General features: G+C 49.6%; 49 protein-coding genes and 1 riboswitch (1 of these 50 running past the window's edge). Of the genes, 39 read left to right on the top strand and 10 right to left on the bottom strand.

The genetic code is table 11. The features are described from left to right. Positions 1-388: 388 nt before the first annotated feature. The gene (locus HPY90_RS05840; RefSeq protein ID WP_287192254.1) at positions 389-949 is read left to right on the top strand and encodes an NUDIX hydrolase; all 561 of its coding nucleotides are present in this window, start codon (positions 389-391) and stop codon (positions 947-949) included. Positions 950-1,033: 84 nt separating this feature from the next. Here the strand turns inward: HPY90_RS05840 and HPY90_RS05845 are convergent, their stop codons facing one another. Further along, positions 1,034-1,366: a type II toxin-antitoxin system PemK/MazF family toxin gene (locus HPY90_RS05845; RefSeq protein ID WP_287192256.1), complete on the bottom strand. Its 333-nt coding sequence runs from the start codon at positions 1,364-1,366 to the stop codon at positions 1,034-1,036. Continuing rightward, positions 1,359-1,556, bottom strand: coding sequence for a DUF2281 domain-containing protein (locus HPY90_RS05850; RefSeq protein WP_287192258.1), 198 nt, complete (start codon positions 1,554-1,556; stop codon positions 1,359-1,361). Before HPY90_RS05850 ends, HPY90_RS05845 begins: the two co-directional genes overlap by 8 nt. Before the next feature lie 170 nt (positions 1,557-1,726). Here HPY90_RS05850 and HPY90_RS05855 point away from each other — a divergent pair, with 170 nt between their 5' ends. Together HPY90_RS05855 and HPY90_RS05860 are read left to right on the top strand one after the other, a co-directional pair. After that, positions 1,727-2,893, top strand: coding sequence for an endonuclease Q family protein (locus HPY90_RS05855; RefSeq protein ID WP_287192259.1), 1,167 nt, complete (start codon positions 1,727-1,729; stop codon positions 2,891-2,893). Then, complete coding sequence (locus HPY90_RS05860) at positions 2,871-3,533, top strand: hypothetical protein (RefSeq protein WP_287192283.1); 663 nt, start codon at positions 2,871-2,873, stop codon at positions 3,531-3,533. The genes HPY90_RS05855 and HPY90_RS05860 overlap by 23 nt, the downstream gene beginning before the upstream one ends. A 26-nt stretch (positions 3,534-3,559) precedes the next feature. Here the strand turns inward: HPY90_RS05860 and HPY90_RS05865 are convergent, their stop codons facing one another. Next, positions 3,560-3,991, bottom strand: coding sequence for a MarR family winged helix-turn-helix transcriptional regulator (locus HPY90_RS05865; RefSeq protein ID WP_013174640.1), 432 nt, complete (start codon positions 3,989-3,991; stop codon positions 3,560-3,562). A gap of 619 nt (positions 3,992-4,610) precedes the next feature. Between HPY90_RS05865 and HPY90_RS05870 the strand changes: the two genes are divergently transcribed. The 22 genes from HPY90_RS05870 to HPY90_RS05975 all read left to right on the top strand — a co-directional run bounded on the left by HPY90_RS05870 (position 4,611) and on the right by HPY90_RS05975 (position 33,430). Then, positions 4,611-6,437 (top strand): acyl-CoA dehydrogenase family protein, encoded by a 1,827-nt coding sequence (locus HPY90_RS05870; RefSeq protein ID WP_287192287.1) that lies wholly within the window; start codon positions 4,611-4,613, stop codon positions 6,435-6,437. Positions 6,438-6,586: 149 nt separating this feature from the next. Beyond that, entirely contained in the window at positions 6,587-7,726 is a 1,140-nt protein-coding gene (locus HPY90_RS05875; protein WP_287192290.1) for an acyl-CoA dehydrogenase family protein, read from the top strand. Positions 7,727-7,768: 42 nt separating this feature from the next. Next, complete coding sequence (locus HPY90_RS05880) at positions 7,769-9,073, top strand: FAD-dependent oxidoreductase (protein WP_287192293.1); 1,305 nt, start codon at positions 7,769-7,771, stop codon at positions 9,071-9,073. After that, positions 9,070-9,354, top strand: a complete 285-nt coding sequence (locus HPY90_RS05885; protein ID WP_287192296.1) for a ferredoxin family protein — start codon at positions 9,070-9,072, stop codon at positions 9,352-9,354. Before HPY90_RS05880 ends, HPY90_RS05885 begins: the two co-directional genes overlap by 4 nt. A gap of 52 nt (positions 9,355-9,406) precedes the next feature. Beyond that, positions 9,407-10,162: an electron transfer flavoprotein subunit beta/FixA family protein gene (locus tag HPY90_RS05890; protein ID WP_287192299.1), complete on the top strand. Its 756-nt coding sequence runs from the start codon at positions 9,407-9,409 to the stop codon at positions 10,160-10,162. A 1-nt stretch (position 10,163) separates the two neighbouring features. Then, on the top strand, positions 10,164-11,105 hold the full coding sequence (locus tag HPY90_RS05895; RefSeq protein WP_287192302.1) for an electron transfer flavoprotein subunit alpha/FixB family protein: 942 nt from the start codon (positions 10,164-10,166) through the stop codon (positions 11,103-11,105). Between the two features lie 119 nt (positions 11,106-11,224). Next, positions 11,225-12,016 carry an enoyl-CoA hydratase/isomerase family protein gene (locus tag HPY90_RS05900; protein WP_287192305.1) on the top strand — a complete coding sequence of 264 codons (792 nt, stop codon included), beginning with the start codon at positions 11,225-11,227 and terminating at the stop codon, positions 12,014-12,016. Positions 12,017-12,039: 23 nt separating this feature from the next. Continuing rightward, positions 12,040-13,380: an acetyl-CoA hydrolase/transferase family protein gene (locus HPY90_RS05905; RefSeq protein ID WP_287192307.1), complete on the top strand. Its 1,341-nt coding sequence runs from the start codon at positions 12,040-12,042 to the stop codon at positions 13,378-13,380. 861 nt (positions 13,381-14,241) lie between these two features. After that, complete coding sequence (locus HPY90_RS05910) at positions 14,242-15,474, top strand: thiolase family protein (protein ID WP_013174650.1); 1,233 nt, start codon at positions 14,242-14,244, stop codon at positions 15,472-15,474. Between the two features lie 90 nt (positions 15,475-15,564). Next, on the top strand, positions 15,565-16,818 hold the full coding sequence (locus tag HPY90_RS05915) for a thiolase family protein (RefSeq protein ID WP_013174651.1): 1,254 nt from the start codon (positions 15,565-15,567) through the stop codon (positions 16,816-16,818). A 63-nt stretch (positions 16,819-16,881) separates the two neighbouring features. Then, positions 16,882-17,652 (top strand): SDR family NAD(P)-dependent oxidoreductase, encoded by a 771-nt coding sequence (locus HPY90_RS05920; RefSeq protein ID WP_273698654.1) that lies wholly within the window; start codon positions 16,882-16,884, stop codon positions 17,650-17,652. 102 nt (positions 17,653-17,754) lie between these two features. After that, complete coding sequence (locus HPY90_RS05925) at positions 17,755-18,942, top strand: 2-hydroxyacyl-CoA dehydratase subunit D (protein WP_287192316.1); 1,188 nt, start codon at positions 17,755-17,757, stop codon at positions 18,940-18,942. A gap of 15 nt (positions 18,943-18,957) precedes the next feature. Continuing rightward, the gene (locus HPY90_RS05930; protein ID WP_013174654.1) at positions 18,958-20,265 is read left to right on the top strand and encodes a 2-hydroxyacyl-CoA dehydratase subunit D; all 1,308 of its coding nucleotides are present in this window, start codon (positions 18,958-18,960) and stop codon (positions 20,263-20,265) included. Positions 20,266-20,423: 158 nt separating this feature from the next. Next, positions 20,424-21,281 (top strand): acyl-CoA dehydratase activase, encoded by an 858-nt coding sequence (locus HPY90_RS05935; protein WP_287192320.1) that lies wholly within the window; start codon positions 20,424-20,426, stop codon positions 21,279-21,281. 46 nt (positions 21,282-21,327) lie between these two features. Then, a complete protein-coding gene (locus HPY90_RS05940) occupies positions 21,328-22,518 on the top strand; it encodes a CaiB/BaiF CoA transferase family protein (RefSeq protein WP_287192322.1) in 1,191 nt (396 codons plus the stop codon). A 262-nt stretch (positions 22,519-22,780) separates the two neighbouring features. After that, complete coding sequence (locus HPY90_RS05945) at positions 22,781-23,251, top strand: PaaI family thioesterase (protein WP_287192325.1); 471 nt, start codon at positions 22,781-22,783, stop codon at positions 23,249-23,251. Continuing rightward, positions 23,248-24,249, top strand: coding sequence for a galactose-1-phosphate uridylyltransferase (locus tag HPY90_RS05950; protein ID WP_287192329.1), 1,002 nt, complete (start codon positions 23,248-23,250; stop codon positions 24,247-24,249). Before HPY90_RS05945 ends, HPY90_RS05950 begins: the two co-directional genes overlap by 4 nt. A gap of 168 nt (positions 24,250-24,417) precedes the next feature. Continuing rightward, complete coding sequence (locus tag HPY90_RS05955) at positions 24,418-25,902, top strand: methyl-accepting chemotaxis protein (protein ID WP_287192332.1); 1,485 nt, start codon at positions 24,418-24,420, stop codon at positions 25,900-25,902. Positions 25,903-26,072: 170 nt separating this feature from the next. Then, positions 26,073-26,148, top strand: a riboswitch (Fluoride riboswitch). A gap of 84 nt (positions 26,149-26,232) precedes the next feature. Next, entirely contained in the window at positions 26,233-27,954 is a 1,722-nt protein-coding gene (locus tag HPY90_RS05960; RefSeq protein WP_287192335.1) for a dynamin family protein, read from the top strand. Positions 27,955-28,437: 483 nt separating this feature from the next. After that, complete coding sequence (locus HPY90_RS05965) at positions 28,438-30,132, top strand: class I adenylate-forming enzyme family protein (protein ID WP_287192339.1); 1,695 nt, start codon at positions 28,438-28,440, stop codon at positions 30,130-30,132. Between the two features lie 68 nt (positions 30,133-30,200). Next, on the top strand, positions 30,201-30,800 hold the full coding sequence (locus HPY90_RS05970; RefSeq protein ID WP_287192342.1) for an acetate uptake transporter family protein: 600 nt from the start codon (positions 30,201-30,203) through the stop codon (positions 30,798-30,800). Between the two features lie 224 nt (positions 30,801-31,024). Further along, a complete protein-coding gene (locus HPY90_RS05975) occupies positions 31,025-33,430 on the top strand; it encodes a sodium-translocating pyrophosphatase (RefSeq protein ID WP_041433315.1) in 2,406 nt (801 codons plus the stop codon). A 133-nt stretch (positions 33,431-33,563) separates the two neighbouring features. Here HPY90_RS05975 and HPY90_RS05980 read toward each other — a convergent pair whose 3' ends face one another. Beyond that, positions 33,564-33,860 (bottom strand): transposase, encoded by a 297-nt coding sequence (locus tag HPY90_RS05980; protein ID WP_013174664.1) that lies wholly within the window; start codon positions 33,858-33,860, stop codon positions 33,564-33,566. Positions 33,861-34,108: 248 nt separating this feature from the next. Continuing rightward, complete coding sequence (locus HPY90_RS05985; protein ID WP_287192347.1) at positions 34,109-35,287, bottom strand: thiolase family protein; 1,179 nt, start codon at positions 35,285-35,287, stop codon at positions 34,109-34,111. Between the two features lie 777 nt (positions 35,288-36,064). On the opposite strand from HPY90_RS05985, the gene HPY90_RS05990 reads away from it, so the two are divergent. The 8 genes from HPY90_RS05990 (at position 36,065) to HPY90_RS06025 (ending at position 44,127) form a co-directional block, all read left to right on the top strand. After that, positions 36,065-37,885, top strand: a complete 1,821-nt coding sequence (locus HPY90_RS05990) for an acyl-CoA dehydrogenase family protein (protein ID WP_287192350.1) — start codon at positions 36,065-36,067, stop codon at positions 37,883-37,885. 72 nt (positions 37,886-37,957) lie between these two features. Next, a complete protein-coding gene (locus HPY90_RS05995) occupies positions 37,958-38,800 on the top strand; it encodes a 3-hydroxyacyl-CoA dehydrogenase family protein (RefSeq protein ID WP_287192407.1) in 843 nt (280 codons plus the stop codon). 178 nt (positions 38,801-38,978) lie between these two features. Further along, the gene (locus tag HPY90_RS06000; RefSeq protein ID WP_287192353.1) at positions 38,979-39,956 is read left to right on the top strand and encodes an MBL fold metallo-hydrolase; all 978 of its coding nucleotides are present in this window, start codon (positions 38,979-38,981) and stop codon (positions 39,954-39,956) included. 140 nt (positions 39,957-40,096) lie between these two features. Beyond that, the gene (locus tag HPY90_RS06005; protein WP_287192356.1) at positions 40,097-40,846 is read left to right on the top strand and encodes an SDR family NAD(P)-dependent oxidoreductase; all 750 of its coding nucleotides are present in this window, start codon (positions 40,097-40,099) and stop codon (positions 40,844-40,846) included. Between the two features lie 32 nt (positions 40,847-40,878). Next, positions 40,879-41,658, top strand: a complete 780-nt coding sequence (locus tag HPY90_RS06010; RefSeq protein ID WP_287192359.1) for an enoyl-CoA hydratase/isomerase family protein — start codon at positions 40,879-40,881, stop codon at positions 41,656-41,658. Between the two features lie 127 nt (positions 41,659-41,785). Next, on the top strand, positions 41,786-42,565 hold the full coding sequence (locus HPY90_RS06015; protein WP_287192362.1) for an enoyl-CoA hydratase/isomerase family protein: 780 nt from the start codon (positions 41,786-41,788) through the stop codon (positions 42,563-42,565). A 53-nt stretch (positions 42,566-42,618) separates the two neighbouring features. Next, a complete protein-coding gene (locus tag HPY90_RS06020; protein ID WP_287192365.1) occupies positions 42,619-43,152 on the top strand; it encodes a gamma carbonic anhydrase family protein in 534 nt (177 codons plus the stop codon). A gap of 84 nt (positions 43,153-43,236) precedes the next feature. After that, on the top strand, positions 43,237-44,127 hold the full coding sequence (locus HPY90_RS06025) for a DUF2889 domain-containing protein (RefSeq protein ID WP_287192368.1): 891 nt from the start codon (positions 43,237-43,239) through the stop codon (positions 44,125-44,127). 32 nt (positions 44,128-44,159) lie between these two features. On the opposite strand, the gene HPY90_RS06030 is transcribed toward HPY90_RS06025, so the two are convergent. After that, a complete protein-coding gene (locus tag HPY90_RS06030; RefSeq protein WP_287192371.1) occupies positions 44,160-45,887 on the bottom strand; it encodes a sigma-54 interaction domain-containing protein in 1,728 nt (575 codons plus the stop codon). Between the two features lie 300 nt (positions 45,888-46,187). Between HPY90_RS06030 and HPY90_RS06035 the strand changes: the two genes are divergently transcribed. The 6 genes from HPY90_RS06035 (at position 46,188) to HPY90_RS06060 (ending at position 52,158) form a co-directional block, all read left to right on the top strand. Beyond that, positions 46,188-46,979: an enoyl-CoA hydratase/isomerase family protein gene (locus tag HPY90_RS06035; protein ID WP_041433321.1), complete on the top strand. Its 792-nt coding sequence runs from the start codon at positions 46,188-46,190 to the stop codon at positions 46,977-46,979. Positions 46,980-47,297: 318 nt separating this feature from the next. After that, the gene (gene spoIIM / locus HPY90_RS06040) at positions 47,298-47,915 is read left to right on the top strand and encodes a stage II sporulation protein M (protein WP_273698645.1); all 618 of its coding nucleotides are present in this window, start codon (positions 47,298-47,300) and stop codon (positions 47,913-47,915) included. Between the two features lie 21 nt (positions 47,916-47,936). Next, entirely contained in the window at positions 47,937-48,200 is a 264-nt protein-coding gene (locus HPY90_RS06045) for a hypothetical protein (RefSeq protein ID WP_287192376.1), read from the top strand. A 70-nt stretch (positions 48,201-48,270) separates the two neighbouring features. Next, the gene (xerD, locus tag HPY90_RS06050) at positions 48,271-49,161 is read left to right on the top strand and encodes a site-specific tyrosine recombinase XerD (RefSeq protein ID WP_287192377.1); all 891 of its coding nucleotides are present in this window, start codon (positions 48,271-48,273) and stop codon (positions 49,159-49,161) included. A gap of 486 nt (positions 49,162-49,647) precedes the next feature. After that, complete coding sequence (locus HPY90_RS06055; protein ID WP_287192380.1) at positions 49,648-50,823, top strand: phosphopentomutase; 1,176 nt, start codon at positions 49,648-49,650, stop codon at positions 50,821-50,823. Between the two features lie 6 nt (positions 50,824-50,829). Then, entirely contained in the window at positions 50,830-52,158 is a 1,329-nt protein-coding gene (locus HPY90_RS06060; RefSeq protein ID WP_287192383.1) for a pyrimidine-nucleoside phosphorylase, read from the top strand. 146 nt (positions 52,159-52,304) lie between these two features. On the opposite strand, the gene HPY90_RS06065 is transcribed toward HPY90_RS06060, so the two are convergent. The 4 genes from HPY90_RS06065 to HPY90_RS06080 all read right to left on the bottom strand — a co-directional run. Next, positions 52,305-52,958 (bottom strand): CBS domain-containing protein, encoded by a 654-nt coding sequence (locus HPY90_RS06065; protein WP_013174682.1) that lies wholly within the window; start codon positions 52,956-52,958, stop codon positions 52,305-52,307. A gap of 527 nt (positions 52,959-53,485) precedes the next feature. Beyond that, positions 53,486-54,235: an SIR2 family NAD-dependent protein deacylase gene (locus HPY90_RS06070; protein WP_287192387.1), complete on the bottom strand. Its 750-nt coding sequence runs from the start codon at positions 54,233-54,235 to the stop codon at positions 53,486-53,488. 64 nt (positions 54,236-54,299) lie between these two features. Next, entirely contained in the window at positions 54,300-57,035 is a 2,736-nt protein-coding gene (locus HPY90_RS06075) for a sensor domain-containing diguanylate cyclase/phosphohydrolase (RefSeq protein ID WP_287192390.1), read from the bottom strand. A gap of 328 nt (positions 57,036-57,363) precedes the next feature. Then, positions 57,364-57,671 carry the 3' end of a thiolase family protein gene (locus HPY90_RS06080; RefSeq protein ID WP_013174685.1) on the bottom strand. Its footprint extends 895 nt past the window's final position, so 308 of the gene's 1,203 nt are visible here — the last part of the coding sequence; its start codon lies off the right edge, out of view; the stop codon is at positions 57,364-57,366.

Raw genomic sequence — 57,671 nt, forward strand, 5'->3', positions numbered from 1 at the left:
TGGACTGTTTCGATTAAGAACTGGGGATTGATTCTATCCCAACTGATAATCCTGTTCAAGGAAAGAGTCGAGCCCTACCTATGATTTAGTTACTAAATGGGGTTTACACAAATAACTTGACAGACCCTTCTGCACGTAATGCCTTAGATCACATGGGTGTTTGGGGATGTCTTTCAATGCAGGGAGAGTCGTGCGTAATCGAGAAGTTTCATGTCCGGGGGTAGCTTAGACAAGATTTGCTTTAAATGTTTGACCTTTCCCACAAGTATAAAACCGTTTTTCAGGCTCACTGTTATCATGAGAACACCTCCGTTAGTATTGTTATTGCCTTGAGGAGTGTTTATGCGGGTAAAAAAGAAAGAATAGTGTGATTTAAGGGGGTTTCGAAGTGGATTTTGTGGAAAAGACCCTGCACAGCGATAAGGTTTTTGCAGGGAAAATAATGTCAGTACGGGTGGATACGGTGCTTCTGCCTGATGGGAAGCAGTCAACGCGGGAGATTGTGGAGCATAACGGGGCGGTAGCGGTGGTGGCGGTTGATTCTGAAGGAGCGGTGTACCTGGTCAGGCAGTTTCGCAAGCCGGTAGAAGAGGTGTTGTTGGAGATCCCGGCGGGGAAGCTGGAACCGGGAGAAGATCCCCTGGAATGCGCTCGCCGGGAGTTGCTGGAAGAAACGGGCCTAGTTGCCCGGGACTGGACACGGGTTTTTAGATATTATTCGACTCCCGGCTTTACTAGCGAAGTCGTACACGTTTACGTAGCGAGGGATGTGGAACAGCATGCAGCCGCTCCCGAAAGCGATGAGTTCCTGGAAGTGGTGAAAATGCCCCTAGATGAGGCGTATGACAAGGTGCTGGACGGTACCATAAGAGACGGAAAGAGCATCGTCGCTATTCAGCACTTGGTACTGAACGGTCTTAAGAGACCGGTTTCTAAAGACCAAGGATAGTATTTGTAGGCCATCAGGAGTAGTGAAAAAACACAGCCGGTCACACGGCCAGGATGGCTGAAACATTGAAAGTCCGAGGCAGTTCTATATTAACTCGTAGAGCTTTTTTCTAACAGCCTCTATGACGTACTTTTTTACAACACCGAACTTACGGATAACGATGCCTTGCGACAAGGTATAGATTTTGTCCACTCTTATGCACGAATCTACCTTCAACGTCCCTTCCTCAAGGTCGTTGTTGGTCAGCATTACGATGTAATCTTTTGTAGTCACATTCGAAGTAATGGCGGCAACCACGACGTCCTCGGTCTTGCTGTTGTAGTCATCGTTGGACAAAACAATAACAGGGCGCTTCTTATTGGAAGTCAGATCACTAAAGGGTATAGGGATCAATAAAATGTCGCCTTGCTTATACATCGTTCCATACCGCATCGTCAATGTCATTATCCCAAAAACCTGTGCTACTCTCACTGGCTAATGTCAAATCCTTAAATATTTGATTATCCTTCTTGTTCTTTAGAAAAAGGATAAAATCGATGACTTCCTGCACTTGATTCTCTGGAATTTCATCGATCAGTTTGATTAAAAAGTTCTTGCATGTATTCACAAAACTCACCTCACTTATTATCTTATCATATCACGAAAGTTTTCTTATCCAACTCTTCAACCGGTAGCCTAAACTAAAGGTCGGTTGAGAGAGAGACAACCGGTGACAAGAAGGTAACCGGCTCTGAAGATACCATCGCTATTAGTTTGAGAAATGTAGAAGGTTGTATGATGAGAAAATACTATGCGGATTTGCACGTTCATATAGGGCGGGCGGGCGAAAGACCGGTAAAAGTGACGGCTTCCAGCCAGCTTACCTTGAGTAACCTGATATTGTGGGGGGCCAGGCGCAAAGGGCTGGATGTCGTAGGCATAGTCGATGCGGCTAGTCCTCTGGTAATGCAAGAATTAGAGACCATGCTGGAATCAGGGGCTCTCCTACCCGCAGCGGATGGAGGGCTTGCAAGCGGTAGTGGTCTTCTTCTGTTGTTGGGAGCCGAAGTGGAGACCGTGGAGGGGGCCCATTTTCTCTCTTATTTGCCCGACCTGACTGCGGTGAAAGAATTCCGAGTCTTTCTAAAATCTCGCGTATCCAATTTGAACCTTTCTACACCCAAAGCCCGGGTCACGGCCAAAGAACTGTTGCGAGCAACTGTGGAACTCGGCGGCGTGTTTTGCCCGGCCCACGCTTTTACCCCGCACAAAGGGGCGTACGGGTGCTGGATTGAACGGTTAGCAGTGGGGCTGGGGGATGACGTTGGGAAAGTAGAAGCTTTGGAACTCGGGCTCTCTGCCGATAGCAAAATGGCTCACATGATAAGTGAAACCAATGCTTTTTGCTTTCTGTCAAATTCGGATGCCCATTCTTTAGCCAGTTTGGGTAGGGAGTATAACTGCCTGTTGATGGAAAACCCCAGCTTTGCCGAAGTGCGGAGGGCTGTTCGCGGCGAGAAAGGAAGACAGGTTTTGGCGAACTACGGGATGCATCCGATGTTAGGCAAGTATCACCGCAGTTTCTGCCCACTATGCAGTGCTATCGCGACGGGCGAAGCGCCGGTGACGGTTTGCGACCGCTGCGGCAACAGGAAGATGGTTCTCGGGGTTTGGGATCGCATCTGCCAGATACGGGACAGGGTCGAAAACCCAAAAAGTTCTGAGACAGTCCCTTACCATTACCGGGTTCCCTTGGCCATGCTGCCGGGGGTCGGGCCTCGGACTGTAGAAAAACTGGTAGAACACTTTGAGAACGAGATACATGTCATAGAGAATGCTGATCTGGATGAGATCAAGCAGGTGGCTGGGGCCGAGACGGCGACTGTTATCGGCCGCATGAGACGAGGGAAACTTTCTTTTGTGCCTGGAGGTGGAGGCAAATATGGTAAGGTACAAAAAGATTAGTGTTACCACCGATGCTAGCGGCGCGCAGCAGGCGGCGCGGGAAGGACTTGTAGTCATGATCGTAGATGTGATAGACATGTCCACTACCCTGGAAAGTGCACTGGATGCGGGGGCTGCTTTGGTACTGGGAGCTAGCCCGGACAACGTTCGGGTTCCGGTTCCAGTTTCGCCTGATCTGATCGGTCAGGAAGCGGCTAGAAAGGCTACAGAGGTTGGCACAGGGATAGTAATAGTGGCGGAACCGAGAGTGGGATCAGAACAAGAGAGATTATCGCGATGCCAGAAGCTTTTGGCTGGAATCTATGCCGCAGGCGGTAAGGTGGAGGCGGTGGTGCCCAACATGGGAGCTGAAACTCCCAAACTGGTAAGCATGGAAAACCGGGTGGTGGTCGCTGTTACCGATACCGGTGGAGTCGCTTTCGATGCCGCATTTCAAGAACAGGCTACCGTTATTACCGGCACTGTAGCCCGCACCTTGACCCAGAAAGGAATCCAGCCGGCTCTAACTGCGGTACGGCGAGCCCGTAAACACCTAGCTGACCACCGAGGCATAGCGATTGTGGCCGCCAGCCGTAACTCACAGGAGGACATCCTCGCAGCCCAATTCATAGCCAGCCTCCTGATGGGGGATATAGAATGATGTCGGTTAGGGAATCGGTTTTCGACTTAGGCGTTTCTAAGACGTGTATCCATCAAGTCGAGTGAGTGACGAAAGATGTCTACGATGTTAGGGTCTACCGTATCTCTTATATACTCATTGAACTCGTTGGCCATCGGCACCAGTTTGGTCTCAGCTAGTTCGCGCCCTTTAGGAGTTAGGTATATCTTCAAACTTCTTCTGTCCTGAGGATCTTCTTTCCTTTCAATCAAGTCTTCCTTAACCAACCTGTCAATCAACCCGGTGACCGCAGGACTGTCAAGTTGAATCCTTTCGGCAATGTCTTTGACGCTGGTTCCTTCATGATCCATAACATCAAAAATGACAAAAGACTGCGACGCTGTGACCCCGTGCTCCAGACACCTGTTGTTATAAAGGCGGCTTATTCTTCGCGACAAGGCGTTTATACGAAAACATAGAAAATTAGTAAAATCTAACATAACTCAGTTACCTCCACGTAATCTTCTTGTTCTGGGAATTGTGCAGATGAATACTGCTAAAATGACAAGAACTATGGAGAACTCTACCCCTGTTTAGCCAGCACTGCGATAGTAGTCCTTTATATTTAAATCTGTTATTAGCATAATTGTCAAGTTTTTATTTTTAAAATAACCGTTGACAAGTTGCAGACCAGGTGATATTTATTAAGACAGAAATAGATCACATACAAAGAAATAACTCTATACATAAACTCACGGGCCTATAATAAAAGTAAAAACGCGCGTTAGAAATAGCGTGGATGATAGGCTACGGCAAAGCGGACGATAAAACTTAATTTAATAAACAGTGAATAATGTGGATATTAATGCATGGGCTGTTAAGAGCAGGGGGTAGTAAGAGGAGGTGGGGCCCCGGAACACTAGTGAAGGGTAGTCGCTTGCTGCTCCGAGAATGTTCGCTATTGTAAGCAGAGTAACGGTTTTAGTCCTCTCGGGTAAAATCACCACATACCTTCGGGGCGTTCTCGTTGTTTAGCAGCAACCGAGGAATTTTTGTGCACCATCGGGTCAACGAGAGTCTGAATTGGTCAACAGAAGGAAAAAGGAGGAAAGAACAGAGATGCCGTCAACATTCATGAACACCACCAGGGACCAGAAGTTTATTCTCAAAGAATGGTTGGACATGAACAAAGTGTTTGAGACCGAGCGCTTCAAGGACACCTACACGGTAGACGATTTGGATTTTATCCTGGAAAATGCCCTTAAAGGTGCCAAAGAGATGGTTGCGCCGTCCTGTAAAGATTCGGACGAAATAGGGTGCAAGTTCGAGAACGGTAAAGTCATTACCCCCCAGTCAACCAAGGATGCCTACTACTTCATCGTTAACAACGGGTTTGCAGCTACTAACGTGGATCCGGATGACGAGTCGGCTCTACCCCAGGCCGTAGTTTGGACCTTGAACGAGTACTTTATCGCGGCCAATCCATCTATCCAAACCCTTTGGCTGGCTAATTCAGGGGCTGCCGGTCTTATCCGTGACTTCGGTAGCGAAGAGCTAAAGCGAATTCACCTGCCTAAGATGTACAGCGGGCAATGGGCAGGAACCATGGTTCTTACTGAACCCCAGGCCGGCTCTGACGTCGGGGATGCCACGACTCGGGCGATACCTACCGATGAGCCGGGCGTTTATTTGATCAAAGGTACCAAATGCTTTATCAGTGGTGGCGAGCAGGATGTAACGGAAAACATCGTTCATCTAGTCTTGGCCCGCATCGAAGGGGCTGCCCCAGGAACCCGGGGTTTGTCGTTGTTTGTGGTACCGAAGTACCTGCCGAATGCTGACGGGAATCCGGGAGAATGGAACGACATTACTTGCGTTGGCATCGAGCACAAGTTAGGGCACCGGGGCTCACCCACTTGCGTACTCAACTTCGGTGAGGAAGGCAAATGCAAGGGGTTCCTCTTGGGTGATCCTCCAGGCGAAGACGGTAGCGGACAGGGTATGGCCCAGATGTTCCGGATGATGAACGAGGAGCGTTTAATGTCCGGTCTTTCAGGGTGTGCCCTAGCAGCCTCGGCCTATCACAACGCGGTGAAGTATTGTCAGGAACGGATACAAGGTCGTGCTACTACCAATCCGAAAGCCGGACGGTGTGCCATTATCAAACACGAAGACGTAAAAAGGATGCTGATGTTCCAGAAAGCTCATATCGAAGCCTTCCGGGCTATGGCTATCCAGACCTATTACTGGGTGGACATCGAGAAGTACAGCTCCGACCCGGACCTGGTCCAGCAGGCCAAGGTCTTCTTAGAGGTAAACACTCCCATCGTGAAAGCCTATTGTTCTGACGTGGCTTTACAGTGCATATCTGAAGCCTTGCAGTGCTATGGAGGTTACGGTTTTTCTGAAGAATATCCCATTGCCGAAATTTACCGGGACGCCAGGATATATCCCATCTGGGAAGGAACCAACTACATCCAGGCGTTGGACCTGGTCGGTCGGAAGATGACCATGAAGAAGGGGCAGGTCTTTGCGGCTTGGCTCAAACACATCCAAGACTTTATCGAAGCTAACAAGAAGGCTCCGGGGTTTGAAAAAGAGTTTGAGGTCTACATCGATGGCTGGAACAAGTACAACGAACTACTGAAAGTCCTGCAGAAACTCTTTGCCACTCCCGGAATGGCCCAGCTGTATGCAACCAGGCTCTTGCACGCTACCGGCAAGCTCTGGGCCGGCAAACTCCTCCTGGAGATGGCTCTGATTGCCCAGAAAAAGATTGACGAACTAGGTTCAGACCACTACGATTATCATTTCTATCTCGGGAAGGTGGCATCAGCCCGGTTCTTTGTCCAGAATATCATTCCGGAAATTGGAGCTTTCCTGGAAGTGGCCAAGAACGCCGACGCGACGTGTATCGAGGTTCCGGAAGAAATCTTCGGCATCTAGTGTGAGGCAAAGCGGGCAGGGTTTTGCTCAGTTAGCCCGGATAAAACTAGGCGTGGTCTCTGGCAATCCCGGCACCAGGAGGTGCCGGGACGGGACCATGCGTAATCACCACTCATATTCCCCGACAAACTGAAGAAGGAGGAGGCTTTATGGACTTTACTCTTACCAAGGAACAACTACTGATTCAAAAGATGGCCAGGGACTACGCCGAACAGTACATTCAGCCTTTGGTAGAGCGGATTGAGAGTGAAAATGCGGTACCCAAAGAGGTCATCGAAGGGTTAGCTGAACTCGACCTTTTCGGGATGCCTATGCCTGAAGCATACGGGGGTGCGGGAGCAGGGTACGACACTTATGTTATGGCCTTGGAACAAATTGCCAGGATTTCGTGCGGTCCAGCTATGATTATTTCGGCGCACACCCTGGGGCTGGGGGCTATCAATAATTTCGGGACTGAAGAACAGAAGCAAAGATACATGCCAAAGTGTTGCCGCGGGGAGCACATAGCTTCGTTTGCTTTTACCGAGCCCGGCACCGGATCGGATCCCAAGCAGATCACAACCACCGCGGTAAGGGACGGAAACCACTTTGTTATCAACGGAACCAAAAGATTCATTTCTAACGGAACTTGTCCCGGCCCCATGGTGCTTTTTGCCCGCGACCAGGAAAACGGCAAAATAACCGCTTTTATAGTAGAGAAGTTCTGTGAAGGGTACAGTGTATCCAAGCCTTGGGAAAAACTCGGCTGGCACGGAGGGAACCTGGTCGATATTTACCTGAAAAACGTTCGGGTTCCTGCGGAAAACATGCTGGGGGAACGCGGCTACGGCTACCCGATACTCCAGTATGGTATCGCTTTCGGAAAAATTGGCATGAATGCGATTGCCTTGGGGACGCTGCTCGCTGCATACGAGGAAGCGGTAAAATACGCCAAAGAAAAAACCCATCGGGGAGAACCTATAGCCAAGTTTCAGACCATACAGTTAAGGATAGCCGATATAGCCATGAAGTACGAAGCTTCTCGTTGGGTGGCCTACCGGCTGGGTTACCTGGCTAACCAAACCAAGGACTACGCGGACTTTGCCCGCGAGGCAGCCATGGCCAAGGTTATTGTTGCCGAGAACGCTTTTTCTGCGACCCGAATTGCCCTGGACATACACGGTTCGTACGGGCTGATGACAGACTACAAAATATCCCGACTTTATCGCGATGCCGTGATGGGTCCGCAGATTGAGGGCGTTATCGATATGCAAAAGATAATCGTGGCCGGAAGTATCCTGTTCAAATAATGAAGGAAGACATACTTAGTTGAGAAAAGGGGTTAAGAGTTGATGCCGAACCAGGAAGCAAACGAGGGATTTGAGGTGATCGTGGTAGGTGGGGGTCTTGCCGGGTTAGCCGCCGCCTACACCCTGGCCGACCGAGGTGTAGAAGTTTTGGTCTTGGAGCGCGGAGACTATTGCGGAGCCAAGAACGTGACCGGCGGTCGCATCTACTTAAATCCGATACGAGAGCTTTTCCCACAGCTTTTAAAGAATGCGCCTTTCGAACGGTATATTGCGCACGAGGAAGTCAGCCTCTTTGCCCCAAGCCGCTCCATTACCTTGAGGTATGATGGGAGCGAACTGGGAGAGCCCCCCTACCAGAGCTACAGCGTCCTTAGGGCCAAGTTTGACCGGTGGTTGGCCCGGCAGGCGGAGCAAAAGGGAGCCATGTTGGTGACCAAGAGTAGGGTGGATGACGTGATCCTGGAAAACGGAGCAGTAAAGGGCGTAAGGGCAGGTGGAGAAGAACTGCGAGCCAACGTGGTCATAGCTTGTGACGGGGTGTTGTCTCTCGTCGCCGAAAAGGCCGGTTTGAGAAAGGATATTCGACCCCGGCATTATGCAGTAGGTATTAAAGAAGTAATAGAAATGGGCACAGCGACCATAGAAAACCGCTTCAACCTAGAAGGGGATGAAGGAACAGCAAGGCTCTTCATGGGTGACGTTACCGCTGGAATGTTTGGAGGAGGTTTTCTTTATACCAACCTGGAGAGCATCAGCCTGGGCTTGGTAATAAGCATCGAAGCCCTGTCGGAAAACCAAATGGAGCTTACCGCACCGGACTTGCTGGAGCGGTTCAAAGAAAGACCGGAGGTCGCCCGTCTCGTCAAGGGAGGAGAAACGGTAGAGTACTCGGCTCACGTCATACCAGAAGGCGGGTTTGACGCCCTTAACTCCCTGTACGGAGATGGCATTCTGGTAGCAGGAGATGCGGCAGGATTCGCTTTAAATATTGGAGTGACCGTAAGAGGAATGGAATACGCCATGGCCAGCGGTTACTACGCGGCTGAGACCGTGTTGCGAGCCCGCGAAAAGGGAGACTACAGTCGGGCTACGCTCAGCCAGTACCAGCGGTTACTGGAGGATTCGTTTGTGCTCAAGGATTTCAGGAACTTTCGTGACGCCTTGTCTGTGATCGACAATCACCGGTTCTTTCAGTACTACCCCGAACTGCTAGGAAACATATTAAAGGACTTGTACCAGGTCCCGCCAGGTCCGAAAGATAGGTTATACAGTACTATTCGCCGTTATCTAGGGGTAAGAGAGGCTTGCAAGATTCTGGGCGATGTCAGGAGGATGAGGAAGATATGAGCTCAACCCCGGGACTGAAGGGTAAACTTGGGCTTAACGTATTCAAGGAGAGTAGCAAGTTTCATATCCGGATTAAGGAGGGAAAAGAAAAGGATCCGCGATTGGGAAAGGCAGTATTGGTTTGTCCAGCGGGTCTGTACAGCCAAAACTCTAAGGGAGAGGTAACCCTCAGCTCTGATGGCTGCCTGGAGTGTGGAACCTGCCTCATAGCATGTGGACGGGAGCTGCTTGACTGGGAGTACCCGGAAGGGGGGGCTGGAGTTCAATTCCGGTTCGGTTAAAGGCTGGTTTCAATGGGAACAGGACAGTTGAGTTTAAGAGGGAGGTAAAAGGATGAACATTGTGGTTGCGATGAAGCAGATACCTGACTTACAGCAGGTAAGGATAAAAAACAGAAGGCCGATTTTGGAGGACGTACCTCTAACTTTCGGCAATATAGATCGAAACGCCTTGGAGGCCGGGGTTCTGATAAGAGAACAGGTCGGAGGCAGCGTCACCGTGGTGGCAGCAGGCAAAGAAGGGCTTGAAGATACGGTTAAGGAGGCTCTGGCTGTCGGAGCAGACCAAGCATATCTCATAATCTATGATGAACGCGAAGACATGGAGAGCTCAATCAGTGCCGGGCTATTAGCCGAGGCCATCAAACAGCTCGGCTCGCCAGACCTAGTGTTGTTCGGCGAAGGTAGCGGGGACAATTATTCCTCGCAGGTGGGTTCTAGAGTAGCGGAACTCCTCGACCTGCCGCAGGTAGGGTATGTGGAAAGGATAGAAGTGGCCGAAGGCAAGGTACTGGTTACGCGCTCGTTGGAAGACGGGCAGGAAGTATTGGAGGTAACTCTGCCTGCAGTATTGACGGTTGTGGCTGACCTAAACCAGCCGCGCATACCTTCAGTAACCCAGATACTGAAAGCGGGGAAAAAACCGAGAAAAGTTATGTCCGCTCAGGAGCTGCTAGGCGCCGCTCCGACACCGAAGGTGACTACCCTGAGCAATCTCGCTCCCGAAATCGAGCGCAAGAAGATACAAGTCGGGAGCGCCAACGAACTTGTACAAAAACTGCGGGCCGAGGGCCTGTTGGGGAGGGCATAGCATGGCAGGTACACTCGTATACAGTCAAAGTACCGAGTTGGCCTTGGAACTGATAGAGGCGGCTCGAGCCTTGTGCCGGGCAGGTCTCGGTGATGAAATCAAGGCGATAAGTATCAACAACCGCGCTCAAGCTGAAGAACTGGCATCGACAGGAGTCAACGTGTGGTCGATTAAGGCTGAAGGGGTTGCGATTGCTGATACTGCCGCCTTAGCCTCTGTTATCGCTCGAGTGTCGAAGGTATTGGAGAGCGATACAATCGTACTGTCCTCGGATCGCAGAGGTAAGGAACTGGCAGGTAGACTGGCGGCAAAGCTCGATGCCGGCTGTTTGACCGACGTTAAAGCAGTGGAGACTGCGGGACAGGAGGTAGGTCTGGTGCGAAATGCCCTGGGGGGGGCTACGGTGGCGGTGCAGACTATAACTAGTTCTCTGAAAGTGGTTGCGTTTGCACCCGGGGCTTTTCCATGCGCGGAGAAGGTTTCGGACAGCGGGATAGTGAACGAACTTGAAATAACTGGGACAAAGGCCACTGTACGGATGATAGAGACCAGACCCAAAGATGCTGAGAGCACGGATATTAGGAAGGCCAAGACCCTGGTGGTGGTGGGACAAGGAGTAGAAAACAAGGAGGACCTGCCGCTCGTAGAAGAGCTGGCCAGCGTTTTGGGGGCCGAAATCGGCTGTTCCAAACCCGTCGCGACGGATAAGAAATGGCTTTCGGAAGATAGGGTGATAGGACTCTCGGGAAAGACATGTCAACCGGAATTGGCGTTGATTCTGGGGGTATCGGGCCAGGTTCAGTTTACGGTCGGAATAAGGGAAGCCAAGGTGATAGTCTCAGTCAACAAAGACGAGAATGCTTACATGAACCAGATGGCTGACTACGTACTCGTTACCGATATCAAAAAGGCTTTGCCAGAATTTTTGCAGGCTTTGAGGTAGGGGGTGAGATAACGGTCACTTGCGAAAAGAGGTACGGGCTGTCAGGGGGTTTTATACGGCTGGAACGGATGTAACCGGCCGTGGAGGGAGACCAAGTATTATCACAGGAGGGATTTTCCATGGCGAATGAAGCTGTAGTGTGGAAAAAAGAAGACGGCATCTGTACAATAACGCTTAACCGGCCCCAGGCTATGAACGCCTTGAATGGCGATATGGTCAACGGAATGGTTGCCGCGTTTCAAGACTGCTACGACGAGAGCGTTCGGGCCGTAATCCTTACCGGGGCAGGAAAAGCCTTTTGCCTCGGGGGAGACATCGCTGAAGCTAGCAAATACGGCAATGGGGATTTACAAGCGTTTTTCCGGGATTTCACGGTTCCTTTGGCCAGGGTGATATCTGACATGAGAAAACTTCCCAAACCCATCATCGCTAGCATTAACGGAATATGCGCCGGGGTGGGGATGAGTTTTGCCGCGGCTTGTGACCTGCGGATTTGCCACAGTAAAGTGGTTTTCAAGCAGGCATATACCAGCGTGGGGATAAGCCAGGACGCCGGTTTTACTCAGATGATACCGCTCCTCGTGGGTTTCGGCCGGGTTAGTGAAATGATATTCCTGGACGAGGTTATAACGGCAGATAAGGCTTTAGCCTGGGGCTTTGTTAACAAGGTGGTTGCACTGGAAGAGCTCGAACAGGAGACCTTGAAAATAGCCCGGCAGTTAGCCAACGGGCCTACCAAGGCATTTGGGATGTCCAAGGCTTTGATAAACAAGAGTATGCTACCGTTCCTGGAGTGCCAGCTCGAAGCCGAGCGCCACGGGGTCATGACAACTTCTCTTACTGAGGATTACAAGGAAGGCATCGCGGTGTTTACGAGGCAAAAAGCAGCTCCTGAATTCAGAGGGAGATAAGGCAAGGGAGGTAGTCTAGGAACATGAATTGGCAGGAAGATTACAAAAGAAAGCTTACAACTTACGAAGAGGCTGCCAAGGTTGTGAAATCGGGTGACGTAGTAGGAACTGCCTTAGGGACGGGATCCTGTTCCGATAAGATGTTGGACGCGATCCTAGATCGCCATGACGAACTGGAAAACGTGAAGATTACGGATTCGATTCAAGTTTATCCTTCCAAACTGTATGACCCCAAATTCATGGCTCAGTTGGAGGGTAGGATCACGCACACTCCTATTTTTGCTATAGCTACTGTGAGGAAAATGTACCAGGCCCAACTCTCTGATTTCTGGCCAGCTACCACGATGGACGCGGGGGATAAGTACGGAGAGAGGGTTACTGTATTTGCCCTAATGGTGAGCAAACCTAACAAACAGGGGTACGTGAACCTAGGTCCGACTTGTTTCTACACAGCAGAAAGCATAAGGCTGGGAAGAAAAAGGGGACAGTTGCGCACCGTCATAGCCGAGGTCAACGACCAGATGCCGATCGTCTTCGGCGACAACTGGATGCACATCTCGGAGTTCGATTACATCATCGAACGGTCGGCCCCAATACCGACTTTTAAACGAGGAGAACCAAGCGAAGTTGAACAGCGCATAGGAGAATACGTGCTGGAACTGATAAACGACGGGGATACGGTCCAGATGGGACTGGGAGGTATATCCGAGGCCGTGGCCGCCGGATTGAGGGGCAAACGAGATCTCGGCATCTTGACCGAGATGTTACCACTGGCTCTTCCGCAGCTGGTCGAAGCCGGTATAGTCAACAATTCTCGCAAGCCTTTATTCAAGGGAATCAGTATAGCGTCATTTGTACTCGGCGACCAGGCCTTATATGATTATATCAGCGAAAACCCTAGTTGTCAGCTTTACCCGGCTTCGTACACCAATGATCCAAGGTTTATTTCCCAACACCCCAATATGGTGGCTATGAATACTTCTCTAATGATAGACCTCACCGGGCAGAGCACGTGCGAAGGGATAGGTCATACCATGGTTAGCGGTGTCGGAGGCCAGTTAGACTTCTTGATCGGAGCCTATTGGTCGGAAGGCGGAAAAGGCATCAACATGTTAAGCGCTGCTCGTACCATGCCTGACGGCAGACTGGTTTCCAGCATTGTTCCGGAATTACCGCCGGGTACGCCGGTGAGTGTACCCCGGACTTTCACCAATTATGTTATCACCGAATACGGGATTGCCAAGCTTAAGTATAAGAGTAGAAGGGAACGAGCACTGGAATTGATATCCATTGCTCATCCCGATTTGAGAGGAGAACTGATGGACAGTCTCAGAACCAAGCTCTACATGAGTTCTGGGAAATAAGGCTAGTCAAGGCAATTTAATAGGTGAGCGTTTATTGACGCTGGCGGTTCAGTTACCTGGCTTTATATGAGGATACTTCCCCCTCCTTTTCAGCCATTAGCCAACAATCGGCTATGATACCGCCAGCGCTTTATTTTGGCGATTGGCTTAAGGTATGACCCATGAAACGCGTAACCCAATGACGCTAACCGCTTTCCGTTGTTAATATTGGCATTTTCTACCTGCCTCAGATGGTTTAACAACTTGTAAAAAAGTTCAGCCCTAGGGAAGGACAGTAGGACAAGGGCTGCCACAAATGCAATGATTCATGATAAGTCAAAACAAGAACTCTTTTACAGAACGAAGAGAGAAATACTCGGTTTCAGCAAGGACGACACTGTTCAGACTCTATTACTAGTAGTCCGCGTATACCCGCATTTTCATAATAGTGCGTTCCCCGCTTTTTCGCATGCAAATACCTATGATAACGCAATGGTAAAGGATCCCAGTTTCGATCTTGTGACCTTGCGTTTCGAAAACGAAACTATTTCGCTTATGATGGTAAAGAATTCTCCGCTCTTTGGTCATCCAATGCCTTGTCGTAACCTGATCCCGTTCCCAAAACAGGGCTTCTCGCAGCACATCCATGTCTGAATTCCGACGGTTCAAACTAGATATTCAACTCCGACTAGGTTGGCACATTTATTGCATGACCGATATCTGAAGATGTTTTGTAGTAGTACACGCTAGACTGTCACAGGGAGGGGAGATATGCAATATCTAGCTTAAACCGTATAAGAATAACTGTGAACGGCTAAGATATGCCTTTTGAATTGGTCATCGTAATGCCCAACTTTTGTAAGAAAAGGAGGTACAAGCAAAATGCAAGACGTTTATATCATTGGGGTAGGAATACTTCGTTTCGGCAAACACAAGAATGAAACCGTACGTTCCATGGCAGAAAAAGTCATAATCAACGCACTAGAAGACGCTGGCATTGATAAAAAAGACCTGCAGGCAGGCTATTTTTCAAACTCGTTTTGGGGCTTGTTTGACGGGCAACACTCCATTCGGGGACAGGTAGTTTTCAGAGGCATGGGCATCGATAAAATCCCGGTAGTCAACGTTGAGAACGCATGTGCGGGGGCTTCTTCAGCGCTTCACCTTGCCTATACGGCGGTGAGGGCAGGTATGGTTGATGTGGCTATCGCTGTGGGTTCGGAGAAACTGACGAGTTCAGACAAAGCCAAGTCTCTCCAGTCTTATTCTGCTTGTATGGACGTGACTAATATCGAAGGTACTCTCAATGGTCTAATGGGATATGGTCGAAACCTTACGATAGAGCTGCCGCCCGAAGACGAAAATGCACAGCGTAGCGTCTTCATGGACATTTACGGAATGATGGCAAGGTGGCACATGAACAAGTATGGGACGACCCAAAGGCACTTGGCAGTTGTGGCATCCAAGAACCATTTCCACGCTTCGCTCAATCCATATGCACAATATCAGAACGTGATGTCAGTTGAAGAAGTAATGAACGACGTTCCCGTCATTTACCCGTTGACTCGGGCGATGTGTGCCCCGGTAGGAGATGGCGCAGCCGCTGCAATCGTTTGTTCCGAGAACTTCTTAAAGAAACATGGAAAGGGAAGAGCGGTTAGAATCCGGGCATCGGTTTTGGTTCAAGGCTCGGACCGAGATTACGACGGAGAAGATATCGGCGAGCGGGTTGGTAAGCTTGCGTATAATGCAGCCGGAGTTGGTCCTGAAGACATTGACACCGCAGAACTGCATGACGCTACCGCCTATGGAGAACTGCACCAATGTGAGTGTATGGGATTTTGTCCGCCTGGGGAAGGGGGGCCGTATGCAGAATCTGGCGCTACTAAGCTAGGTGGAGACAGGCCTATCAATACTAGCGGTGGCCTGGAGGGTAGAGGACATCCAATCGGCGCTTCTGGACTTGCCCAAATTCACGAGCTTGTGACTCAGCTTCGGGGAGAAGCAGGGCCCAGACAGGTAGAAGGTGCGAGAATCGCCTTAGCACAGAATGGCGGAGGCAGCATAGGAATTGAGGAAGCGGCAATGTGCATCCATGTTCTGGAAAGAGTATAGCTGTGAACAGTGTCCATCTCGCCGCGTAAACTGCGGCGAGGTGGCGATGAAGTAAGCGGTTAGCGTAGCCCGAACGAAAGGAGGAATAAGATGAAAGACGTGGTCATAGTGTCCGCCTGCCGGACAGCTATAGGAACCTTTGGGGGTTCGTTGAAGGACCTAAATGCTCCGACCCTGGCGAAGGTAGCCATGCGGGGAGCAATCGAGAGGGCAGGGATAGATCCGGGGCTAATTAATGATGTGCGCTTTGGTTGTGCGTTTGAACATCCTGACAGCAATAACGTAGCTCGTGTCGCAGCGCTGTTAGCAGGAGTACCTGCTGAGACATCGACTGCGGTGACGATAAACAGGGTTTGTGTGTCGGGAATGGAAGCGGTTGTATCGGGTATGGCCATGATCCAGGCAGGCCTTGTCGATGTGGTTTTGGCCGGTGGGGTGGAGCACATGTCAGGTGTCCCGTTTAGCGTTCTAAATGCCAGGTGGGGCTGTCGCCTTCAGGATTCGGTTTTTGTCGATAACCTGATTCACGGGTTATACGGCGGGTCAAAGTTTTTGCCAGGGCCAGAAAACGGTCCGGTCAAGGAAGGTCCTATTCTGGAGGCGGGTCGAGGTAAGCCTTATATTATGGGTTACACGGCGGAGTTATTAGCCCAATACTGCAATATCAGTCGCGAAGCGATGGATGAAGTTGCCCTGCGGAGCCATAACAACGCAGAGCGCGCCACAAAGGATGGATCGTTTCGAGAGGAGATTGTTCCAGTTGAAATCCCACAGAAAAAGGGGAAGGCTCCCTTAGTATTTGACAAGGATGAGCATTTTAGACCAGGCGTTACTATGGAACAACTTGCGGCTTTACCGCCGGCTTTTGTCCCCAAGATCGGAAAAGTAACGGCAGGCAATGCTTCCGGGATGAATGACGGAGCCGCAGCTATGGTAATAATGTCGGCTGATAAGGCTAGAGAATTAGGGATGAAACCAATTGCCAGAATTAAAGCGGTCGGCTATGGAGGATGCCATCCATCTATCATGGGATTGAGCCCGGTTCCGGCTATAAAGAATCTGCTGTCAAAATCGGGGCTTAAATTAGAAGATTTTGAACTCATAGAAATTAATGAAGCATTTGCGGCTCAGTATCTCGCCGTTGAGCAGGAATTGGGCTTAAATCGCGAGATTACCAACGTCAATGGATCTGGGATCGGTTTGGGGCACCCGGTTGGAGCTACCGGATGCCGGATTATGGTGACGCTGCTGTATGCGATGAAAAAGAGAGGCAAGACACTGGGGTTAGCAAGCCTGTGCGGCGGCGGCGGAGTATCGATGGCGGTCGCTTTGGAGATGGTTTAAAGAAGTAGAAACAGGCGGCGGCGTTGAAAGAGTTAGAATTAAGCATAGGGAGGTGAATGCCTAATGCTGAGTGATTTAAAGGGAAAAGTCGCAGTGGTAACCGGTGGTGCGGATGGAATTGGAAAGGCGTCGGCACTGAAGCTGGCCCAAAGCGGAGCTGACATAGTTATTGCGGACAAAAACCTGGATGGGGCTACCAGGGTGGCAACAGACATTAGAGGTATGGGCAGGAGAGCCACGGCAATAGAATGTGATCTATGGGAATATGATTCGGTTAAGAATATGGCAGATAAGGCGATTGCCGAGATGGGGAAAGTAGATATCTTGGTTGCCAGCGGGGCTACTACTGTAAAATACGCGAAGTTCTTCAGAGACCTCGATCCTCATGACTATGCAGGTTGTCTTAATTCACAGCAGTTTGCGCGCTTATACGCTATCCGGGCTTTGTTAGATCACATGATAGAGCAGAACTACGGCAAGATCGTGATCGTTACCAGCGACGCGGGGAGAACTCCAACGCCGAGAGAATCGATGATAGGTTCGGCTGCGGCAGGTTTGATACTGGTGACAAAGGCGTTAGCAAAAGAATTTAGCCGCTGGAATATACGCGTAAATGGAGTGTGCTTGACGGTGATTCAAGGGACTCCGGCCTTTGATGCGGTGATGGGAACCGATGCCAAACATGTTTTTCAAAAGGCTGTAGAGCGAGCTCCTTTCGGTATCCCAACTGCGGAAGATGTAGCTGAGGCCGTATTGTTCATGGCTTCGCCTGAGACAGATGTAATTACAGGTCAGGTTATCAGCGTAAACGGGGGACTGTCCTTCGGAGGGTAAAAGGCATAGAGGTTTACAGGGCCAAAACTTAAGAGTTGCCTCATACACACCATAGGTGGAAGTGATATTGATGCAGCCGTATCTAAGGAGGTGCTTGAATGTATGAGTTTTAGCGAAATTCTCTCCAATTTGTCAAAGATAGCGGAACAGGCCTATGAAAAGGCGAAGCAGTGGAAGGCGGAGCATGGCGGTAAAGTAGTGGGTTTGTGCGGGATGCACTATCCCGAAGAGTTGGTTCACGCGTCAGGGGCTCTCCCAATCATACTTCAAGAGATTGACGAGCCGGTAACGACGGGACATGCTTATTATTATCCCTTCTTCTGTGGCTTTAGCCGCAGTATTATCGACCAGGCGGCAAAAGGGTATTTAGATTTCTTGGATGGCTTCATATCGGGTGACTACTGCATTCAGGTTGTCGGGGCAGGGGAGGCCTTGGTCGTTGTTCTTCGCAAAGCCAGCAATATGTTCTTCCGGTTTCCTGTAGGTAACCAGCCTTGGACACAGGCTGATATAAAGGAAGGCTTGCAAGAACTGAAACGCGACCTAGAAAAGTTCGTAGGTCACGAAATCACGGATGAGTCCATTCGGGAAAGTATTCGTGTCTATAACAGGAACCGTTCCCTTATGAGGGAGATATACAGAATTAGGGCGTCCAATCCTGAGGCCCTGAGTGCGAAGGACTTGGTGACAATAGTAAAGACCAGCATGATTATGCCGAAGGAGGAGCATAACGCAATTTTGCAGGAGCTTTTGAAAGACTTGCCCAGCAGGGAAACCCGTGCGGACCAGGAAGGATTACGTGTATTCGTATCGGGCAGCCTGTGTGGGGCTCCCAAAGTCGATATACTAACCATGCTGGAACAGACTGGTGCTGTAGTTGTGGATGACGATCTCTTCCACGGATACAGGTATATCAACACCGACATCGATATTGATGGAAATACGGATCCGCTAAAAGCTATTGCATCCTTCTATATTGCAAAGAACGCCAAGGTACCATGCCCGACCCGGGTTGATCCTACGACCAGTTGGCAGCAGTATTTGGTAAACGCGGCGAAAGAGCACGGAGCTGGTGCGATTATCATCTTGATGGCAAAATACTGTGAACCGCATATGTTCTTCTATCCTGATATCAAAGAAACATTGGAAGAAGCGGGGATTCCTCATCTCTTAATTGAGGTGGAACATGAAGTTGTGTCACTGGAAAGTCTGAGGACGAGGATAGAGGCCTTTGTGGAGATAGCCGAAATTGAGGCTCTTAAGAAGGGCAAGGCTGAGGCTTCTAGGTAGGAGGGAGTGAGACGAATGAGTACGGCAGAACCGAAGAAGGCTAATCGCGTAAAATCGGGCAAGCTGGTTAACAAGCTCGTAAACGAATACTGGGAAGACCTGATACATGCCAAAGAAGCGGGCAAACTAGTGGTCTACACTACAGGACTACCTATCGGCCCGTTCATGGCAGCACAAGACATGGCCTGGATACATGGCGAGGGTTACGGGGCCCGCGTTGCCGCCAGGCATGAGGAGAAGGAACCGCAGATTTATGCTGAGAGACGGGGATATAACCGGGAGATCTGTTCATATGCCCGAACCCAGCTGGGCTGTGTGATGTTCGCCGAAAGAGGTATTCCTGAGGATCTACCTGCGGGTCCCATCGCAGCTCAGATACCTCCGCCGGACGCTATCGTTACTTGTTATCCCGGCTGTTCCAGCGGACCACAGTGGGACTGGTCTATTGAACGGCTATGGGGGAAGAAAATACCATGGTTTAACGTTGTTATACCGTACCACATGGGGCGCAACGGCTCCGGCTACATGAGCGGTCAGGAGTTCCAGGACGAGGTTGCATATATAGTGAGGCAGTTCAAGGATCTCATCCGGTGGTTGGAAGAGCTCAGCGGTCGTCCATACAACTGGGACAAGTTCTGTGAACTGATGGCGGTCACTAAGAAAGTTGGAAAGCTCCGCATGGAAGCCATGGAGCTAGCAGGTAAGACCGTCCCTTCACCCGCGAGTTTCTTCGATTGGAGTCAATTCATCGCTCCAGTGAATTACCTTACAGCGTGGCCGGGGACAATAGAGTGTATGCAAGCAGTTAAAGAAGAAGTTCAGGAAAGGATAGCCAATGGAGTAACGGCGGTTCCGAATGAAAAGTACCGGCTCTTCTGGGAAGGAATAATGAACTGGAACAAGCTAGGGTGGATGGCGAACAAGTTTGCGAATTACGATGCGTGCGTGGTAGCTGGCCGGTATACTCATATGGCTTTCTGGCAGGAGCCCGACGTGATTGATCCAGAGGATCCCCTCGAAGGGATAGCTATTAATCACCTGGAATGCCAGCTTAACCTAGGATATCCTATCACTATCGAAAGGATGAAGAAGCTCTGCCGGGAATATGCCATCGATGGGGTGATTCTCCACGGAGCTAGAACTTGCCGTTCCTTCGCCCGGTCACATTATTTGATGGCCGAGGAATTGATGCGAACCATGGGGATACCCAGTACCATGTTCGAAGGCGATATGGTTGATGAGTCGTTCTACATCGACGAACTCGTCAACACGCGTATTGAGGCGTTACTCGAAACACTCGAAGCCAAGAAGAGCAGGAACTAATAAACACACAATTAGCTAACCCCCCCTTAAATCCATGAATTTGTCCGGGGTTCCTTCTCGCCCCGGATGAATTCTGGATTAACAAATAGATTTACGGGTGGCGGAAGAAGATTAGACCTTCGAGCAGACAAATTTGTTTTAACGAAGGAAGGAACAGCATGGAAAGTAGCCAGGATGCGATTAATATGGATAAGGGGCATGATGTACGCGAAGGCGCTTATGTCCTAGGAGTGGATAGCGGTTCTTTGACGGCCAAGGCTGTGATAATGAACCGGGATAGGGAGATTGTTGCGCATAGCGTGGTGCAGCTAGAAATCGTTAGCCTAGAGGCAGTGAAGGAAGCAGTGAACAACGTATTGAGTTCGGCCGGTTTGGATATGAGCGATATCGCCTATGTGGTAGCTACAGGCTACGGGCGGCGCAGATATGATTTTGCCGATAAGACCGTAACCGAGATAAGCTGTCACGCCAAAGGGGCACACTACCTGTTTCCGGAGGTTAGAACTGTTATCGACATCGGGGGGCAGGACAGCAAAGTGATAGCCGTTGACGAAGAAGGGAACCCAACTCACTTTGCGATGAATGACAGGTGCGCCGCTGGTACCGGAAGGTTTCTGGAGGTAATGGCGAGTGCTCTTCGTGTGCCGCTGGAAGCGATTGGGGAGATGTCCTTGAAGGCGCGGCAGAAGCTGACGATAAGCAGTATCTGCACGGTTTTTGCGGAAACGGAAGTAATATCGTTAGTGGCAGAAGGGCACAGCAAAGAAGATATACTTGGAGCCCTTCACGCATCTATCGCTAGCCGGATTGCCGGGTTGGTTGCCCGGGTTGGGCTGCGGGAACCGGTGATGATGACGGGAGGAGTCGCCAAGAACGTCGGTGCTGTTCGAGCTATAGAAAGGGAGTTAGGGGTGTCGATGACTGTCGCCAAGGATCCCCAGATAGTTGGAGCGCTTGGAGCGGCGCTTTTTGCATTGGATTTTGTGGAAGGGATGTCCGGGTTAAAACTCAGGTAGACTTTGTTTGACAAAATACACGGAATGACAGAAAGGGGTCGATAGAATGGCCGGGCCTTTGAGCGGCTTAAAAATCCTTGATTTTACGACATTGCTACCCGGGCCTTACGCTACGATGAACTTGGCCGACATGGGTGCAGAGGTGCTCAGAATAGTCTCAGGTTCGAGACCTGATCTGGTTGATTTAATGCCCCCATTTGTTCCGGGTACAAAATTGTCAGCTGCATCGTGTCAGTTAGGAAGAAATAAGAAGGTTATGACCTTGAATTTGAAGGACGAGCGGGCAGTGCAAGTGATCCACAAGCTTATAACTGACGCTGGTTACGATATCGTAATCGAACAATTTCGCCCGGGAGTGATGGAGAAGTTCGGGCTTGACTATAAAAACCTCAGGGCAGTAAACGAACGGCTGATATACTGTTCATTGACCGGTTACGGTCAGACCGGGCCTATGAGAGACAAAGCAGGGCATGACCTAAATTATGTAGCTCTTTCGGGGATAGCATCCTACTCGGGCAAAAAGGATTCGGGCCCGCCGGTGCTTGGTGTGCAGATAGGGGACGTTGCTTCTGGAGCAAACAACGCTATAATCGGGATTTTGGCGGCTGTAATATACCGGCAAAATACAGGCCGTGGGCAGTACATTGATGTATCTATGACCGATGGATTAGTCGCTTTTAACGCTATGCAGGGAGCTACATTTTTGGTAGACGGCAAAGACATCGGGAGAGAAGAAGTGTTCACGAACGGCGGAGGTCTTTATGATTATTATGAAACCAAAGACGGTCGGTATTTGGCCTTCGGAGGCGCTGAGCCGCAGTTTATTAAAGCTTTCTTGGAGGCTATAGGTAGACCGGATTTAGTTGAAGCGGGGCTCAACATGCAGACTGGTGCCCAGGTAAAGGGAGAAGTGAGAGAGGTAATAAAGACTAAGACACTTGACGAGTGGAGGGCCATATTTGATTCGGTTGATGCTTGCTGCGTGCCGGTGCTGACTCTATCGGAAGTGTTTAACAGCGACTTGGTCAAGGAGCGAAACATGGTGGTTGAAGTACCCGGTTCCGATGGGATCGCCATTAAACAGATTGCTAATCCCATCAAGTTCTCAGAGTCTCTTCCCGAGTACCGTCACTGCGGGAAATCCAGAGATCGAGCCGATACTATAGAAATAATGCAGAGCCTAGGCTATTCCCCAGAAGAAATTAAGGAATTTGCAAACACAGGCCTGTTCAGCTGATAGTGGGAAACCAGGGTGTGCAAGATATAGAAACAGCATCAAGCACAAGGGGCTGGCGAATATTTTAATGGACGACGAGGGAGATGGCCTGATAATTAGGTGAATGTGGAAACGGTTTCGCTATAGAAAGGGCGTTGTGCGCATACAGTATAAGATCTGGATTTGAGGAAGAAAGATAGAAAATATGCAAACACCGGGAGGCAGCGATGGTCTACACCTAATGGAGGCATAACCTTCGATGGTAAAGGAGGTGTCCCTGTAGATGTCAGATATACAGGCTGAAAACCGGGGTTTAGACGATGTGTTGTTTGACTCTATAGTAAGCAGATTTCGTCATATCTGTGGTTTTAATACTTTTGGCTTTACTTTGATGTATTTGGCTTCGGGGAAAGCTGGTATGCAAATGGTCGTAGGGCCAGAATTCTCAAATATGCACCGAAGAGCACATGGAGGCCTAATCGGCGCCGCACTCGATACTGTGGTAGGAGTGGCTGCCTGGACACTTGACTGCGATGTGGTTACTTTGGAAATGAATCTTAATTATTTCACTCCCATAGGGTTAGGTGATGCTGTAACTTGCGAAGGATGGGTAATCCATAAAGGGAACACTATCGTGGTCGGCGAGGGAGATATGCGTGATCAGAAGGGTAGATTGATTGCGAAGAGTCGTATGACGTTTTATAGAGTGGGTGAATTGGCAGGTGAAGAGAACCAGGAGGGGAACAACATATGAACGAGCTGAGAAGGGATTATGTAAGAAACCGTTGGGTATCCATATCATCGGCTCTAGGCTGGAAACCCAAGGATTTCCCAGTCATGAAAATCAGCGCTAGCTCGCCCCAGTCTGGATTCTGCCCGTTCTGCGAAGGGAATGAAGAAGTAACTCCGCCTGAAATCGCAGCTTTCAGACAAGAGCAATCAGAGCCAAACGGTCCCGGGTGGTTGGTTCGCGCCATTCCTAACAAATTTACAGCTTTTTCTATGGAGGGCAGTCTGGAAGAAAGAAAAGACGGGGTATTCCACAGGTATAACGGACTGGGCCAACATGAAGTTGTTATCGAAACCCCGCGACACGATATTGATTTTCATGACCTAGAGACGAAAAACATGGAAATGACTATCGCTATGTTTAGGCTGCGTTACAACGATCTGGCAAAGGATCAACGCATCAAATACGTACAAATCTACAAGAATCGTGGCATGTTTGCGGGAGCTTCTCTCGGACACTGTCACAGCCAGATAATAGGGCTCCCCTTTGCGCCGCAAGAAAACATTGGTTTGACTCAATACTACAAGGAACATAGAGAATGTTTGATATGTACTATGTTGAAGCAAGAACTGGACGCCGAAGAGCGGATTGTCTACCAGGATGAGCATTTTGTAGTTCTGTGTCCTTACGCTTCGCGGTTTGCCTACGAAACGTGGATTGTTCCTAAACGTCATACGGAGCATTTCGGGCAGGTTAACGAGGAGGAAGAAAAGGGATTGGCTGTACTCTGCAAGAGGGTCAGCTTGGCGATAGTAAAAGGCTTAGATAATGTTTCTTACAACTTCGTCATTAACACGGCTCCTGTCAACTCCCCGTACGAACCTGGGTATCATTGGTACATGGAATTTACTCCGCGGCTGTTGGTGGCCCACGGCTTTGAAATAGCTACGGGAATTTACATGAATCTCGTTCCCCCTGAAACGGCAGCCCCGGTTCTAAGAGAGGCTTTAAAGGAATGCTAGACAAACAAGGTGCAGGTCATGGTCAACAGTGACGAGCTTTAGATGCTATCCCGAACGAAGCTCAAGACTGTGAGTGAGCCCCCCCTTTTGTGCCCGGTTATGGTACGCAAGGGGGGCCTTAATTGGGAATCGAAGGATTAGTGAAGATTTACGCATGGGAGGTGGCATATGAGGATGAGAGGCGTAGGCATCGTTGGGGCTGGGGAGAATGCGAGCTCGGTGCTCAGAGTCTTTAACGGGCTAAGACAGTTTGCTTTAGTAGGCGTTTATGACATCGATGAAGAAGCCCCGGCTGTTCAAGTCGCTCAAGAGCTGGGAGTCCCAGTTTACAGAGATCTAGAAACATTTTTGAAACAACCGGACCTTAATATCTTAATCGAGACAACAGGCAGCGAAACACTCCTACAAACAGTATATGAAAAAAAGAGCAAAGCCTGCTTAGTGATAGACTCAGAGCTTGCCAGCATCCTAACCGCCACAATTGAGGAGGCCGGGAGTAAGATTACGGGGAAGGCATGGAGGGAGAAGGAAGCATTCCAGGCGCTAGCACCGTTTTTCGCCCAAACTTACGAGGACGGTGCTATTTACTTCACCACTGACCTTGCGCGGTATGATTTCGTTGCCGCCAAAGACCTTGATATTTCCGGGATAAGGCCCGGTGATAGGGTGTCCGGAATCGAATACGTGGAACAGTGCATAAAGGAAAAGAGAGAAGTAAAGGGCTCGATTGATGCCAAGGTTTATGGGAAGCCTCTCAAAATATGGGTGAACCCCGTGTACGATGATGCCTCCGATGAAATTGCCGGATCCTACGGGGTCATGATACCCAACGTCCATCCCGTGATACGGGCCTTTGATGTATTTGCGCCTATTGTTATCGAATCCAATGTAGAAGGGGCGCAGGTAATGGTGACTGATCTAGAAAGGGTTACACACAGCATGTCGAGCAAAAAATTCGGCATCGACGAGATGTCGGTCGGGACTCCTATTAGAGAAGGGGATGCCGGGTGGAAAGTCGTAAAAACTGCTTCAACTGTCGTACAAGATGTGGAAACGAAGAAGTATGGGACTATACGTATGATTGGGATACCTCTATTTGACAGGGAGAGCCGAGAGGTGATAGGCGGGTTTGGTGTTGCCACGCCGCGGATGCTGGCGAAGAATCTGAAAGAAACGGCTACGGCCTTGAGGGGCAATTTGCAAGAGATTGCGAGTGTAATGGAAGAGATAGCGGCTCTGGCTAGCGAGATAAACGTTAATCAGAGCAACCTCGCTGACATAATCAAAGACGTGCAGGCGATTTCCACGGACATAAACGAAATACTCAACTTTATTCGCAACGTGGCTGATCAGACCAAGATGCTGGGGTTAAACGCGGCTATCGAAGCTGCTCGAGCCGGCGAATACGGTCGGGGGTTCGGAGTGGTGGCCGAGGAGATCCGGAAGCTGTCTGATCAGTCAAAGGAGACGGCAGAGGAAATCAGGAAGCTAACGCGTAAAATAGAGGAAAGAGCTGCAAAGGCCGGAGAAGCTTCGACTAACAGCGTTAACCAAAGCCAGGAACAGGCGGCGGCTACTCAGGAGGTGAGCGCCTCCGTAATGGAGATGGCTGATATGGCAGAGAAACTGGCAGGGTTGGCAGAGTCGCTGTAGAGTGAGACTTTTGTCAGTTTCTTTTTACCGGTCACGGCATCATCTGCGTACCCTGATTAGGACTTGATTTATCCGGACAGCCACACGGCCCCGACTTATCCGGTTTTTGTATCTGGCAGAAAATCGGTTCGAAGTCGAAGGTGTCAAGAGTCTCTTGAGTCTAGATGTTAATTAATAGGGGTGATGGTGCCCACCTGAGCCGCAAGAGGCTCAAACGGCTAAGCAGCTAATGGCTCCTGTTAGGTTTGACAGGGGCTTTCTTTATTAGGGGACGAGCCTTTTTGATGAAGTAGGAAGTTGCCAGAAGACATTTGGAGGTGAAAAACCGAGATGCAGACGGAAAAGAAACTTCTGGAAGAGACTCGAAAAATACTGGATGAGGTGGAGTCTGCCTGTAACGACTTCGGCTTGAGTTCTCTTAAGAAAACCGTGAAAAGTATACAAAACTTTACTGAACAGAACCAATACCTGGATGTTGCGGTTTTGGGCTCCTTCAAGGCGGGTAAAAGCTCGTTTTTAAACAGCCTTATCCAACGTCCCCTCCTGCCCGTGGGCAATATCCCGGTCACGTCGGTGATAACCAGGATAAGATACGGGCGCCAAGAAAAGGCTACCGTTTCTTTCCTGGACGGAACCAGCCGAGAGATTCCAATCGATGAGATTCAGGACTTCGTTTCCGAATCGGGAAACCCGGGCAACGAGAGGGATGTCTTCTCGGTCGACATCGAGGTACCAACCCTGGAGGACTTCAAGGCCATAAGGCTGGTCGACACCCCCGGGATCGGCAGCGTATGGCAGCACAACACCGAAACCACCACCGGGTGGTTCCCGGAAACGGGAGGGGTCTTGTTCCTGATCAGCGCCGAAAGGGCGATATCGGAAAGCGAACTGAACTTCTTGAAAGAGACCTATTTGTATACCCCGGAAATCGCCGTGGTGATCACTAAGGTAGACCTTTTCGGCGAAGACCAGCTGAAGGACATCGAAGCGTTCACCGCCGAGGTGCTGAAACGGAACTTCAAAGGCGGTTTCCCCATCTACCGGCACTCGGCCTACCAGAACGCTGACCGCTACAACCGGGAGTTGAAAGAGAAGGTGCTTTTCCCCCTGGCTCAGAACCGTATCCGCGTCTTCTTCAAGATACTCTCGCATAAAATGTCTACGCTGGTCGAAGCCTGCATCTCTTATCTTGAGATAGGCTACGAGGCGTCGACCAAAATGGAGGCAGAAAAGCAGAAGATAAAAGAAATCATTCTAGACCAGCATCTCAACTCGCACTTCGTCCGCCGGGAGCTTACCTTAATCATCGCCAGCTACAAGGAAAAGACCAGGGAAAGCTTGAGGACCTACTTTGAGGCCTTCCGGAGCGGAATAGAACTCAAGATAATCGATGAATACAACACTGCCTTCGAAACCTTTAAAGGGAACCTTTATGAGGTAACTAGGCAGTTTGAAAAATGGCTGGCTCAAGCCCTGCACACCGAACTCAGCGAGATCCTGGCCCAGGAAGAAAAGTCGTTCGAGCTGCTGAATGCCGTCAAGAAACACCTCTCGTTCTACCTCAAGTCTTTCCGGGAGAGGCTAAGCGAGAACCTGGAACGGGTTTTGGGGGTCAAAATGCGGGCCGAAGAATGGGAGATGACGCTGGGCGAAATGAAAAAGCCCAACATCTCCATCAGCAGGTCTTTCGACTTCCACCTGGACCTGCTCTGGTTCTTCTTCCCCATGTTCATCTTCAAAAACGTTTTCCGCCGGTATTTCTTGAAACAGATACCGTATGAGGTTGAAAAGAACATCCACCGCCTCACTTCGAACCTAACCGAAAGGATCAACAAGGAGATGGATAACCTTTTGAAGCAGGCACTTGCCTACATCAACGAAGAGCTGCGGATGGTCGAAAGCCTGCTGTCAGAGGGCAGAGGCGACAGTAGCTATATCAGGGAAAGGATAAACCGTCTTAAGGCAACCAATTATCGCCTTTGTGAGCTGTACGCGCACTTGACACTAGCTAGTGGTGAGGGGGCCAGGGAGCCTAGTGCCCGTTCAAAATAATTATCGTGACCATCTTTACCTTGATGGAGTTCTTATGTTAGGATTCAATCTGCCGACGGGATTTTGATATAGAAAACTACGAAACCGCTGCCAGCTCGCATACTCAGGCAGCGGTTCATTTTTGCAATGATGGGTTACACGAGTGAAACTTCCTAGCCTGATTATGAAGCGAAAACAGGCCGGATATCAATAATGCCCCGCTCGGTGAAGTGATATCAGAAGCTAGAGCTTGAGCCGGGGAAGCATTGGCATCGTTCTTGCATAAGCATCGAAATGAAACGACGCAATTAGACATTTTGGGACTGAGGAATCTAAAAGGAGCTCCTTTAAACCAGGCTGTGTGAGGAGGCTGAGAGCGGATCATAATAACTAGAAACAAAGAGCACGGTGAAGCAAAGGAGATACAGGAAGTCTGTGAATCCCCACTTAGTGAATGATCGTTGACAGGGCCATCGCCAAAAAGTTTCTTGAGGAGGGAATAATGTGAGCGAATTTCAGGGAGAAATTATTGCTAACGGTATTCTTCAGAGAAAGTCCGCATTATATCGCGAAAGACGTTTAACCGAATCATTTTGGTCGGGAGAAACTCATCATGTGCTGTATCATACTACCATTCCGTTCTGGCTAAGAAAGAATGCATTTGAAGTTCCGGATCGCCTGGCACTGATCGAGGGCATTCCTGATGCGAGCAAACGCAGGACCTGGACATATGCTGAACTCCTAAGGGACGCCGAGCGCATAGCCCATGCGTTGCTCAACAAGTATAAGCCCGGAGACCGAATTGCCATCATGGCGCCCAATATTGTGGAATGGGCCTTAATGCAATACGGTATTGCCATGGCGGGAATGGTCAGGGTTACACTTAACCCAGCTTATAATGTTCGGGAAATCGAGCACATTCTGAAGACGGCTGGAGTATCGGCAATCTTCACTATGGAAGAATATCGCGGAAACCGAATGATGGACACCATTGAATCTATACGGGGATCATTACCTTCTTTACAAGATGTTTATGATCTGCAGAGATTGGATGAATTCGTGAACACCGGGAAACCGGTAGAATTGCCTGAGGTCAAACCGGAAAATATTGATGTAATCATGTTCACGTCAGGCACAACCGGGGCTCCTAGAGGAGCCATACTCAATCATTTCGGCATGACGAACAGCATCAGGTTCATGGCTCAGCGCGCGGGTTTGGAAAACGGAGCTGTGTGGGTTAACGTCATGCCAATGTCCCACATGGGAGGTAACGGCTTCGCGGCTCTGGGGACTCTGCAGCAGCAAGCCACACACGTGCTGGTTGTAGAATTCGACGTGCCTCTATTCCTGTCTCTGATGGAAGAGTATAAGGGAACGTTTTCACTGCTCGTTCCGACGATGATGGAAGCTATATTGGCCTACCCCGACCTGGGCAAATACGATCTTTCTTCTTGGAAGTATATACTTTCCGGGGCCTCCAAAGTCGAGGCAGACCTGGTGCGACGCCTTAAAAGTATCTTAAACTGCGATATTTCCATCGTCTGTGGCCAGACCGAGGCACATGGCGGTTATACCCAAACCTTCCGTGATGATTCACCGGAAGACCAGGCTGAAACCATCGGACAACCATATCCTATGATAGACTTCAAAATTGCAGACAGGGAGACCGGAGCGGTTCTTCCTATTGGCGAAGAAGGTGAAATCTGTATTCGCGGCTACCAGGTAATGCAGGGTTACTATAATGACCCGGATGGCACGGCAATCACTATTGACGAGGAAGGATGGCTACACAGCGGAGATTTGGGCGTTATGGACGAACGTGGCTTCGTCAGATTTACTGGCCGGTTAAAGGACATGCTCATTCGTGGCGGGGTAAATATCTATCCGGCGGAAATCGAGAACCTGCTGAAAGAGCACCCGAAAGTGGATAAGGTGGCTGTAATAGGTGTACCCGATGAGTATTGGGGCGAGCAAGTTGCGGCGATAATCATTCCAAAATCCTTCGACGACCTGCCAACATTAGAGGAGCTGGACAAGTTTTGCCTGGACAATATAGCCCGTTTCAAAAGGCCGCGTTATTACGCATTCGTAAAAGAGTTTCCTATGACGGCAACCGGTAAGCTTCGCAAGTTCAAGCTTAAAGAAGACGTAGCGAGCGGTGCGATACAGCTTGAATCACTCGCGAACGCCCAAGAATAACAAATGAAGAATTTTTCATCTAGCTTGACATCATGCGATTTTCATACGTGAGAGAGGAGGAGTAAAAAATGTCACGACAAGGATGGGCATCTCCAGGACCGGCTGCGATGGCGGCTCTAGGCGTAGCAGCGATTGGGTTTGGGTTTTCTTTCTTGGGCAAAGTTCCATTAGAAGGTATTCCTCTATTAGCAGGCTGGTTAGTAGCAGCGTTCATCGTACAACTCTTGACAGCAATAGTTGAATTGAAAGAAGGGCACATGACCGGAGGCAATGTGATGTTGTTTTTCTCAGCTTTCTTCATGCTGGCAACAGGTATAGGAATGTACGTCAAGTATCTGATGATTGGGAAAGGTGTAATTCCTTATACTGCTGTGGAAGGATACCTGTGGATGTCAGGAGCATTGTTCTTAACCTTGCTTACCCCGGCCTATGCGAGAGGAAGCAGCGCCCTCATGTTTATCATGGTATGCGTGGTTGACGTTGTGCTGTGGATGATAGTCGGGATGGATACGAAATGGTTCGGCAATCCGGAGATTCTGAAACCGCTTGCCGGGTATCTGTTGATTCTGGTAGGGTTGTGCGGCAATTATCTCGGAGCAGCGGCTATAGTAAACGGGGCTTTCGGCAAGGTGCTTTTACCAGTACCAGGCCCGGTGGTAAAAGGATAGATATTTACGTGATGCCGCTTCTATTATAGTAAGTAACGGTTCTTCCCGGTTGTGAGAGTCTATCCAGGGATACCAGTTATCCCTGGGTGACTCTCGATTTTTGACCAGGTGTACTTAGTGTGGTGCAACCTGCCACGCACAAAATAAGAATTTGCTTGTTTCGCGGATATCAATTTTAACTGAAAGGTGGAATCATCGTGTTAAATGACAAACTAGCGACGCTAATGCGTAGCGGCCTACTCAGCCTTATGTTCGTATTGTTTTCGCCGGCAGTAGCGTTTGCAAGTGAAGCCAATTTGAAGATACCGCACTTGAGCCAATCGCAAAACCATCTTCTGCTGGGCGGGATTCTGGTGTGCGTTTTAGGGATGCTTTTTGGCTTGTACCAGTTTATGAAGGTCAAGCAGTATAAGGCCCATCAGTCTATGCTGGATGTGGCTAACACCATCTATGAGACCTGTAAGACCTACCTCATTCAGCAGGGTAAATTCTTGGTTATACTTTTTGCCTTTATAGGCTTCTGTATAGCCTTCTACTTTGGCTTCCTGCAGAATACACCAATTAGTGGGGTATTGCTTATACTGGGTTGGACTATAATAGGCATTCTTGGTTCCTACAGCGTGGCCTGGTATGGCATTCGTATGAACACACTGGCTAACAGCAGGACAGCTTTTGCCGCACTGGAGAGAAAGCCGCTTAAGGTCTTGAACATTGCTCTCGACGCAGGAATGAGTATCGGGGTGCTTCTGGTCTGCGTCGAGCTGATTATGATGTTGATTATCCTGCTGTTCGTCCCTCGGGAATTGGCAGGGGCCAGCTTTATCGGCTTTGCAGTGGGTGAGTCCCTAGGGGCCAGTGCCCTGAGAATTGCTGGCGGGATTTTCACCAAGATTGCCGACATCGGTTCTGACTTGATGAAGATCGTGTTTGGGATTAAAGAAGACGACCCCCGTAATCCAGGGGTAATTGCCGACTGTACCGGGGATAATGCAGGTGACAGTGTAGGACCTACCGCGGATGGATTCGAGACTTATGGGGTCACAGGCGTAGCGCTGGTCACATTCATCGTCCTGGCGGTGGCACCCGCACTACAGACTACCCTTCTTACCTGGATATTTGTAATGCGTGTTTTAATGGTTATTACCTCAGTGGCTTCGTTCTACCTTAACAGAGCTATGAGCCAGGCGAAATACGCCAACAAAGATGAGATCGACTTTGAACAACCGCTGACCAGTCTGGTATGGATTACCTCAATCTTGTCTATCGTTGGTACGTTTGCTGCCAGCTATTACATTTTGGGACCGGGGTCAGGAGCGGCTCCTGAGCTACAGCGACTGTGGGCGGTGTTGGCCGTTATCATCAGCTGTGGTACCCTGGGGGCAGCTCTCATACCTGAATTTACCAAAATTTTTACCAGTCCCAAGTCAAAGCACGTAGCAGAGGTCGTAAAAGCCTCCAGGGAAGGAGGCCCGTCATTGAATATCCTTTCGGGCCTGGTTGCTGGCAATTTCAGCGCGTTTTGGATCGGCATGGTGTTCTTAGTGCTTATGTACATTGCCTACTATGCAAGCGGGCAGGGGTTAAACGAGATTATGATCTATCCCTCCATATTCGCTTTTGGTCTGGTGGCCTTTGGAATGCTGGGCATGGGTCCGGTCACCATTGCGGTTGATAGTTATGGCCCCGTTACCGATAACGCGCAGTCTATCTACGAGCTTTCTCTGATTGAAGCTATTCCCGACGTGGAGAAAGAAATTGAAAGAGATTTCGGTTTCGCTCCGGATTTCGACAAGGCAAAATACTACCTCGAAGCTAACGATGGCGCGGGCAATACCTTTAAGGCAACCGCCAAGCCAGTGCTAATAGGTACGGCTGTGGTCGGTGCCACGACCATGATATTCTCGTTAATTTTGGTTATTCAGAGCGTACTAGGCGTAAAGCCGGAAAGTATTCTTACCATACTGAATCCTTACTGTATCTTAGGGTTCATATGCGGAGGAGCTGTGATCTACTGGTTTACTGGTGCGTCAACGCAGGCAGTCACTACTGGCGCTTACAGGGCGGTCGCATACATTAAGAGAAACATCAGTCTTGATGAAAACGCTAGCCAAAAAGCGGCCACAGAAAAGTCTAAAGAAGTGGTAAGAATATGTACCCAGTATGCTCAATCCGGGATGTTCAACATCTTTATAGCCATATTCTCCTTTGCCCTGGCATTTGCATGTCTGTCGGCGCCGAAGAACTATGAAGCACCGGTAGCGCTGTTCGTGTCCTACTTGATTTCAATCGCAGTATTCGGTTTATTCCAGGCAGTTTTCATGGCTAATGCCGGTGGGTGTTGGGACAACGCGAAAAAGGTTGTAGAAGTCGACCTGCAGGAAAAGGGAACTGAGTTGCATGACGCTACCGTAGTCGGCGATACCGTAGGCGACCCTTTCAAGGATACTTCGGCAGTAGCACTGAACCCGATTATCAAGTTTACGACTTTATTCGGTTTATTGGCCATGGAAATAGCCATATCCGAATCCTTTAGAGGGGTAGCTCCCGTAGCTGGCGGTGTGTTCTTGATCATAGCTCTAATTTTCGTATGGCGTTCATTCTATGGGATGAGGATACCCACAGAAGGTTAAGGTTCGATTTCTTATAACCGCCAAATAAAAACGAGAAAGCCCGCAGGTATACTGCGGGCTTTCTCCATTTGGGGGGGGAGGGACACCAAAGGGATAAAGGGATGTGTTATAAGAAAATAAAGGTATTTTCTATCTAAATGTTCTCCCTCAAAAAGCGCAAGGCCGTTTTCAAGGAGATATTTTCCAATTCCAGTCCTTCGACTTTTGCTTCTAACTGGCGCACTCGCTTGCGATAGTTTTCAACGGTTACACTTCCATAACGAAAGTAATCTCTGGCTCCTTTCACCAGCTGAGCTTTCCACTCGCGGAGTTCCGGTTCTGACAATCCATACTGACGACAGTACTCAGACACCGGTTTTCCGGACTTAATAAAATCGATCACTATTTTTACCTTATCTTCGGCAGTGTAATTGTATCCGCTGGTTTTCATGGTTTGATTCCTCACTCGGGGTTCTTATCCAGGTCATACTGTACAAATTCAGACCAATTACCTCTTATACATGGGCTGTAAGCAAAAATCATGCCAACATCCTCTCGGATCTTCCATTGACCTAGTCTTTGGTACTTACACTACTGGTGCCCAAATGGTTGGGGATACAATGCCCCCGTTAGAGGGCTCCCCAACCTGGCTTCTTCAGGCTGACTGTGTATCAACCTTTCAGTCTATAGAGGTATTACCTAGAGAACTTCGATAATGGTTGCCATGGCAGGGCCTCCACCCGCGCAGAGGGCTGCACACCCGTATCTCAGGTTCCGGCGTTTCATCTCGTTTATAAGGGTAATTACTAAACGAAGTCCGGTACACCCTACGGGATGCCCTAGGGAGATCCCAGACCCGTTTACGTTGAGTTTTTCCGTATCGAGCTTCAATTCACGATTGCACGCAAGGAACTGAGCTGCAAACGCCTCATTGATCTCCCAAAGCTGAACATTATCTAAGCTCATTCCTGCAAATTTAAGGGCCCGTTTGACCGCCGGAACCACACCGATACCCATAATGCGCGGTTCAACAGCCGCCGAAGCGGTGGCCACTATGCGGGCGAGCGGTTTGATTCCTAATGCCACTGCCTTGTCGTGAGCCATAACCACGGCTGCACACGCCGCATCATTAATTGACGACGCGTTTCCGGCAGTGACGGTTCCGTCCTTCTTAAAAGCAGGCTTGAGTTTAGCCAAGCTCTCTAGCGTGGTGTCCGGATTAGGATGTTCGTCGGTGTCAAACAGGAAAGTCTCTTTCTTAGTCTTTACTTCGATAGGCACTATTTCGTCTTTAAACTTGCCCTCCTTGATAGCCTGGCAGGCACGCTGGTGGCTTATGAAGGCCCACTCGTCCTGTTCTTCTCGGCTGATATTGTACATTTCTGCCAGGTTCTCAGCGGTAATTCCTTGATGACCGTTTCCGAACGCGTCTATCAACGCATCGTAGAGCATGCCGTCAACAAGCTCTCCATTTCCCATGCGGTAACCAGTGCGAGCTTTGAGCAAGAGATAAGGGACATTACTCATGCTTTCTATGCCTACGGCAGCACCCGCGTCGATCTTGCCTAGCATGATTTCCTGGCTAATAATTTCGAGGGCCCGCATGGCCGAAGGGCATTGCTGATTGACAGTAACCGAAACCGTTTCCACCGGGCAGCCAGCGCCGATGGTGATTTGCCTTGCTGGATTTCCCTTACAACCGGCCTGGTATACATGCCCGGCGGCGACTTCTTCTATGGTATCCGGGCTGATGCCAGCACTATTAATGGCAGCTTTGAGCGCAATTGTTCCTAGATCAACTGCAGAAAAATCTTTAAGCGCTCCTAAAAAATTGCCGATTGCGGTCCTTTTCCCACTTACTATTACGACATCGCGCATTTCGAAACTACTCCTTTCGTCTCTAAAAATGATCGGTTTAATCTGATACGCTTAACTTCCGATTCCACCCCCAGTTCTACTTAGCTTGTTCTCAAGGTATGCAATGCAAATAACATGCCAAGAGCCGCAACGCGCCCATCAAACATTTGTGGGCTATGCGTGCTGACGGATTTATAAAGAAGTGGTGAACTGTTTCACGATTGAAACTGCTCCCAAAACAGTGAAACCATGCAATTTCACGAATGAACCTAAAATAACAAACAAGCAAACTCAGCGCGGAGATGACTTACCGTGCTAGGGGCGCGGCATGCTGTAGAATTCTATGACCATTCGCACGGCTTAGCCTACCTCCTGCTTACAAGAGCTGTGTTGATTCCTGGCTATCCAGACCTTTTGCTTGTTACACCTTTGGCACAGAAATTGCACGACACTGTGATAACGGGGTCTGAAAGGTCTATTAAATTGAACTCCGGACCTGAACGGATATTTCCCCACGGCGCCATGTTTCCGCACATCTGTTGAGAACAAATAAATCGATCGCCTAGGGAAAGCGAAGGTGTCGGGGCTCAAGCAAAACCCGGTAAGGGTCAGTAACTAATCGCCGGTAGACTTGTAGGACAGGGCAGATAAGAGAGGAGGGATGCTATATTGGCCTTTGTTCAAGTGGGGGGTCGTTGCAGAGCAGATTTGATAACTGCACCTCCATGAGAACACTTAGCCAACCTAATGAGGAAAGGGATTGAGACCAACAAGTGGAAAGGCAGGTTGTTTGGAGACATGTCGTATAATTACGCGTACAAGACAAGAGAGCACAAATTCATATTGAAAGAATGGCTCCCGCTTAGCCAGATATTCGGTTATGACAGGTTTAAAGACTACTACACTGTGGATGACGTAGACCCGATATTGGACCAGATATACAAGATTGCGAAAGAAGTAGTCGCTCCAGCTGCTAACGATGGAGTCAACAATCCTGTCTATTTAAAAGACGGAGAGGTGTTTGTCTCCGAGTCTTTCAAGGGGCTATTCAAGTACGTTCAGGAAAACGGCTGGGGCACAAGCAACCTCGATCAACACGGAGAGGGTGCACTCCCGCTAACGCTTCTGAACGTTGTAAACGAGCTACTGATAGCCGCTAACCCTTCGTTGATGAGCTACGTTGTTTTAACAACCGGAGCAGCGGGACTTATCGAATCCTTCGGCGATGAACGCTTGAAGAACATGTTTCTCCCTAAAATGTTCGACGGGTCATGGTCAGGCACCATGTGTTTAACTGAGCCTAGTGCCGGTTCTGATGTGGGCGATATACTTTCAAAGGCTTATCCCACAGATAATCCGCGTATTTACAAGATTAGGGGCAACAAAATATTCATCACCGGTGGTGACGGAAATCACGTAGAAAACGTTGTCCATCTTTTTTTGGCCCGCATCGATGGGGCTGCGTCCGGCACTAAGGGTTTGTCCCTATTCGTAGTTCCTAAATACTGGGTCAACGAGGATGGTAGTCTGGAGCCGAATGACGTCAAGGCTGTCGGAGTTGAGCACAAAATGGGTCTAGAGGGGTCTTCTACAGTAGCACTTGCGTTTGGCGAGAATGACGGCTGCCGTGGCTGGCTGTTAGGGTCGTATAACGCGGAGACGGGTGAGGGACAGGGTATAGCTCAAATGTTTCAAATGATGAACGAAGAGCGGCTTACTACCGGAATTTTTGCCCTAGCCTTGGCGGCAAACGCGTATTGGAACGCGGCGGAATACTGCAAAGAACGTATTCAAGGACGCAACCAACAAGGAGAAAGAACTGCCATCATCAATCACGAAGACGTAAGGCGGATGCTACTTTTGAACAAGGCTACGTCTGAAGCATGCCGCGCTATTATTATGAAAACCTCCTACTACATGGATGTAGCTAAACATGATATGGACAACGGTCGCAGAAAGGCTGCAGCGGCAATGGTTGACTGCCTTATTCCTTTGGCCAAGGCGTACCCGTCAGACGAAGCTTGGACTCTTATTGCCGAGTCTATTCAAGCATACGGGGGATACGGATATTGCGAAGAGTACCCAGTGGCGCAGGCAGCTCGCGATTGTAAAGTCCTTTCTATTTGGGAAGGAACTAACTTTATTCAGGGAATGGATCTCGTAGGGCGGAAGTGGAACCTCGGAAAAGGTTCTGTTTTCAATGCATTTCTAAAGAGTATAGAAGATTTCATCGAGGCCAACAAAACCGAGGAGACATTGAAAAAGGAGCTAGCTAATCTGGCAAGGGCATTGGATTCCTACAAAGACCTCATGAACGTGATGAGAGGCTATCTCAGCACAGGAAAGCCTGGTATGATGCCCACGTTTGCCCGGCGGATTCTAACTGCGACAGCCCAGCTCTATGGCGGGATGTGTCTCTTGGAGCAGGCCTTAATAGCGCAGCGAAGGATAGGAGAAATAGGGACCGATCACTACGATTACCAGTTCTACAACGCCAAGATTCTGTCAGCGAGGTACTACTTAAGGAATGTGGTTCCGAATGTATGGAGCCTGACGGAGATATTACGCGATGGCGATACTTCTGTTCTGGATTCGAGTCCTGAGAGTTTTGACTATTAACATCAGATAGTACTAAGTTGGTATTGGTAAAGGAAATAATTAGCTAAGATAAAGGAGGAAGAAGTAATGGCAATCGAAACAGCTGCGGTAATCGGAGCTGGAACCATGGGGGCTGGAATAGCCCAAGTGGCTCTAACGGGCGGCTACAATGTTATTTTGACCGATGTATCGAAGGACTACGTGGACAAGGGAACAGAACTCATTGCAAAGAACTTGAAACGGATGGAAGAAAAAGGACAGATTAAGGAATCAGCTGCCACGGTGATGGCAAGGCTGAAACCGTCCTTGGGCCTTGAAGACTTGGCACAGGCTGACATCGTCTTTGAAGCGATAATTGAAAACATGGACATCAAGAAGCAGCTTTTCCGTGATCTGGACGGAATTTGTCAGTCAAATACTATCTTCTGCACCAATACTTCTGGGCTCAGCATCACCGAAATGGCATCGGCGACCCGTCGGCCATCCCAGGTTATCGGGACTCACTTTTTTAACCCGGTTCCAGTGATGCGCCTGGTGGAACTTATCAAGGGGTTTGAAACCTCGGATGAAACGTATAACATCGCGAAAGAGGTCTGCGAGAAATTTGGTAAAACGTGTATCACCGTTCAGGAAGCACCGTTATTTGCGGTTAACCGAATCCTGGTGCCGATGATCGCCGAGGCTATCAGAGTGCTTGAGGAAGGAATCGCGACCGCGGAGGATATCGATCAAGGCATGAAGCTGGGTGCCAATCATCCCATCGGCCCGCTGGCATTGGCTGATATGATAGGGCTGGACGTGTTACTGATGGTTATGAACACCCTTTACAATGAAACCCAGGATTCAAAATATCGGGTACCTGGACTGTTGAAAAAACTGGTACGCGCTGGCCATTATGGCAGAAAGACCGGACGCGGATTCTTCCAGTATAAGTAGATCCTATTGAGACATTATCGATAGAGACAGCTGGGGAGGGAGACATCTCTCCTCAGCTTTTAAGAATTTTTTTGGGCAGGTAGCTGAAAAATCATCCATGAGGGTCAAGTAGCCAGGTGGCTAGGCAGTATTGCTGCGCTGTGGCGGCGCGAACCGTCTAAAGGATCAGGAGGTCAAAATGATTGAAGAACTCCAAAAGGGACTATATAGGGTAGAAATCCCGCTTCCGGGTAACCCTCTAAAGTCTGTGAATGGGTATTTTATTCGCGGTACGGATAGAAACCTTTTAATCGACACCGGGTTTAACCATAACGCTTGTCAGGTAGCAGTGCAACGCGCGATGGAGGAGCTTGGCTTTTCTATGGACGATACTGACATATTTGTCACGCATGTGCACGCTGACCATAGTGGTTTAACAGGGTTTCTAGTAAGGCCCGAAACCGTGGTCTACACGGGGGAATACACTGCTTGGCTGTACCAAACCAGGGACTTTACCACTTACTTCGACAATATAACGCAACAGAGTGGATTACTGGAATGGGTGACGGATGACACTTTGGATAACCTAGGCTATACCTACATGAGCCAGCCATTTAACAACGTGTGTGTAGTTCACGACGGCACTCACATCAAGGTAGGGGAGTATGACTTGCGTTGTGTAGTGACGTCTGGGCATGCTCCTGACCATGTTTGCCTGTACGAGGAGGGAAAGGGATTACTCTTCAGCGGGAACCATATTCTCGGTACTATTACTCCCAACAACACGATATGGGAAGCGCCTTGGACAACGCAGAGAGACTACCTTGGCGAGTACCTTGAAAGCCTGGAGAAGGTTGATACCCTGGACGTCAAACTGGTTTTCCCAGGACACGGCGCAGCGTTAACCGATTGTCATAAAAGGATTCAAGAATTGATGCTCCATCATCGGGTTCGCTTGAAGGAAATATTGGGAATACTTGCAGATCGTTTCATGACTGCAACGGAGGTAGCCAGCAAGATGACGTGGGATATGGAATACGAGACATGGGAAGAAGTTCCTATCACGCAAAAGGTATTTGCAGTCGGTGAAGCCTTGTCTCATCTGACCCACTTGGTCTTCAGGGGCGTCATAAGCAGGTGCCTGCAAGATGGAGTTATATATTACGGCAAGCTATAGTGAGCGAATCGACATACAAAGCAGTGATTTCCGTAAATTCGGCCAAAGGATATAAGGGATACAGTCTTGTTCGAAACCGAAATACTCAGTTATTCGTAGGAATCCGGGTTAGAGTATGATTTTGAAAGGGTGGTATGACGATGACGGTGGAAGGCAGAGTAGCGTTGGTTACCGGAGGAGGAAGTGGCATCGGACAAGCAATTGCCATGAGTTTGGCCAAAAACGGCGCGAAAGTGGCGGTTGTGGATATTAGCAAAAAAAGCGCCGATAGCGTTGCTGATACAATTAGGCAGCTAGGAAGAGAGGCGATTTCCTTAGAATGTGATGTGGCATCAAAGGAGAATTGCCAGAACGTAGTTCAGGCTACGGTGGAAAAGTGGGGTAAATTAGATATTTTGGTTAATTGTGCTGGAATTCTATTTGACGCTCCGCTTAAGAAGTTATCTGAAGAGGATTGGGACAGGGTTCACCGGGTGAATCTCAAAGGGACCTTATTTTGCATTCAGGCAACCTTAGGCCCCATGTCTCAACAGAGATATGGAAGAATTGTCAACATCGGCTCGGCTGCTTATCTCGGAAATGCCTATCAGGCTGCTTACTCTACCGCAAAGGCTGGGGTGGCGAGCTTGACCAAGGTAGCTGCTTTGGAGTTGGCTAGAAACGGCATCACCGTAAATTGCGTCGCACCTGGCTTGGTGGAAACGCCTATGACCCAGGGCATGCCCAAGGAGGCAAAAGAAAAACTGGCAAAATCTATCCCTGGCGGCCGTTTGGGATTGCCCGAAGACATAGCTCACATCGTGCTGGCACTAGCGGCGGATGAAGCCGGCTACACTACTGGGCAGATAATTATCGTTGATGGCGGTTTAACCACCGCGTTGAGAGCTTAGCCTGTACAGGATTTGTCAGGGGGAATGAAGAAATGTACGAGACCTTAAAACTGGATGTCGATGGTGCGGTTGCACTGGTCACGTTAAATAATCCTTCACAGATGAACGCCTTGAGTCATCAGATGCTGGCAGAGTTAAGTAAGTTGTTGGACGAACTCGAGAACGATAACAGTATCGGAGTGACTGTGTTCTGGGGAGGAGAAAAACTATTTGGGGCGGGGGCCAATATCAAGGAGGTCAGCCAAATTGAAAAATCGTATGATGCATTTGTCTGGTCTCGTGGGATTCAGAAAGTATTCAATCGCATCGAAAATAGTTCTAAGGCTACCATGGCTGCAATAGGTGGGATTGCCCTGGGCGGGTGTCTGGAACTGGCTTTGGCATGCGATCTCAGGATCGCATCCAGGAGCGCGAAAGTCGGCCTGCCCGAGATTAACCTTGGCGTATTGCCCGGAGCAGGTGGGACTCAGAGGTTGCCGAGGTTAATCGGAGCATCAAAAGCCAAAGAAATGTTGTTGATAGGGGAGCCCGTCCCGGCCGAAGAGGCGTACCGGTTAGGGCTTGTAAACCGCGTGGTTGAGGATGGCAGCCTCTTAGAGGAATCGATGAAAATGGCGAAGCAGATTGCAGCAAAAGCGCCCTTGGCACGGGCTATGATAAAGAGCGCCGTAAACGTGGGCATGGGTTTAGATATAGAGAAGGGGCTCGAACACGAAGCCAAATGTTTCGCAATCTTGTTTAACACGGATGACCTCCGCGAAGGGACTAAAGCCTTCCTTGAAAAAAGGGCTGCAGACTTTCGCGGCAGGTAAGCCTGGATGAGCTGGACGATTCTTGGCTTTGTGTAATGTGTAAGAAGTAACGTCTGCGACTTATTGGCTTGCTACGCCCCTGTCTCTGCATCCTGATGTGGGTGATAATAAATAAGGAGGTTACATCATGGAACTCAAAACAATGTTGTACGAAAAAGAGTCCGGTATCGGAATTATCACTTTTAACCGTCCCAAGGTGCTGAATGCAATCAGCCCAGACACGTTGGATGAGCTTATATACTTGATGTCTCAAGTTGAGCTGGATGATGAAGTCAGATGTGTCATCATAACCGGCGGATCAAGAGCGTTCGCGGCTGGAGCTGACATAGCCTACATGGCAAAGGTTGACCCTGTAGAATGCGAAAGGGTTATGGCGAAGTTTCACCAAGCCTTCAACAGTGTGGCAGATTTAAGTAAACCCGTTATCGCGGCGATAGCAGGGTTAGCCCTTGGTGGGGGCTGTGAGCTGGCTTTAGCATGCGACATCCGCATAGCGGCTGAAGGAACAAAACTGGGATTTCCGGAGGTTAACTTGGGGATTTTTCCTGCAGCCGGAGGAACTCAGAGGCTTACGAGGCTGGTAGGGATAGGATGGGCTAAGGACATGATTATGACTGGAGATCCTATCGATGCGGAGACCGCCTTTAAAATAGGCTTAGTAACCAGGGTAGTGAAGCCGGAAGACCTGATGGACGAGGCCAAAAAATTGGCCATGAAGCTAGCCGCCAAGGCTCCGATTACTACCAGGGTGTCGAAACAATGTTTAAATAATTCTATCAGTACAGACCTTGCTTCGGGCCTCGCGTTCGAACAGAAAGCAGTCGCATTTCTTTTCAGCACCGAAGATGCCAAGGAAGGGCTAAATGCATTTATCGAAAAAAGGAAGGCGAACTTCAAAGGTCGTTAAAAGGGACGAGTGCTAATAGATGTGTAGTTTGTGGGATTAAGGAGGAGCGGATTTTGCTCTGTTCGTTTGATGGAAAACAGCCTGAAGTAGGGAAAGACAGCTATGTCAGCGAAACTGCCTTAGTAATTGGAGACGTGAAGATAGGAGATAACTGTTATATCGGTCATGGCGCGATTCTCCGCGGCGACTACGGTAGGATTGAAATAGGAACGGGAACGGCAGTCGAAGAAGGGGTTATTGTTCACGTCCCTCCTCAGCAGATGGGCAAAATCGGGAACAAAGTCACGCTTGGGCATGGGGCTATTATCCATGCCCAAGAAATCGGTGACTTTGCGGTTGTCGGCATGGGAGCAGTTGTTAGCATTGGCGCCAAAATAGGTGCCGGAGCCATAGTGGCAGAAGGAGCTGTCGTTAAGATGAACCAGGTAGTTCCCGAAAAAGTCGTAGTGGCTGGGAATCCAGCCAAAACAGTGCGCAGGATTGAGAAAAAAGACATAGACATGTGGTCCTGGGGAAAACAATTGTATATCGATTTGGCGGCGAAGTACCTCAGGATTGGCATGCACCGTTTGCTGCCTGACAAGTAATTATCCGCGCAGGCAGGCCTAAGGGCAGGATGGCAACCGACAAGCAGAGCTTTGCCGATTACAACCCGTAGGCCCAGTGCAAGCGTGGTAAATGACAGAGGCAGGGAACAGCAGGACACACAACAGTTATACAGTGGAGAAGCGAGGGATGACGAAGTGGCTGAGCATTTCAATCTGGTTCAAAATGTGATTGTTAACCGGCTTGATGATAAAACGTTGCTATCCCAGTGTTCGTACTTAAGCAGTTTTCAAGAGGCATCAGCCTGGATAACAGCGAATGCGGCCGATTTTGTGATAAGGGGTGCTGGCCTCGAGGTATACCGCTCGACGGATGAGCAGCCAGGCTATTACGGGTTTCCAGAATTAGCTGGTTTAGAGGCCTATCTCCACAGCGGATCGAACATCAAAAACATTATTGGGCGTGATCAGCAACTTGCTCGGGAATTGATATCGGAGTGTGTTAAAGGAATAATTCAAGCCGAGTTTTTCTTATACGAAGAGCGTGGTTATCCGACTCAACAGGATTACTTCGATCACTGGTGTGCGATTAATGATAAGACCTGTTATACTTTCAGCCATCAAGATGAGGTCGAGGGCGACTGGTCTCAACACGCGACGGGGGTAAAGCGCAAATGTAACCTATTTAATCGTAGCCACGTACTCAATTTCGAGAAAGGTGATAATGGAGGGATTGTCTCCGGGACATTTATAGACACGTATCACGAGATCAACATACTACTGCGGCTGGATGAAAGAAATGTAGTGTTGGACGCGAGGGCAGCACATGGCCGCATTCCCGACAAGGTTTGCGTTAGCGGGGCGGCTGGCTTACCGAAGTTAGTGGGACACAGCCTGGCAGAAATGAAGAAGAAAGAAATCATTTATCTCGTAGGGCACCGAGATGGGTGCATACATCTGTCAGAGCTGGTCTACGATGCGTGTCGACTGATAAGGGCCGCGGGTGCCAACGGGTAGCAAACGAACCCGCTGGCAATCCGTTCAGTTTTTTACAATAGCCCGTGTTTTTTCATCAGACGCCACAACGTGGCCTTCGATACTCCCAAAACCTCAGCGGCAGCCTTGCGGTTGCCGTGACATTGTTCTAATACGGCTACAAGTTCCTTTTTCTCTGCATTGTCTATTCTTGCCTGGAGGTACGTTGCATCTTTATCTATATCAGCGGGTTCATCCTTATACGATTGAAGAAACGATGGCAAATCCTTGACGTCTATGAGGGCACCTCCGCAAAAGTTCATGGCTGCTTCCAGAACGTTAATCAGTTCACGAACATTGCCCGGCCAGTTATGGCGCATCAACAAGTCCATGGCCTCTTCGGTGATGCCTATCACATTGCGGCGGAGTTTAGTATTCATAACGCTGATGATATAGTCTACCAAGTCCGGTAGGTCTTCTTTCCTCTCCCGTAGCGGTGGAATGTGGAGGGTAACGACGTTGAGCCGGTAATACAGGTCCGCGCGGAAAGAGCCTTCTTTAACTAATGTCGCTAGGTCTTTGTTAGTTGCTGATATGACTCTGACATCCACCGGGACGGGACGTTCTCCTCCGACCCGTTCAATTTGCCGGTCCTGAAGCACTCGCAAAAGCTTAGCCTGCATAGACAAGGGCATGTCTCCGATTTCGTCCAAGAAAATTGTTCCTTGGTTTGCAAGCTCAAATTTCCCCAGCTTCCCACCTTTGCGAGCTCCTGTAAAAGCACCTTCAACATAACCAAAAAGCTCGGATTCTAGCAAGCTCTCAGGGATAGCAGCGCAGTTGACCATGACCAAAGGATGAGATGAACGGTCACTGTGAAAATGAATCGCCTGGGCAAATAATTCTTTTCCCGTTCCACTCTCTCCCGTTATTAAAACCGAAGACGGCGACTTAGATATCTTCAGTACTTTTCTCTTCAGGTCTTGCATCATGAAGCTTTTTCCCACAATGTTATCTACGCTAAAGCGGGCTGCATGTCGACGCTGGAATTCTTCTCTATATGAGTGCAGTTGAATCATAATCGCGTCAATATCAGCGATAATCTCTCTGAGTTCCATGCTTGCCACCAAATTAAGGTATTCCCCGCCAAACTTGGTAATATCCTTAATGTCAATGCTAAAGTATCGACCCAATGCTCCGGCGAATTTCCCGTTGCGGTACACAGGTCGTATAGAACCTATAGCTCGCTTGTTGCCGACCCCTGTAACTACCCCTAACGGTTTGATCTCGCGCGTCTTCAACACCTGATCAAGGTTTTCATCCAGGGGAAAATCCTTGTGGTTGAGTCCCACTATCTGGTCCACACTGAGGTTGAAATACTTAGCCAAGGTATTATTCACATAACGAATCACACCGTGCTCGTCCACATACGCATACCCTTCGTAAGGACTATCAAGTAAACCCTGCAATATCTCATAATGATCAATATAGAAACTCAAGCGCGCCTTCAAGACATCGATGTTCTCCAAGAGTACGACAGTCGTCTGTTGATCAATATCCGGGTAGCTGGTAAGCAGGTACTCGACCCCGTCTATATGAACCTTGACCTGCGCATTCGCCCCAAGAATATCATCTGTCGGTAGGTCAGGCACAACATCACTTATATTCCTGCCGACGGGGAGACAAGGAACATCGACAGAGCTGTTGCTCCACTCTATGATTCCATTTCTATTTATGACAGCTGCAGGAGTCAGATTGTCTACACTCAATCCCTGAGGGAGACTTGGACGCTCGGTTTTCAAAGATAACGCCACCTTTCGTAGCCCAAGTATCAATAAAATTATAACACACTGGTTTCAATTTTGAGACTGCCGATTGATGTGGTGAAACTTGATCTCAGCCGCGAATGATCAAAAGCCGTGACGATTTACTGCTACGGTGTTTTGGTATCCCGCCGCAGGCCCGAATTCTCCTTTGTTCGCTGTAGTTACAAATACCTAAGACGGATATGGCACGTTTCTTGTAATGGGGTGGTTAGAGAATCGTTCTACTTTCATAAATACCGGTTGTAAATCATTACGAAAGAGGGATGGGTGAGAACAGTGGAATTCACCAAGGTGAAGTATAAGAAATCGGGTTGTGTGGCCGAAATTACCCTGGACAATCCCAAAAGGCTTAATTCGGTGGACCTCGCCATGCTGCAGGAGCTCCGTAGTATGCTAAGTGCATGCGAGGAAGACAAAGAAGTGAAAGTGATAGTGCTTTCTGGCGAAGGCAACTCTTTTTGTGCGGGAGCAGATCTTCAAAGTATAATGGAAGCCGGCCCCGACGATATACCCTTCTTGATCAAGAACATGGCCCGGGTGGCAGGAGACGCTGCTATAAAGATACGACACATTGAAAAGCCGGTAATCGCATCCTTGAAAGGAGTTGCAGCAGGTGCGGGACTTAATTTAGCTTTGGTAAGTGACTTTCGAATTGCCGCTGACAATTGTAGATTTATCCAGGCCTTCGTTAATGTCGGGCTGATTCCAGATGCGGGTGGCACGTTCATTCTTAACCGTTTAATAGGAGTAGGGAAAGCGACGGAGCTCATCATGACTGGAAGAACGATTACTTCTGAGGAAGCTAGGGCGATGGGGCTATTGACTAAAGTTGTACCTCTTGACGACCTGGAACATGAAACCCTGAAATTGGCCGAGGATTTGGCCAAGGCCCCCGGGGAAGCAATCAGAAGGATGAAAACCCTGATGAACCGATATGTCTTTTCAGATTTCGAAACTTACGTGGAAAACGAAGTCGAGTACCAATTTGAATGTGCCAAAACACAAGACTTCCTAGAAGGAGTCAACGCGTTCCTAGAGAAGAGAAAGCCAAGATTTGTGTCCAAGTGATTTACCTTATGTATTTATTAGCGGTTTAATTTCCCGGATTTCCCATTGTTATATTGTCGGAGTAGACAGACGAGCATCATTTGCCGACCTCAGGATGTTAAACCCTGAGGTTTTTCTTTTGTATTGGTGGCCAATTTGAAAATACTTCACGGTGCCAAGATGCTGGGCGTGACAAATTCAAACAATGTGCTTTTATAAACCCTGACGTTGTGGGGCTCTTCTGCTGAATCAGGCCAAGGGATAAGCAATCGTCGTCAGGCATAATGCTGAAGATTTCACCATAGACTGTCCCAAGGAGTTGGATGAGGGGATTGGGCCATGATCAAAAACCTCGTAAAACAACATATAGTAAGGAATGCATGGCAGTATACGGTTCTATCGCTGGTCTTTCTGGTTGGAGTTATGTTGGGGGAGATCAATGCGGCTAACCTGGCAGGGGGTACAAGAAATCACCTCATCCAAATTATAGACGGTTTTCTAAAAGGGGGAGTGACTGCTTCTCGAGAAGGAGAAGGCTACAGGCTCTTTTTGACGGCATTTTTTAACCAGACCAGAGCAGTGGGGCTGATATGGTTTCTGGGGCTAACCGTCATCGGAGTGCCGTTTATCCTGGCTATCATTTTCTTCAAGGGTTTTTCCTTAGGGTTTACAGTGGGATTTCTCGTTAGGGAAAAGGCCTGGCTTGGCGGCCTGATATCGTTGGCCTCTGTCTTTCCCCAAAACCTGCTTTATGTTCCGCTTACTGTTGCCTGGGCTGTCATAGGTATCAATTTCTCTGTTTACTTGGTGCGGGGAAGGTTCAGTCGCGGTTTAGCTTTGGGACAGGGGTTAGTGACTTATACCGGAGCAATGCTTCTGTTCTTGCTCATTCTCTTGCTGGGCGCATTCATTGAGGCTTTTCTCTCCCCGTGGTTGCTAAGTCTGGTGGTGAAATAGCCGAAAGGGAGGTCGAAGCGATTGGTAATTGTTATCAAAGGTTGGAGAAGAAAGATGGTTAACCTGGCCAAGATATTGGTAGTTATTCTGGCATTTGCTGTTCTTGTTCCTCAAATCATGGCTTTTTTGGGTGACCACAGGCCTGTGTTCTTTGGTTGGACCAAAGACGAGACACCGACCGGAAACCCGATGCGAGTGGAAAACAACTCCAAAACGAAGTTTACCGAGGTGGTGGACCAGTTTGTGGTCAAGTTACAAGACTTTTATTATCAAGAAAAGGAATGAAAGGGCAGGAAACTGGTCACCTTCCGTGTAATTAGTCTAGTAATATAGCTGATGCCCGGAGAGGTGAACCATGGAGGAATACTTAGGGCTGTTCATAGGATACCTTAATTTTGAGCGGGGCTTGTCGGAAAATACTCTGCAAGCCTATCGACGCGATATCAACAAGTTCTTGGTTTACTGCGAAAAGGAGCGCGGTATTTCCGATATTGGTCAGGTTAAGCGGCACGACGTGGTAGATTTTCTCGGATGGCTGCTCAAGGGCGGTAGGGCTTACTCTAGCCTGGCCCGAACCTTATCGGCTCTGAAATCTTTTTTTCGTTTTATGCAGAAGGAGAGGTACATTTTGACCAACCCCACCGATAACATCGAGAGCCCGCAAGTGGTTCGCCGCCTGCCCAGGGTTCTTTCTGTCTCTGAGGTGGAAAAGCTTCTGGAGCAGCCTAATCCGGTGACCGTTCGCGGTATAAGAGACAGGGCCATGCTGGAGCTCATGTATGCCACAGGGCTCAGGGTGTCGGAACTGCTGGCCTTGCAATTAGAGGATATTAACCTGGTTGCCGGCTTCGTACGCTGTTTAGGTAAAGGTCGAAAGGAACGTATCGTTCCTGTAAACAAGACTTCGGTCTTTTGGGTGGAGAGGTACATATCCAGGTCCCGGAATCACCTGGTCAAGAGTTCTTTAGAAAGGACGCTCTTCGTCAACGCCAAGGGGAAAAAACTTAGCCGGCAAGGGTTCTGGAAGATACTGAACGGTTACGCGCGACAGGCGGGGATAGAAAAAGAGATTCATCCTCACACGCTCCGCCATTCTTTCGCTACCCATCTCTTGGAAAATGGAGCAGACCTGAGAGCTGTTCAGGAAATGTTAGGACATGCAGATATCAGTACAACCCAGATCTATACCCATTTGACCAAGAGCCGGTTGAGGGAAGTATACGAGAAGAGCCACCCGCGGGCATAAATGGAGGTTGGAGGCCCGAGGTAGGAGGTTGGAATGGAAGTTGGAACTTAGAAGTTAGAGGCTGGAGGCTAAGTGGAGGTTGGAGGCCGGAATAGAAGTTAGAGGCCGGAAGCAGGAAGTTAGAATTGAAGTTGAGAGGTCATATGGGAGTTAGAAGTGGGTGGTTGGAGGTTGGAATTGAGGTGGGAGGTTGGAATGGAAGTTGGAGGCCGGAAGTAGGAGGTTGGAATGGAAGTTGGAAGTTGGGGGTTAGAGGCCCAAATGGAGGCCAGAGACTGAAGGTAAAAGGGAAGTAGGAGCCAGAGGTAGGAGGTTAGAATGGAGGTTAGATGTTAGAAGTTAGAGGTAGGAGATCGGGGCTCGGAAATGGGATGTTGGCAAAAAGAAGTCTGTGATATAGTTGGTGTTACAAGACGGTGTGATTATTTTTACCAATAAGGTTTAGCCGGTTACTTAGGAGTGTTCGTTAGGAAAGGAGAAGTGTTCATGGCCCGCAGGATATTTCTTGTTGTCTTGGACAGTGCTGGTATAGGTGCTTTGCCTGACGCGGCGGAATACGGGGATGAAGGAAGCAACACCCTGGGGAATATCGCTGCTGTCAGGGGTTGTTTAAAGGTACCGAATCTGGCAAGGCTCGGATTGAGCCGGTTGGTAGACCTGCCGGGATACGACCGCAGCACTACGCCGGAAGGGGCTTATGGAAGGATGGCCGAGAAATCCTGCGGGAAAGACACTACCACGGGTCATTGGGAACTCATGGGAATAATACTCACGAGGCCTTTTCCTACGTATCCTCATGGCTTTCCGCCTGAAGTAATAGAAGCTTTCGAGCAACGCATAGGGCGGCAGGTACTTGGCAACAAACCGGCTTCAGGCACGGTGGTAATTGAAGAACTGGGCCAAGAACACATGGCGACCGGTTTTCCCATCGTGTACACTTCTGCCGACAGCGTGTTTCAGATAGCAGCCCACGAAGAGGTAATCCCGGTTGAACAACTGTACGAGATGTGCCGTATCGCGAGGGAGATTTTGGTAGGAGAGCATGCAGTGGGGAGGGTTATTGCTCGACCTTTTGTGGGACAACCAGGGCATTTCGTCCGCACCGAACGAAGGCATGACTTTTCTCTGAAACCGCCGGGACCGACGGCGCTGGATTACCTGGCGGGTACCGGGCTGGATGTCATCGCCGTGGGCAAGATCAACGATATTTTCGTCGGGCAAGGTATAACTGCAAGCCGCCCTACAGCCGACAACCGCGAGGGGATGGCAGTCATTCTGGAGTTGGTGAAAGAGGATTTCAAAGGGCTGGCTTTTGCTAACCTGGTTGATTTTGACATGAAGTATGGACACCGGAACGACGTCGAAGGTTATGCCCGTGCTTTAGAGGAGTTCGATGAGTTTTTGCCTCGGTTGATGGATAGCATGAAAACCGAAGACATCCTGGTCATCACGGCCGACCATGGCTGTGACCCCACCACTGCCAGCACCGACCATTCGCGGGAGTACGTTCCGGTTCTTGTTTACGGGGGCGGGATACGTGCTGGTGTGGATATAGGGACCAGGGAAACTTTCGCGGACTTAGGTGTAACCGTTGCTGAGCTTTTAGGGGTAAAGGCAGAAGGGTTACCAGGACTGAGTTTTGCGCCTTTGATAAGGAGGTGAGCGGCTGTGAACGCATACGACATCATCAAGAAAAAGCGGGATGGAGGCGAGCTTTCGAAAGAAGAGATAGAGTTCCTGGTCAAGGGTATAGCCAACGGCAATGTCCCTGATTACCAGATAGCGGCCTGGGCTATGGCGGTGTACTTCCAAGGGATGAACGAGCGCGAAACCACTGACCTTACGCTGGCCATGGCTCACTCCGGAGATACAGTTGACCTGAGTAAAGTGCAAGGGATACCTGTAGATAAACACAGCACCGGCGGGGTAGGGGACAAAACTACTTTGGTGGCAGTGCCTTTGACCGCAGCTGCCGGAGTCCCGGTGCCCAAGATGTCCGGCCGGGGCTTGGGGCACACCGGGGGAACCATCGATAAGCTGGAATCCATACCTGGATTCAAAGTTGAAATAGACGTGGCTGAATTCGTTCAGCAGGTAAACAGGGTAAAGGCTGCGGTAATTTCTCAGTCTGGCAATCTGGTGCCTGCAGATAAAAAGCTTTACGCCATAAGGGATGTAACCGCCACCGTTGACAGCATACCGCTCATAGCTTCCAGCGTTATGAGCAAGAAGCTGGCAGCAGGAGCTCGCGGTATAGTGCTGGATGTAAAGGTGGGGAAAGGGGCATTCATGAAAGACTTGGACCAGGCGTTTCAGCTGGCCCGGCTCATGGTGGATATAGGATTTAAGGCCGGTCGTGAAGTCGTGGCGGTTCTGAGCGACATGGACCAGCCTCTCGGGTGCGCGGTAGGGAATGCCCTGGAGATAGAGGAAGTAGTTAAGACCTTGAAAGGAGAGGGAGCCCCGGATCTTACCGAACTTTCAGTTACCTTGGCCTCTTACATGCTACTGGTAGGGGGAAGGGTTCCGGACTTCGCATCGGCTCGGGAACTGGTGCAGAAAAACCTGACCAGCGGGGCCGGGTTTGAGAAATTCCGGGAAATGGTTATCGCTCAGGGAGGAGACGCGAGGTGCTTGGATCGGCCTCAAGATTATTTTCGGGCTAGCCTGCAGGTAAGTGTGCCGTCGCCTTCAGACGGATATGTAACTGACATAGATGCTGAGCAGGTGGGCTTGGCAACTATGAGGCTAGGAGCCGGGAGAGAACGGGCCGGAGAACGTATAGACCATTCAGTGGGCGTTGTTCTGCGACGTAAGAAAGGAGACAGTGTGCGCTCCGGGCAGGCTCTGGCTATAATTCACGCTAACGACCCTTACCGGCTGGAAACCGCGCGGGCAATGCTGGCCCAGGCTTACCGGCTGGACCAGCAGCCGCCGCCAAAACGCCCGTTGATTTTGGGCGTAGTAACCCAAGACGAGGTCATAAGATACGTATGAAAGGTCAGAGACAGATTTACGCAATAAGTTTTGGGTGAACATGTTTTAGCCAGCAGAAACGTGCCATAAAGAACACTTGTGATTTATAAAAAGTCTGGAAATGGAAGCTTTAAAAGGGTCTGCGTTAATCAGCGTCAAAAATAATGCTACTCCTTGCCGTTTACGTTTTCTACTTCGAACCCGGACTCTTTGAGCCTGGAAACAACTGCAGACGGGTCAGAGCAGGTTATACGCAAGACCAGGTGTACTTTATCATCACCCGGCAAGTCGATCCGTACAATGTTTGCGATGTTGCCACCTAGATCGCTGATGATGTTGGCGATGCGGGCCAGCTCTCCGGGGCGGTCGACCAGTTTCATATCGATACGGGTGGTGTCCTTGTTTCCGAACCCCATGATACGGGTAAAAGCATCGAAAATGTCGGTCTCAGTAATAATGCCCACTATCTTGTCATTTTCCAGTACGGGCAAGGCACCGATCACGTGTTCCCTCATCAAAGCCGCGGCGGTCTCCAGGTAATCGTCCGGGCCAACCGTTATGACTTCTCGATTCTCGGGCATGATATCCCGCAGCAAAGTTTTTTCCAACAGGTAACTGGTCCCGAAGAAGTTGAGAGTGGTAGGCTTGTTAATGGGGACATTCTCTAAGTCGCTCAGGGTCACTATTCCTACCAGTTTACCGTTTTCCACGATTGGAAGCCGGCGAATGTTGTTCCGGTTCATTAGAACGAAGGCGTCGATGACAGAAGCATCGGGACTTATGGTCTTAACATCGGTGCTCATGTAGTACTTGACTTTCACCGGGCAACTCCCTCCTTTAATCTTGTACATTTTATCCTTCGCCGTGAGTTGGCTATTTACCTTCTACCGGCTTCAACAATACTCAGCAGGGTGACATGCCTCGAAAAACATTTTGCCGACGGAGTGTTAGCCAGCTCGCTCCAAGACTCCTCGCCTGCAACACATCGGCTCACCTCGGTGCGAAGCGGACCGCTCGGGATTCGTCCGGCACTCAGGGAATGCAATGCTCGAGAAAATCGCTGCTTGCATAAAGGACTCCCGAGCTAGACTCATCCTGAGTGCCAGAACTCAGTCCCTCGCTGCTCGAAACCTCCTGTTTCTCGCTCCGCTCCGCAGCCCTCAGTTTCGCCGTGTGTTGCAACGGCTCGTCATACGTCGCTTCGCCCGGCTAACACTCCTCCACAGTCGTATTTTCATTCTCTAGTGGTGACTCTTTCAAGAGTCATAAGGGTCTGCGTGAATCAGCGTCCAATAAACATCAGTGCAAATCTTGGCTCATCTGCGTACATCTGTGGCTCTGGCTTTGGTCACAGCCTGCGGTTGATTTCTTCTAAAACCGCCCCGGTGTTGTCGGTATCGACCTTTACCAAGGCCGCGTGGTCTAGTTCGGTACGGCCTTTGTTGATTATGACCAAGTCTTGATAGAAGGTGGAAAACTCCTTAACAAAACCGGCCAACGGATACACAGTTAACGAGGAACCTATGACGACAAGTAATTTGGCTCTCAAAATGAGGTCGCGGGCGTCGAAATAGTGATGGATGTGCTCGCCGAACAGCACTACATCCGGCTTCAGTATGCCCCCGCATTTTTCGCAAAGCGGAACTAGTTCAGGGTAAGCCTCGATATAACTCGCCGGATGAACATGGCCGCAGCCGCGGCGAGTACAAATGAAACGGTCACCGTTACCGTGGATGGGTATCACGTTCCGGCTGCCGGCCCTTTGATGCAGGTTATCGATGTTCTGGGTGACGATACCTTTAACGAAGCCGCGTTTTTCCAGTTCGGCCAGCATAAAATGGGCTTTACTGGGCTCTACGGGCGGGAACATAAAGTGTTTACGGTAGAACTCGTAAAAGGCTTCGGGATTGCGCTTGAAAGCATCGATGTTTATGATGTTCATTACCCGCTGTTCGCCTAGAGTCCGGTATATGCCTTTTTCCCCGCGAAAATCCGGTATACCTGCCTCGGTGCTGATGCCGGCACCGGTCACGACTACCGTATTTTTAGATTTAGACATGAGGTCTACGATGCGGCCTATCGCTTGCTCGCGATCCACTCACTTCACCTCCATCTATAATTATAGTTTTACGGCATGCGAGCACAGATCCGCTATGTCTCTATTATGAAAACGAGGATTCAATAGCCGGCAGAACTGCGGATATGAACAGATTAACCAGTTCAGGATCAAATTGGGTTCCGGCATAGGCCCTGAGTTCTGCCACAGCCTCGGCGGAGGAGCGGGCTTTCCGATAGGGACGATCGTTGGTTATGGCATCATAAGCATCGGCAATAGCAAATATCCGCGACTCCAGCGGTATGGCGGTTTCTTTCAAGCCCAGCGGATACCCCGAGCCGTCCCAGCGTTCATGGTGGTGGAGTATCCACTCGGCTATAGGAACCAACTCCGGAGCGGACAAGGCGATACGATGGCCGACGGTGCAGTGTTTTGCTACTTCTCTCTTTTCTTCAGGAGTTAGGGGGCCCGGTTTCATCAGGATGTGTTGAGGAACCCTGATTTTGCCGATGTCGTGGAAATACGCCATGAGACGGAAGTCATCCAGGCGGCTAGAAGGCATGCCCACCGCTCTGGCCAAAAGAAGAAGAGTCTTTTGCAGTCGGTCTCCGTGTCCTTGGGCCAAAAAGTCACGTTCGGCTAAAGCGTGCATTAAAGTTTGTTTCAGGTACAGGTGGCTACCCTTATACTGGCGCAGTTTAGCTTGATACATGTTATTGTCCGCTCGTTCCAGAGCATCTTGGACTGCAGGACCCGGCTCTTGGCACAGCCCAACCCCTGCTGATATACTTAGGGGCAAGTCCGGATTAGTCGAGTTGTACAAATCAACGGCTTGATAGAGTTCGGCATATCTGGTTTCCATGTCTTGGTGGTCGTGCAGGGGAAAGATAGCCACGAACTCGTCTCCTCCGGTGCGGAATATCTTGGCTTTATTTTCAAAACAACTTTTCAAGAGCTGGGCAAAGACTTCGAGCAGGCGGTCGCCCGCCAGATGGCCCAAGACGTCATTGACCAGCTTGAGGCCATCAACGTCGCAAACCATGATCCCCATGGGAAAGGTCTCCGATAGGGTCTGTATCCTCTCTAGTTCTTGTTGAAAAGCGTGGCGGTTGTGCACCTTAGTTAGGTTATCGTACAGGCTTATCTCCTGCAGGTACTTTGTATACTTGTGGTGTTCGGTCACGTCCCTTATGACGGCTACAGCCTGATCCCCGAAAAGCGGGACTACGTGGGCCTGAAAATAACGCTCGTCCGAATTAGAACAGCTGAACTGGGTAACAACAGCCTTCCGGGTTTGGATGACTTCGGAGAGGGTTTGTTCCAAGGCCCGATTTATGCTGGGGACAAAAACCTCCGGCAGGTTCTTTCCAACCGCTCGCGCGTAGTCTAGATCCAGAGCAGCGTTGTAACCGGCCCTGATGTCGAGTACGGTGCCATCGGCTTTTAGCCTGACGTAGAGATCGGGTAAGGCCTGCATCACGGCTTCAAGTTCGGACAAGGTGTTTTTCAGGTGTTCTTCCATCTGAACCCTATAGGTTATATCCCGGAGGGACTGGACTGCCCCCTTGATTTTGCCCTTTCGGTCATAGATGGGCTTGGCTTTAGCCCAGAGCGTTTTTCCATCTAGCATCGGGACCTTGGTTTCAACAGTCAAGGTTTGGTCTTCGATATGTAGTAGCTTGTCGTACAGTTCTACCGTTTCACTATCATAAGACAAGGCGAGATCGGCCAGCAATGGCCGGCGGCAGCCGTAAAAAGGCAAGGCGTATTCGTAGTCACCTTTACCGATGATTTCACCAGCCTTGACCCCACTAAGTTGTTCCATAGCCTGGTTCCAGACTGTAACCTTCCCTTCGGCGTCGATGGCAAAGAAGGGATCGGGGAAAAAGTTTACGATATCCTGTAGCAACCGGGCGGATTCGTGTATAATTCGGTCCGACCGGCAACGCTGGATAGCGTGGGCAATGCATTGAGCAGCCATAGATAACAACCGGATGCTGTCCTCGTGCCACTCTCTTTTTTCTCTGACCGCGTCGAAGCCCAGAAAGCCCAGCAAATTACCCCCGTGACCCGGTACAGACACGACTATGAGGGATTGTATGTCCTGCATCTCTAGGATTTGTCTCTCGGCCTCGGCTTCGGGGGGGAGTTCGGACACACTCGGGATGTACAGGTAAGGTTCGGTGTAAAGTTGTTTCATCCACCAGGAAAAGACTTCGGCTGGCAGCTTTTGCAGGTTGTGTTTCTGTGGTGAAATTCCGGGAGCACACCACTCGTGGGTATTGCTGGTGGTCCTCATGTCAGCAGAAAAAAGAAACAGGTAGCTGCGGTCTGCACCCACGAATTCACCTAATTTGGCCAGAGCTAGTTCTATGCAGGAGTCGAGGTTGGCTTCATTGGATAAAAACAGAACCTGACTGATATGAGCTAGAAGCTTTTCAAACTGCAACTGGTGGTCCAAAAGCTGTTCGGCCTTCTTGCGAGCCGAGATATCCCGCAGAACCCCGCGAAATCCTGCTATTCTACCGTCGCCATTGATAACCGGGCTGACTGAGGTTTCTACCCAAAGCGTGGAACCGTCTGGGCGCAAGAGCTCCCATTCGAAGCCTCTTACCGGCTCACGGGTGAGAAAGACGCCGCTAAAAACCTTGTAAACCAATTGAGCAGTCTCAGCTTTCATATATTCGGTGTAATTCTTACCCAAGAGTTCTGGGACGGGATAGCCGATTATCCGGGCCAATGCCCGGTTACAGACCAGCATGTTCCCTGCGAGGTCCACCTCAAAAAAGCCGTCTTCAATGGTGTCAAGTATGGTTTGGATTGTGTCATCTCTCGGCTGCAAAAGCAGTTCACCTCCACCGTGAGCACAGTAGTGAAAATCTACTTATTACGCGGTCCTCGGCAGCCGGAGCACAACAGTTCCGTTAACTCAAAGACAGTAGTAACCACGAGGTGAAGGCCGCCCTGACGAACTGGCAATAAAATCAAACTGCTACCTACGTGTTCTACAATCAGAGGAAGAAAACCTGCCTGCATCTTCCACAAATATTCGTCAATGTTCGACATTCCGGAATGAGGAATCGAGATAAAAAAAGGGGCAACGACTGATTTGTAGAAACGCCGTTGCCCGTAAGGAGGGTGTATTTATTTGAATGCAGCGCACCCTTAGGTTATATGTCCCGGGTCCAGAGGGCAGCCATTGCCGGTCCACCACCCACGCAGAGTGAAGCTCCGCCGATGGTCAAACCGAGCCTTTCCATTTCGTAGTACATGGATACTTGAATACGAAGGCCGGTACAGCCCACGGGATGGCCGAGACCGATGCCGGAGCCGTTATGGTTGACCTTGTCGAGGTCGAGCTCGATTCCGAAGTCCTCCTTAAGCATCCGGCCGACTCCCAGCCATTGAGCGGCAAAAGCTTCGTTGATTTCCCAGTATTCCACATCCTCGAACTTCAACCCCGCTTTATTCAGAACCT

The organism is Syntrophothermus sp., from assembly GCF_013314835.1.
In the GTDB taxonomy this organism is placed as follows: Bacteria; Bacillota; Syntrophomonadia; order Syntrophomonadales; family Syntrophothermaceae; genus Syntrophothermus; species Syntrophothermus lipocalidus.

Coding starts and splice junctions, on each gene's coding strand:
- HPY90_RS06005 (WP_287192356.1), top strand. CDS start 40,097: ATGACGGTGGAAGGCAGAGTAGCGTTGGTTACCGGAGGAGGAAGTGGC.
- HPY90_RS06055 (WP_287192380.1), top strand. CDS start 49,648: ATGGCCCGCAGGATATTTCTTGTTGTCTTGGACAGTGCTGGTATAGGT.
- xerD (WP_287192377.1), top strand. CDS start 48,271: ATGGAGGAATACTTAGGGCTGTTCATAGGATACCTTAATTTTGAGCGG.
- HPY90_RS05960 (WP_287192335.1), top strand. CDS start 26,233: ATGCAGACGGAAAAGAAACTTCTGGAAGAGACTCGAAAAATACTGGAT.
- HPY90_RS05970 (WP_287192342.1), top strand. CDS start 30,201: ATGTCACGACAAGGATGGGCATCTCCAGGACCGGCTGCGATGGCGGCT.
- HPY90_RS05940 (WP_287192322.1), top strand. CDS start 21,328: ATGGCCGGGCCTTTGAGCGGCTTAAAAATCCTTGATTTTACGACATTG.
- HPY90_RS05860 (WP_287192283.1), top strand. CDS start 2,871: ATGGTAAGGTACAAAAAGATTAGTGTTACCACCGATGCTAGCGGCGCG.
- HPY90_RS05870 (WP_287192287.1), top strand. CDS start 4,611: ATGCCGTCAACATTCATGAACACCACCAGGGACCAGAAGTTTATTCTC.
- HPY90_RS05975 (WP_041433315.1), top strand. CDS start 31,025: ATGCGTAGCGGCCTACTCAGCCTTATGTTCGTATTGTTTTCGCCGGCA.
- HPY90_RS05845 (WP_287192256.1), bottom strand. CDS start 1,366: ATGTATAAGCAAGGCGACATTTTATTGATCCCTATACCCTTTAGTGAT.
- HPY90_RS05950 (WP_287192329.1), top strand. CDS start 23,248: ATGAACGAGCTGAGAAGGGATTATGTAAGAAACCGTTGGGTATCCATA.
- HPY90_RS06015 (WP_287192362.1), top strand. CDS start 41,786: ATGGAACTCAAAACAATGTTGTACGAAAAAGAGTCCGGTATCGGAATT.
- HPY90_RS05880 (WP_287192293.1), top strand. CDS start 7,769: ATGCCGAACCAGGAAGCAAACGAGGGATTTGAGGTGATCGTGGTAGGT.
- spoIIM (WP_273698645.1), top strand. CDS start 47,298: ATGATCAAAAACCTCGTAAAACAACATATAGTAAGGAATGCATGGCAG.
- HPY90_RS05895 (WP_287192302.1), top strand. CDS start 10,164: ATGGCAGGTACACTCGTATACAGTCAAAGTACCGAGTTGGCCTTGGAA.
- HPY90_RS05990 (WP_287192350.1), top strand. CDS start 36,065: ATGTCGTATAATTACGCGTACAAGACAAGAGAGCACAAATTCATATTG.
- HPY90_RS05865 (WP_013174640.1), bottom strand. CDS start 3,991: ATGTTAGATTTTACTAATTTTCTATGTTTTCGTATAAACGCCTTGTCG.
- HPY90_RS05910 (WP_013174650.1), top strand. CDS start 14,242: ATGCAAGACGTTTATATCATTGGGGTAGGAATACTTCGTTTCGGCAAA.
- HPY90_RS05915 (WP_013174651.1), top strand. CDS start 15,565: ATGAAAGACGTGGTCATAGTGTCCGCCTGCCGGACAGCTATAGGAACC.
- HPY90_RS05905 (WP_287192307.1), top strand. CDS start 12,040: ATGAATTGGCAGGAAGATTACAAAAGAAAGCTTACAACTTACGAAGAG.
- HPY90_RS05980 (WP_013174664.1), bottom strand. CDS start 33,860: ATGAAAACCAGCGGATACAATTACACTGCCGAAGATAAGGTAAAAATA.
- HPY90_RS06010 (WP_287192359.1), top strand. CDS start 40,879: ATGTACGAGACCTTAAAACTGGATGTCGATGGTGCGGTTGCACTGGTC.
- HPY90_RS05920 (WP_273698654.1), top strand. CDS start 16,882: ATGCTGAGTGATTTAAAGGGAAAAGTCGCAGTGGTAACCGGTGGTGCG.
- HPY90_RS06000 (WP_287192353.1), top strand. CDS start 38,979: ATGATTGAAGAACTCCAAAAGGGACTATATAGGGTAGAAATCCCGCTT.
- HPY90_RS05985 (WP_287192347.1), bottom strand. CDS start 35,287: ATGCGCGATGTCGTAATAGTAAGTGGGAAAAGGACCGCAATCGGCAAT.
- HPY90_RS05900 (WP_287192305.1), top strand. CDS start 11,225: ATGGCGAATGAAGCTGTAGTGTGGAAAAAAGAAGACGGCATCTGTACA.
- HPY90_RS05930 (WP_013174654.1), top strand. CDS start 18,958: ATGAGTACGGCAGAACCGAAGAAGGCTAATCGCGTAAAATCGGGCAAG.
- HPY90_RS05925 (WP_287192316.1), top strand. CDS start 17,755: ATGAGTTTTAGCGAAATTCTCTCCAATTTGTCAAAGATAGCGGAACAG.
- HPY90_RS05875 (WP_287192290.1), top strand. CDS start 6,587: ATGGACTTTACTCTTACCAAGGAACAACTACTGATTCAAAAGATGGCC.
- HPY90_RS05955 (WP_287192332.1), top strand. CDS start 24,418: ATGAGGATGAGAGGCGTAGGCATCGTTGGGGCTGGGGAGAATGCGAGC.
- HPY90_RS05885 (WP_287192296.1), top strand. CDS start 9,070: ATGAGCTCAACCCCGGGACTGAAGGGTAAACTTGGGCTTAACGTATTC.
- HPY90_RS05890 (WP_287192299.1), top strand. CDS start 9,407: ATGAACATTGTGGTTGCGATGAAGCAGATACCTGACTTACAGCAGGTA.
- HPY90_RS05945 (WP_287192325.1), top strand. CDS start 22,781: ATGTCAGATATACAGGCTGAAAACCGGGGTTTAGACGATGTGTTGTTT.
- HPY90_RS05855 (WP_287192259.1), top strand. CDS start 1,727: ATGAGAAAATACTATGCGGATTTGCACGTTCATATAGGGCGGGCGGGC.
- HPY90_RS05935 (WP_287192320.1), top strand. CDS start 20,424: ATGGAAAGTAGCCAGGATGCGATTAATATGGATAAGGGGCATGATGTA.